Below are 57671 nucleotides of genomic sequence, written 5' to 3' on the forward strand. Positions count from 1 at the left end.
TGTTCACCTCGACCGCGTTGAGGTGGCCGGTGTCGTCGATGTAGCACGACTCGTCGACGGCCAGCTCGGCCGTCCCCAGCAGATGTCCGTCCACAGCGGACACGCTCATGGCGCGCAGGTACCGGCAGTTCGGCTTGTAGCAGCGCAGCACCCGCGCCAGCAGGTCGGTGTCGGTCGGGTGGCGGACCGGCGTCGCGGTGCTCATGCCGCCCGGTCCGGTTCGTCGTACACGGTGACCCGGTAGGACACGGCGGGCTCGGCGCTGGCGGTGTGCAGCGCCCGGTGCACCAGGCTCCGGTTGTCCCACACCAGCAGGTCGCCCTTCTCGAAGGTCTGCAGGTGGATGTTGTCGTGCTCGAAGCTGCTGTCCAGTTGCCCGGTGTGTTCCAACAGCGCGCGCAGCAGATCGGGCTGCTCGCGCCCGTCGCGGTCGGTGACGGACAACGTGAAGCCCTCGCTGATGTAGAGCACGGTCTCGTCGGTGTGCCGGTGCTTGTGCGCGGTGGGGAACGACACCGGCGGGGTGCGCTGGTCGACCTCGTCGAGCACCTCCGAGATCGGCCGGTACACGTCGTCGGGGCGGATCTTGAAGTACCGCCGCACGCTGTGCGTCGCCACGGTGTCCGCGACCGCGGCCTTGAGGTCCGCGCTCAGCGACTCGTAGGCGGCGCAGAGGTCGATGAAGTACGTGCCCCGGTTCCGCGAAGGCACCACCTGCGGGTAGATCAGCGTGATGTCGAAGGGGCGCGGCATGAACTGGTAGTCCGAGTGCCAGAACTTGCCGGTCTTCGGCACGCCGATCCGCCTGCCGTCCTGCTCGACATTCGACGAGACGAATACCCGGTCGCTCTCGGGGTGGTGGTAGATCGGCTCGTAATAGGCCTCGGGCGTGCCGAGCCTGCCGCCCAGTTCCAGGAATGCCTTCACGTCGAGGTCCTGGTCCTTGAGCACGGCGATCTTGTGGGTGTAGACCGCGTGTTTCACCGCGGCGATGTCCGCTTCCGGCGCGGTGGCGGCGTCGAAACCGGTGACGACGACGCCGAATTTCCCGTCGGTCTGCTCGCTGATGTTCACTTCCTGGCCTCCTGGTCGGCCGACGCCACGAAATCCACCATCCGGTCGACGGTCGTGATCGTGGGCAGCCGGTCGTCGGGGATCTCGATGCCGAACTCCTTCTCGACCAGGAGCAGCAGATCCATGGTGCTCATCGAGTCGACGCCGAGTTCGTCGAAGGTCGCCTCGGTGGACGGGTGCTCCGGCACGCCGTCGACCTGGCGGAGGAAACCGATGATCGTTTCCCGAATGCGGTCCGTGTCCAATTCCGTGCATCCTCCGAACTACAGTTCCGGCCAGGTCAGCGCGGCCGAGCCCCACGCGGCGCCGCCGCCGAACGCGGTGAGCAGGACCCGGCGCCCCGGCCGCAGCGCCCCGGCGGCGGCCGCGTCGGCCAGGGCCAGCGGGATCGAGGCCGCCGCGGTGTTGCCGACCCGCTCGATGTTGGTGAACACCCGCTCCGGCGCGATGCCGACCTCGGCGCCGACTGCAGCCAGGATCCGCTGGTTGGCCTGGTGCCCGACGAAGCAGTCCACGTCCGGCGGGCGCCATCCGACCCGGCCGAGGACCGCCCGCGCCGATGCGCTCATCCGGCGCACCGCGTGCCGGTACACGGCCTTGCCGTGCATCGCGAAGAAGTGGCCGCCGCTCACCGGCGCGCCCATGACCAGCGGATGCCGGGAGCCGCCCGCGCGGACCGCGATCAGCTCGGCGAGGTCGCCGTCGCTGCCGAGGTCGCAGGCCAGCACGGCACCGGGCTCCCCGGCCCCGCCCGCGCGCAGCACCACCGCGCCCGCGCCGTCGCCGAAGACGGCCGCGGTGGCGCGGTCCGCCGGGTCGAGGATCGTGGAGAAGGCGTCGGCGCCGATCACCAGCGCCGTGCGCGCCATGCCGGTGGCGATGAGCCCGGTGGCCGCGGCGAGCGCGTAGACGAACCCGGCGCACACGGCGTTCAGGTCGAAGGCCGCGGCCTCGTGGAGACCCAATTTCCTGGCCACCGTCGGCGCGCTCGCCGGACACGGATGATCCGGCGTGGACGTGGCCAATACGACCGCGTCCACGGCGTGGATTCCAGCGCTGCGCAATGCGGCGGCGCCCGCGCGGACGGCGATATCGGAGGTGGCTTCCCCGGCGCGCACGACATGCCGTTGGCGAATGCCGGTTCGGGAGCGGATCCACTCGTCGGAGGTGTCATACCGGCGCGCGAGGTCGGCGTTGGTCACGACCGAATCGGGAACACAGCCCCCGACCCCGCAGAAAACGGCAGCGGACACGGCCAATCCTCAATTCCTCAGGGTGCGGAAAAGGTGTGACGGCTTCCGACCTCGGGACCGGTCGGAAGCGGACTCATGCGCGGAGGCGCACGTATGGGGACGTCGTCGGTGTGGTTGTCCATGTCGAGGTTGTCGATCGTCGAACCGTTCCGGTTCCCGCCGATTATCGCCAGCTTGGCCCGTTCGCCGTCCCCACGCGGCATTCGACCACGTCAGCGCCTATTTCGCGGCCGCTATGCCATTAATGTATGACATTCGGTGAACGGGACTATCGGCCGCCGGGGATGTCCTCGGCGTCGCGCAGCAGGGCCATCAGGTGCTCGCGCGCCCGAGCCACCCGGGAGCGGATCGTGCCGACCGGGCACCGGCAGATCTCCGCGGCCTCCTCGTAGGTCAGGCCCATGGCCTGGGTCAGCACGAAGGCCGTGCGCCGCTCGGCGATCAGGGTGGCGAGCAGGTCGTCGAGCGCGACGCCGTCGTCGAACCCCGGCAGGCCGAGCGGCTGGGTCCGGTCGGCCGCGGCCTGCCAGTCGTCGAGATCGGCGGTGCGGGGCCGGGTCCGGGTCGCCCGGTAATGGTCGACGGCCACCCGTCGGGCGATCGACAGCAGCCAGGTGCGGGCGGAGGACTGGCCGGAGAAGCGCGGCAGGGCGCGCAGCGCGCGCAGGTATGTCTCCTGTGTCAGGTCGTCGGCGGCGGACGCTTCGACCAGATGAGCCACGAACCGCCACACATCCTGCTGCGTCGCGCGGACGAACCGGTCCCGCGCCACGGAATCGCCGTGGCGCGCGGCCAGGGCCCAGCACGTGATGTCGGCGTCGCGGGATTCCGCACCACCCATGGCTGCGCACGGTAGCGAACCGGGCATCGTAGGTGAAGGAGCCCGGACACGGGAACGGCCCGGCAGCGTCCTGCCGGGCCGAAGTCCGTGGTGCTTACGCGGCGGCGACCTTCGCGCCCAGCGCCGCCGAGCCAGCGGCGGTGAGCGAGGCCGGGACGAACTGGCCGAACCGGCCGGTGCCCGCGGCCACGAGGCCGTCGTGGATGAGCTCGTGCGCGCTGAACTGGTCGCAGCAGGGCATGCCGTCGATGTAGAGGTCCGGCTCGCGCCCGCAGCGCAGGGTGGCCCGGCCCGCGGCGATGGCGCGGAGCATCGCGCGGGCGCGGTGGCTCAGTTCGTGCGGTTCGGTGTCCATGTCGTCCCCCCGGTCGTGGAGATCTGGGTCTGTCTCGGTTGGATGCGTTACCCCTTCACCCGGTTGCATCGCGGTGAGACCCAGCACACGTTACCGGGTGTGACGATTCTTAGGGACGAATTAACGTAGATGCCCGCACGACCAGTTCGGTGGGGAGCAAAACCGAAGGTGGGAGGTGTGTCTCCCCCTCAAGTTGGGCCAGCAGCCGCCAGGTCGCGCTGCGGCCCAGCTCCTCCACGGACTGGCGCACCGTCGTCAGCGCGGGCGTCGTCGAGGTGGCCAGGATGGAGTCGTCGTGGCCCACCACGGCGACGTCCTCCGGCACGCGCCTGCCCTTGTCGGCCAGGGTCCGCAGGGCGCCGACGGCGATGATGTCGGCCGCGGCGAACACCCCGTCGATGTCCGGGTCGCGGTCGAGCAGCTCGGCCATCGCGGCGGCGCCGCCCTTGCCGGAGAAGTCGCTGTGCACGACCAGGTCCGGCTTCAGGCCCGCCTCGGTCATCCCGCGCCGCCAGCCGGTGAGCCGGTCGATGCCCACGGCCATGTCCTCGGGACCGGCGATGGTGGCGATCCGCCTGCGGCCGATCTCGACCAGGTGGCGGGCGGCCTGCAGGCTGCCGGACATGTTGTCGGAGTCCACGTAGGGCACCGCGGTGTCGCCCAGCGGCCTGCCCACGACCACCACCGGCAGCCCGGCGTCGGCCAGGCGCTTGGGCAGCGGGTCGTGCCCGTGCAGGCTGACGACCACCGCGCCGTCGACGTGCCCGCCGCACAGGTAGTTGGCCACCGAGTCGTCGACGTCGGTGCGGCCCATCATCAGCACGAGCTGCCGGTGACCCGCGGACATGCCCGCCGAGACGCCGCGCAGCACGCCCGCGAAGAACGGGTCGCCGAAGACGCGGTCGCCCTGCTCCGACACCACCAGCGCGATGGAGTTGGTGCGTCGGGTGACCAGGCTGCGCGCGGCCTGGTTGGGCACGTAGCGCAGCGCGGCGATCGCCTCGGTGACCGCCTCCTTGGCCCGTTTGCTCACCCCGGGCATGTCGTTGATCACCCGCGACACCGTGGAACGGGAGACCCCGGCGACCCGGGCCACCTCTTCCAGCGTCGGCGCCGCCCGCTCGTCCGACTCCGTCATGCTCAACTCAACTCCGATCGCGCGGACGGGTCCCTGGTACGTCCGCGCACGATCAGCTTAAGCCGACGGGGCCTGGCCGTGCGGCCGGTGTCACCGCTGGTCGCGCTCGCGTCGTCCGCTCAGCCCGAACAGGATGCGCTGCATGGTCTCGGCGTCGGCGCCGATCGGCTCGTCCGGCGGGTTGCCGCGCACGGTCTGCGACGACGGCCTGCGCTGGCGGCGGGGGAGCGGGACGGCCGATGCGGACATGCCCGACGGCAGCGCGATCGCCGCCCACAGCATCGTCCGGCCGCCGCCGATGTCGAGCACGCCCGCGCGGGCGCCCGCGGGGACGGGCGGCGCGGCGACCGTGTGCGGCGGCTCGATCTCGATGACCAGGTCGCCGCCGGAGAGCCGGGCGCGGGCGGTCATCATGCCGGGGTTGGCCGGGTCCGCTGCGGACACCACGGCCTTGGTCAGCGCGCGGACGGTCTCGGCGGCCAGGTCGCGCAGGTCGCGCAGGGACCATTCGGTCAGCGAGAACCGCACGAACATCTCCGCGCATCCCACGGCGCTGGGCAGAGCCACCAGATGGAGGTCGTCGACCTGTTCGGTCCGGTCGTGCATGGCATCTCCTTCCGGCGCCACCCGCGTCCGCCAGATGGTGCCACGTGGGCCCCCGCAGGCCACACCCTGGTCCAGGCCATCACAGGCTGTGGCGGATTCGGGCGAATCCGTCACCAACGGCAAAGCTGAGCGACCCACAGTTCTGAATCCTTCGAGGTGCGGCCGGGGGTACGCGGCATACGGGTGGTTCCGGGGATCAGTTCGACTACGCAACGCATCGGTTACCTGGTGGTAATCGCGTCACGCGGACGCCTGATCGGACGCGGGACAACGCCGGTTCGGCGGATTGGCCGGACGTGGCCGGACATGCGGGAATGAATGCCGACCGCCGTGAGCGGAATCGCGAGCCGCCGACTCGGTGAATTCCGTGTTAGGAAGGATGACGATGGATCTGCGGTACGAGGCGTTCTGCTTCGCCGATCCCCTGTTCTTCGACGAACAGCGGGTCGCCGCGGATTCCGACGCCGGTTTCGCCGCCCTGGCGCCGACGCCTGCCACGGGCTGGGCGAGCGCCGATATGGGCACGTGGCGGGTGCTGCGACCGGACGGAGCGCGCACCCCGGACCAGGGCTGGAAGATCCACGTCTCGGCCACGCTCGACAACGCCGAAAAGGTGCTCGCCATCGTGGCGGATCATTGCTTCGGTGCGCGTGTCGCGTTCAAGCATTTGCGTGGGCGGAGCATTCTGCTGGCCCGCAACGCCAAATACGCGCCGCGGTCGGCCAGTGGCAAGTTGGTGACGGTCTACCCGGCCGACGATAACCAACTGGCCGAACTTCTCGTTGGTTTGGCGCCCCGGCTGGCCGGATTCGCGGGTCCCTACATTCTCAGCGACCTCCGGTACGGCGACGGCCCGCTCTATGTCCGCTACGGCGGATTCGTCGAGCGCTGGGTGGAGTCCGACGGCGCGCGGGTCCTCGCCCTGCGCGGGCCGGACGGCGAGCTGGTCCCGGACGAGCGCACGCCGACCTTCCGGGTGCCGCCGTGGGTCGAGTTGCCTGCCTGTCTCGCCCCGCACCTCGCGGCGCGCCGGGCGGGCGACCCCGACCAGTTCCCGTACCGGGTGTCCTCGTCGCTGCACTTCTCCAACGGCGGCGGCGTCTACCGGGCGACCCGCAAGGCCGACGACCGCGCCGTCGTGGTGAAGGAAGCCCGGCCGCACGCGGGCCTGGACCGCGACGGCGTGGACGCGGTGGCCCGGCTGGAGCGCGAGTACGACATCCTGCGGCGCCTCGACGGGATCGCGGGCGTGCCCAGGGCGTATGAGCTGACCACGGTGTGGGAGCACAGCTTCCTGGCCATGGAGCCGATGGAGGGGCTCGCGCTCGGCCCGTGGCTGGCCCGCACCTACCCGCTGACCCGACACGATCCCGACGACGCCGCCGTCGCCGCGTTCACCGAGCGGGTGTGCGCGATCGTCGCCGCCGTCGAGCGGCTGCTGGACCAGGTGCACGGGCGCGGCGTGGTGTTCGGCGACCTGCACTCGCTGAACATCCTGGTCGACGAGGACGACACCGTCTCGCTGATCGACTACGAGATGGCGTTCCCCGCCGACAGCGGCGAGCGGCCCGCGCTGGGCGCGCCCGGCTTCCGCGCCCCGGCCGACCGGGCGGGCGTCGACATCGACCGCTACGCCTTGGCCGCGCTCAAGCTGTGGGTGTTTCTGCCCCTTAACGCGATGCTGGAGCTGGCGCCGGGAAAGCTGGGCGCGCTGCTGGACTTCATCGAGCGCCGCTTCCCCCTGCCCGACGGGTACGTCGAGTCGATCCGGGCCGTGCTCAAACCGGGGCCGTCGCTGACGACCACACTGGACGAGCAGACGCCGGACTGGGCGCGGGTGCGGGCGGACCTGGGCACGGCGATCCTGGCCAGCGCCACGCCCGAGCGCGAGGACCGGCTGTTCCCCGGCGACATCGAGCAGTTCCGGCTCGGCGGCACGGGCCTGTCCCACGGCGCGGCGGGGGTGCTGTACGCCCTGCACGCGACGGGGCAGGGGCGTCATCCCGAGCACGAGGAGTGGCTGCTCGAAGCGGTCCGGCGGACGCCGCCCACGCGGCCCGGCCTGCTCGACGGCGCGTACGGCATCGCGTTCGCGCTGGACACCCTCGGCCACCGGCAGGCGGCGCTCGACCTGATCGACGGCGCGGCCACGCTCGTGGAGCAGACCCGCGACCACGGCTACGGCGGCGGCCTGGCGGGCATCGGGCTCACCCGGCTGCACTTCGCCGCCGACCGCGAACACCTCAAGGCCGCCGTCGCCACCGGCGAACGCCTCGCCGACGCGCTGGCCGTCGCCGCGCCGCCGGACGAGGTGGGCCGCGCGGGCATCCTGTCCGGCTGGTCCGGTCCCGCGCTGCTGTTCACCCGCCTGTACGACGAGACCGCCGACCCGGCGTGGCTCGACCTCGCCGAACGCGCGGTGGCGCGCGACCTCGACGAATGCGTGCTCACCGACGACGGCGCGCTGCAGGTCCGCGACGGAGGTGCTCGCACGCTGCCTTACGTGGCGGTCGGCAGCGCCGGTGTGGCGCTGGTGATCGAGGAACTGGCGCGACGGCGGCCCGGCGCCGCCTGCCTGGAGCGCCAGGACGATCTGCTGCGCGGCTGCCACGGCGAGTTCGTGATCCACCCCGGGCTGCTGTACGGGCGGTGCGGACTGCTGTCCGCTTTGGCCGCGGCTCAGCGCCGCTCGCCGACGCCCGAGCGCGCGGCCGCGATCGAGACCCACCTGTCGGCCCTGGCGTGGCACGCGGTGCCGTACGGCGGCGGGATCGCCATGCCGGGCAACCAGCTGCTGCGACTGTCGATGGACGTGGCGACCGGGGGCGCGGGCGTGCTGCTCGCCCTGGCCGCCGTCCACGACGGACACGGCCGCGTCCTGCCGTTCCTCGGGAATGGCACCACAGACTCCGGCCCCATACCGGGCCGGCGGTAGGAAACGGAAAGGGAGTAGTCACCATGGACATGGTCCTCGAGCTGCAGAACCTGGACGCCCCCAACGAGCTGGCCTACGGCGACCCGAGCCACGGCGGCGGCGCGTCCAACCTCAGCCTGATCGCGTCCTGCGCGAACAGCACCATCAGCCTGCTGACCTGCCACTAGTCACAGGGTGAACGCGGGAGCGGCGCAGGACTGGTGCGCCGCTCCCGCTTCCCATTGTGTCGCCAGCGCCCCCAGCTTCCAATGACTGGAACACCCCGAGTCGCCGAGTGACACCCCCACATGACGACATCATCCAGATGATCAGACCATCCGAATGCTCACCCCACCCAGATGCGCCCACCATCCGAACGCCCTCCACGGCCGAGATGTCGGGATCATCCGGATGACGACACCATCTGGATGGCCAAACCATCTGAATGCCCGCACCATCCAGATGGTCAGATCATCCGGATGTTCGGACCATCTGGATGTTCCACTGGATGATCTGACCATCTGAATGATCCCGCCGTTCAGGTGGTCGGCGGTCTGGGATGGCCTTGCCATCTGGGCCTGGCGGTCGGTCGGATGTTCTGATCATCTGGATGATGTCCTCATATGTTCTCATCATCTGACTTGATGGAGGTTCGGGTGGCCGGTGGCGCCGGGGCTGGGGATCGGGTCCTGCTTGGTGTTGTGGAGCGGGGGGCGGCCGCGGTGCTGGTCGTGGTCGCACTCGGTGGGACGGTGGCGGCCTTGGTGTTGCCCGCAGCCCTGGCGGACGCGGTGAACGGTGGGGGTGTGGTGGCCGTCGCGGTGGCGGGGGTGGGGGTGTTGGTCGCGGAGGTGCTGGGGCTGCTGGTGTCCGCCCGCGTCACGGCGCGGACCGGGGCGCGGTTGCGGGGGGATGTGGCCGCGCACCTCATCCGGCTGGGGCCCGGGCGGTTCGCCGATGGGGATGCGATCGGCAGGTTGACCAGTGATTGCGCGGGCGCGGCGCAGGTGACGGCGCTTGCGGTGCAGCTCGTCTCCGGGGCGTTGGTGTCGGTCGGGGCTGTTGTGCTGCTGGCGGTCGTGGACTGGCGGGTGGCCGTCGTCTTCCTTGTCGCGCTGCCGTTGGCGCTGATGATCGCCCGGTCGCATCTGCGGATCACGGCCGCGGATGTCGCGGCGTACCAGTCGGTCACCGGTGAGTTGGGTGCCCGCCTGTTGGACGCGGTGCGCGGAATCCGCACGATCGCCGCCGCGGGCGTGGCCGACCAGGAGGCCGAGCGCGTGCTGCGACCACTTCCGTCGTTGTCCAAGGCAGGCGCCGCGATCTGGCGCGGTCAGGCCCGGATGGTCTGGCGCGGTGGCCTCCTCCGGCCCGCGGTGCAGGTCGCGGTGCTGGTCGCGGCCGGGTTCGGTCTGATGGCGGGCAGGCTCGCCATCGGCGACGTCCTCGCCGTCCTCGGATACGCGACGCTGGGGATGGGCGTCGTCGGACAGGTGTCGGCGCTGACCGGCCTGGCCCGCTCGCGCGCGTGCGCCGCGCGTATCGCCGAGGTGGTGGACACGCCACTGCCGCCCACCCCCGAACTGCCCCTGCCCGACGGACCGGGGACGGTCACGCTCAAGGACGTATCCCACGGCGAGCTGTCCTCAGTGGACCTGACCATCCCCGGTGGCACGTCGGTGGCCGTCGTCGGCCCGGGCGCCCGCGACCTCGCCGCCGTCCTCGCGGGCATCACCCCCGACGCGGGCACGGTCCTCCTCGACGGCGTCCCCATCGCCGACCTGCGCGATCGCCGGACAGCCGTGGGCGTCGCCTTCGCCCGCCCGGTCCTGCTCGGCGCGACCGTCACCGACGCCGTCGCCTACGGCGTCCCCCAGCCCACTGACGTCCGCGCCGCCTGCGAAGCCGCCCGCATCGCCCACCTCATCGACCGCCTGCCCTCCGGCTACGCCACCCCGATGGCCGACACCCCCCTCTCCGGCGGCGAGGCCCAACGCGTCGGCCTGGCCAGGGCCATCACCGCCCACCCCCGCCTCCTGGTTCTGGACGAGGCGACCGCGGCCCTGGACACGGTCACCGAGTCCGAAGTGGACGAGGCGATAGCCGCCCTCCTCCCGACCGCCACCCGCATCACGGTCACCACCCGCGCAGGCACGGCCAGCCGAGCCGACCTGGTCCTGTGGCTGGCGGACGGCAAGGCCCGCGCACTCGCCCCCCACGCCACCCTCTGGTCGAACCCGGAGTACCGAGAGGTCTTCACGTGATGACCACGACCAGACCGGGTATGTGGATAGATAGCGCACAAACCTCCCATTCCCGACCCCGCGGATCGGCGGTGACCCCCATGCCCAACCCCACCCCGAACCCCGCCGCCCGAACCACGCTCCCGCGACGACCCCGCGCGGTATGCGCTTGCGCCGGACCCACTAGGCCGACCACAGACCGCTGGCAGGCGCCGCGAATGGGGCCGAGTGCTGCCGGGGCAAACGTTTGCCCGGCTTACCGCCCGCGGATGGGGTGGAGGCCAGCTTCGGGGGTTTGTGTGGCGAGGGCCGGAGCCGTCCCATGGAGGGTTAGGCGGTCACGGAAGTGGAGGGCGGCGGCTACCTGGTCGGCGTCGGGGGCTTCGGCTAGATCGGCGAGCATCCAGGCGATTCGGATGCAGCGGTCGGCGCCTCGGGCGGACAGTTCGCGTGTGGAGAGGGCGCGGCCAAGCATGGCCACGGCCCCGGGTGGGATGGGGAGGGGGACGGTTTCCGGGGTTTGTGTGGTGAGCGCCGGGGCCGTCGCGCGGATGGGACGGAGGACGGCTTCGCAGGGTTGCGTGGTGAGGGTCGGGCGGATGTGGTGGGGCCCGGACTTGGGTGGTTGTGCGGTGACGGCGGAGGCCGTCGTGTGCATGGGGTGGGGGCCGGCTTTGCGAGGTTGTGAGCTGACGGCCGGGGCCGTCGGACGGAAGCGGCGGGGGGCGGCTTTCCAGGGTTGCGTGGTGAAGGCGGGGGCCGTCGGACGAAGGCGGCGGGAGACGGCTTTGCAGGGTTGCGTGGCGAGGGCCGGGGCCGTCGGACGGAAGCGGCGGGGGGCGGCTTTGCAGGGTTGTGTGGCGAGGGCGGGGGTCGTCGGACGAAGGCGGCGGGAGACGACATTGCAGGGTTGCGTGGTGAAGGTGGGGGCCGAACGAAAGCGATGGGGGACGGCTCTGCAAGGTTGCATAGCGGGGGCCGGGGCCATCGCGCGGGAGCGGTGGGGGATGGCTTTGCAGGGTTGCGTGGTGAAGACCGTGGCCATCGCGCGGGGGACGGCTTTGGGGGGTGTGCGGTGAAGGGCGGGGCCGCCGCCGAGTACTGGCGGGTACTAGGGGCGCAGTGGCGGGGCTGGCTGGTGCTCGTGGCCTGCTCCATCCTCGAAGGCCTCCCCGCCTTCCTCTCCGGCGCCCTCGTCCAGGCCGCCATCGATCGAGGGTTCGCGGTGGGCAGACCGCTCGAGGGCATCACCTGGCTGGGGGCGTTCGGCGGCGTGGCCGTCGTGGGGGCGTTGGGGGCGCGGTTGGTGTGGAGTCGGCTGGGGGCTGTGGTCGAGCCCGTGCGGGACGCGTTGGTGGGGGTTGTCGTTCGGGGGGTGCTGCGGGATCGGACAGGGCATCGGGTCGCGCCGGATGCGTCGGCGGTGGCGCGGATTTCCCAGCATGTCGAGATCGTGCGGGACGCCACGGCCGGGATGTTGGTGCAGGCTCGGGGGATGGTCGTCACGGCGGTGGCGGCGGTCCTGGGAGTCGCGGTTGTCGCGGGGGATGTGGTGTGGGCGGTGGCGCTGCCGGTGGCCGGGGCCGCGGGGGCGTTCGTGGTGTTGTTGCCTGCCTTGGCAAAGGGGCAGCGGGAGTTGACGCTGGCCGACGAGGCCACCGCCAAGGTCGCCGGGGAGGCACTGGCCGGGCTGCCGGACATCGCCGCCTGCGCTGCCTACGACACCGCCGAGTCGACCGTGAGAGAGGCCGCCCGCGCGCAAGCGAGGGCGGCTACCCGGCTGGCGAGTGCTTCCGCGCTGCGGGTCGCCGTCGTCGGTGTCGGGGCGTTCCTCCCGGTCGTCCTGGTGCTGGCCACCGCCCCGCCGACCATGAGCGGTGCGGCTCTGCTCGGCGTCCTCGTCTACCTCACCGGCTCGCTCTACCCCGCGCTCAACGGCCTCGCCGCCACCACCAGCACCGTGATCCTCCGCCTGATCGTCGCCCTGCGCAGGCTCGCCGAGGCCGCCTCGACCGACGACCACGAACCCGGCACCGAACGGCCCGACACCACGGAGATCACCGTCCGCGGGCTCACCCACCGCTGGGGCGAGCACGCCGAGCCCGTGCTCGCGGACTTCGACATCGACCTGCGCCCCGGCGACCACCTCTGCGTCGTCGGCCCGTCCGGCATCGGCAAGTCCACGCTGGCCGCGCTGCTCACCGGGCTCCTCCCCGTCCAGCACGGCACGGTCGAGATCGGCGGCGTCCCGGTCGAGCGGATAGACCCCGCCCTCATCGCGTTCACCCCGCAGGAGGCCTACGTCTTCGCGGGCACCGTCCGGGAGAACATCGCCCTCCTCAACCCCGACGCCCCCGACGAACGCCTGGCCCAGGCCGCGCGCGAGGTCGGCGCTGCCCACCTCGACCTCGACGCCGACGCCAGCGCGCTCGACCCCGCCGACCGCCAGCTGATCGCCCTCGCCCGCGTCCACGCCACGGACGCGCCGATCGTGGTCCTCGACGAGGCCACCTCGCACCTGACCGCCCGGCAGGAGGCCGCCGCGGAGCGGGCCATCGCCGACCGCGGCGGCATCCTCGTCGTCATCGCCCACCGCATGTCCTCCGCCGAGCGCGCCTCGCGGGTGCTCCTGCTCGACGGCAGGCACACGCTGCTCGGCGCGCACGCCGACCTGGCCCGGCGCTCGGAGCAGTACGCGGGCCTGGTCAACGCCTGGTCAGGCTGACGAGCGCAGGATCAGTTCGGTCGGCAGCAGGATCGACGGCGGCAGGTGGCGCTCCCCGGCCAGCTGGGCCAGCAGCCGCCACGTCGTCGTCCGCCCCAGCTCCTCGACCGGCTGGCGCACGGTCGTCAGCGGCGGTGACGCCATCGTCGCCAGCACCGAGTCGTCGAAGCCGACGATGGCGATGTCCTCCGGCACGCGCACGCCCCGGCTCTGCAGGAACTGCATGGCCCCCACCGCGATGATGTCGGCCGCGGCGAACACCGCGTCCACATCGGGGTGGCGCTCCAGCAGTTCCTCCATCGCCCGCGCGCCCGCGTCGATGGAGAACCGGCTGTGCACGACCGCGTCCGTGGGGCGCTTGGCGTCCCCGAGCGCGCGCCGCCAGCCGATCAGCCGGTCGATGCCCACCGCCATGTCGTCCGGGCCCGCGATCGTCCCGATCCGCGAGCGGCCGAGCGAGAGCAGGTGCCGGGCCGCGACCAGCCCGCCGGTCAGGTTGTCTGAGTCGACGTAGGGCACGGACCCGCCCGCGAGCGGCCGCCCCACCAGCACCACCGGCAGCCCGGCGTCGACCAGCCGCCGCGGCAGCAGGTCGTTGCCGTGCAGGCTGACGACGATCGCGCCGTCGACGTGCCCGCTGCACAGGTAGTTCTCCAGCGTGTCCCGATCCGCGTCGCCCTGGCTCATCAGCAGGACCAGCTGCTTGTGGCTCGTCCCGAGCCCGGCCGAGACGCCCCGCAGCACGCCCGCGAAGAACGGGTCGCCGAAGACCTGGTCGCCCTTCTCCGAGACCACCACCGCGATGGAGTCCGTCCGCCGAGTCACCAGGTTGCGCGCGGCCTGGTTGGGCACGTACCGCAGCGACGTGATCGCCTCGGCCACCGCCTCCCTGGCCCGCTTGCTCACCCCCGGCAGGTCGTTGATCACCCGCGACACCGTGGACCGGGACACCCCGGCGGCCCTGGCCACTTCCTCCAGGGTCACCGGGGCGCGGTCGATCGCCTCGCTCATCGCTCTGGGACCGCGTTGGCCCGGGCCAGGCGCGAATACCAGCGCGCGCTGCTCTTCGGCGTTCTGGTCTGGGTCGCGTAGTCGACGTGCACCAGGCCGAACCGGTGCGCGTAGCCATGCGCCCACTCGAAGTTGTCCAGGAAGGACCAGTAGAAGTACCCGCGCAGGTCCACGCCCGCCTCGATCGCCGCGTGCGCGGCGACGACGTGGTCGCGCAGGTACGCCAGGCGTTCGGCGTCGTCCACCGTGCCGTCGACCAGGGTGTCGTCGTAGGCGGCGCCGTTCTCGTTGACGTACCAGGCCATGCCCGGATACCTGCGGTCGGCCTCCACCAGGCACTCGGTGAGCCCGGCCGCGCGCACCTCCCACCCCGACGCCGTCACCGGCAGCCCGCGCGAGCGGAACGTCACCCGCTCGCTGCCCGGCCAGCCGGGGTCGAAGTCGCCGGTGTCGACAGCGGAGACGCACCAGTCGCGGTAGAAGTTCACCCCGACGAAGTCCACCGGGGCGCTGATCACCGCCAGGTCGCCGTCCTGGATGTGCTCGGCCATCCCGTACTCGGCGACGTCGGCCAGCACGTCCTCGGGGTACCGGCCGCGCAGCACCGGGTCGAGGAACAGCCGGTTCTGCAGCCCGTCGATCCGGCGGGCGGCGTCCTGGTCGGCAGCGGACTCCGGGTCGGCGGCGAACACCGGGTACAGGTTGACCGTGATGCCCGACGCCGCCGACGGCGCGTGCGCGCGCAGCGCCTGCATGCCCAGCCCGTGGGCGAGCAGCAGGTGGTGCGCCGCGGCGAGCGCGTCCCGGCCGCTGGTGCGGCCCGGCGCGTGCACGCCGGTGCCGTAGCCGAGGAACGCCGAGCACCACGGCTCGTTCAGCGTGCTCCACACCGGCACGCGGTCGCCGAGCCTGCGGGCGGCGGACTCGGCGTAGTCGGCGAAGCGGTGGGCGGTGCCGCGCGCCGTCCAGCCGCCCAGGTCCTCCAGCTTCTGCGGCAGGTCCCAGTGGTAGAGCGTGGCGACCGGGGTGATCCCCGCCGCCAGCAGCTCGTCCACCAGCCGGTCGTAGAAGTCGAGGCCCGCCGGGTTCTCCGGGCCGCCGTCGGGCCGCACGCGCGGCCAGGACAGCGAGAACCGGTAGGCGCCCAGCCCCAGCTCGCGCATCAGCGCGACGTCCTGCGGCATGCGCCGGTAGTGGTCGGCCGCTGGCTCACCGGTGTCCCCGCCCGCCACCCGGCCCGGCATGGCGCTGAAGGTGTCCCAGATGGACGGTGTGCGGCCGTCCGCCGCGGTGGAGCCCTCGACCTGGTAGGCGGCGGTGGCCGCGCCCCACAGGAATCCGGGTGGGAACCGCCGGGTCTCAGCGGTCGTGCCGCCCTCGTCGAACGCAGTCTGGACGGACAAGGTCACCCCTTAACGGCGCCCTGCATGATGCCCGCCACGATCTGGCGGCCGAGCAGGACGAAGACGATGAGAACGGGAACGGTCGCCAGCGTCGTCCCCGCGAGCACCAGCGAGTAGTCGATGTAGTAGCCCGACTGCAGGCGCTCCAGGGCCAGCTGGACGGTGGGGTTGTCGGCGTTGAGCACGACCAGCGGCCACAGGAAGTCGTTCCACGACGTCATGAACGTGAACATGCCGAGGAACGCCGCCGCGGGCCGAACCGCGGGCAGGCAGACGTGCCAGAACGTGCGCAGCATCGAGCAGCCGTCCACCCGGGCGGCCTCGATCAGTTCGTACGGCACCGCCTCCACGGTGTACTGGCGCATCCAGAAGACGCCGATGGCGGTCACCAGGTTCGGCACGATCACCGCCTGCAGCTCGCCGGTCCAGCCGAACTCCGACATCGCCATGTAGAGCGGGATGATGCCCAGCTGGGTCGGCACCGCCAGCGTCGCCACGACGAACAGGAACAGCCCGTTGCGGCCGCGGAAGCGCAGCTTGGCGAAGGCGAACCCGGCGAGCGTGGAGAACAGCACCGTCGTGAACGTGACCGTGCCCGCCACGATCAGGCTGTTGCCCAGCGACTTCCAGAACGGCACCGAGTCGAACACCCGGGCGGCGTTGTCGAAGAAGTTCCCGCCCGGCAGCAGCGGCGGGATCTTGTCGGTGAGCATCGACGAGTCGCGCGAGGCGACCAGGAACTGCCAGTAGAACGGGAACACCGAGCCCGCGACGAAGGCCAGCAGCATCCCGTAGGTCCAGAACCCGGCCCGCCCGCCGGAGGACCGGTTCTCGTTGCGCGCGCTGCGCCGCAGCGCCTTGGTGGGCAGGGCGGTCGGGCGCGATCCGGTCATGGTCATCGTCCGGACCCCGTTCCGGCCAGCCTGCGGGTCAGCAGGAAGTTGATCAGCGCGATCACGATGATGATCACGAACAGCACCCAGGCGATCGCCGAGGCGTAGCCGAAGTCCTGCTGCTCGAAGGCCGACTGGTACATGTAGAGCGTCACCGTCTGGTACTGGTTGGTCGCGCCGCCGTTGTTCGAGCCGGGCATCTCGGAGAACAGCTTGGGCTCGGTGAAGATCTGCAGGCCGCCGATGGTCGAGGTGATGACCACGAAGATCAGCGTCGGGCGCAGCAGCGGGAGCGTGATGCTGACGAACCGGCGCAGCGAGGACGCGCCGTCGACGACCGCGGCCTCGTAGAGGTCGCGGGGGATGGCCTGCATCGCGGCGAGGACGATCAGCGCGTTGTAGCCGGTCCAGCGCCAGTTCACCATGACCGCGATGGCCACGTGGCTGGAGAACCGGTCGGCCTGCCAATCGATCCGATCGATGCCGAAGGTCTCCAGGATGGAGTTGACCAGGCCGAACTGCGGCCCGAACAGGTTGGCGAAGATGATGCCCAGCGCGACCAGCGAGGCCACGTACGGCAGCAGCACGCTGATGCGCCACGTCGTGGGCGCGCGCAGCCGGGTGTTGAGCAGGTAGGCGATCAGCACCGCGATGATGATCTGCGGGATGCTGGAGAGCAGGAAGATGCTGAGGGTGTTGACCAGCACCTTCCAGAACTGCTCGTCGACCATCAGGTCGACGTAGTTGTCCAGCCCGATGAACTCGGGGCTGTCCTCGATGAGCTCCCAGTCGAACAGCGAGACGTACCCGGTGTAGAGCAGCGGGAACAGGCCGACGATGCCGAAGACGATGAAGAACGGCGCGACGTACAGGTAGGGCGAGAGCTTGACGTCCCACCGCGCGAGCTTGTCGCGCATGCCCGGACGCGCCGGGGAGCCCGGCCCGCGCCGGGGGGCGCGGGCCGGGCTCTCCTGCAGATCGGTTGCCATGCGCTACTTCGCGATCTTCGTCGCGCCGTCGACCACCTGCGCCCACGCGTCGGCGGGCGAGGTGCCCTGCTCGACCGACTGCAGGGCCGGGCTGGTCACGTTCTCCTGGATGCGGCCGTCACCGGGGCCCTTGTACTGCGCCTGGCCGACCTTGGCCGCCTGCTTGGCGAACAGCTCGCCCGCCTTGACGCCGAAGTAGTCGTCGGTCTTCTCCAGCAGCTCCGGCGCGGTCTGCGCGGCCTTCTGGCTGGGGAAGTTGCCGGTCTTGCCGAACGCCTTGATCTGCTGCTCGGGCGCGGTCAGCCAGGCGGCGAGCTTCGCGGCCTCCTGCGGGTGCTTGCTCTGCGTCGGGACCGCGAGGAACGAGCCGCCCCAGTTGCCGCCGCCGCCGGGGAAGGCGTCGGTCACGGCCCACTTGCCCTTGTTCTCCGGACCGGCCTGGTTCTTGATCACGCCGAGCATCCAGGACGGGCAGGTCTTGGTGGCGAACGCGCCGGACTTGAAGCCGGAGTTCCACTCGTTGCTGAAGGCGACCAGGCCAGCGGACTGGCCGCGGCCGCTCGCGGCGGTCACCTTGTCCCAGTTGGCCTTGATGTCGGCGTTGGTCTCGATCACCAGCTGGTCGCTGGTGTCGAAGAAGCCGACCGGCAGCTGGTTGTGCATCGCGTTGAAGATCTGGGCGTTCGCGTCGTACCAGGCGGCGTCGCTCTTGGCGATGAACTGGTCGCCTGCGGCGAAGTAGGAGTCCCAGGTCTCGAACAGCGGCTTGACGCCCTCGGGGTCGCTGGGCAGGCCCGCCGCCTCGAACAGGTCCTTGCGGTAGCACATGGCCAGCGGGCCGATGTCGGTGCCGTAGCCGATGAGCTTGCCGTCCTTGGTGGTCGCCTGCTGCGACTTCCAGTCCAGCCAGCGGTCGGCGGTGACGTCCTTGGGGCCGATCTCGAGCAGGTTGTTGAACAGGCTGGCCTTGGCCATGACGTCGGAGAGGTGGCCCTCCTCGATCGCGACGACGTCCTCGAGGCCGGAGCCCGCGCCGAGCTTGGTGAACAGCTGCTGGTGGTACGGACCGCCCTGGCCGGTCTTGTTGTGCTTGATCTTGATGTTCGGGTTCAGCCGCTGGTACTCCTCCAGCAGGTCCTCGTAGCCGAACTCGGTGAAGGTGCCGATGGTCAGCTCGATGGGACCGCCGTCGGAGCCGTTTCCTCCGGTGTCGTCGCTGGAGCCGCAGGCGGCCAGCACGCCGCCTGAGAGCGTTACCGCGGCACTGAGGGCCAGTGCCCTCCGGAACAGTTGACGCACAGCTACCCCTATGGGTTGGCGCCGGTGGCCGTCTCTGGGTCACCAGTGCGGGTCTTCCTGGGAGCGCTCCCAGCTGGGTGGGAGCAGTGTGCTCGGGGTCACAAACGCATGTCAAGGAGGTGCAACGTAACGTTTCGGGCTCGGCGGCTGGGGTTACGTCGTTCAAAGCGGGTGCTACCGGCGGAAACGTGGTGTTTCGGCAGTCTTTCGGGTAGTCGTGCCGCTTCGGTGTGTGACAGTCGCGGCTATGCGCTGGGGAGTCGGGGGTTTACAGGCCGGTTTTGTCGTGGTTACCCTGTGCTGGGAGCGCTCCCAGAAGGTGAGCGCTCCCCGCGAACGAGCCCGTCCGAGGCGGTGTCGTCCCGCCCCGCCTCGGACGGGCAGCCCAACCCCGCGCCCCGACCGGCGGTCCCCCGGTCGGCCGGTGGGCGGCGGTAGTCGCTCCTGCCGCCGCCCACCGGATCAGGTCCGTTCGGTGCAGTCCTTCCGTTGTGCGGCAAGGAAGGCTGCTCTCATCGAGTGAAGATCGGCTCCGCGCTGAGACGTGCCCGCCGCCACCGCGATGTTCCGGCGTGAGTCGGGGACAACGCGACGGAGGGGGAGCGGGATGCGGGAGTCGACCCTGGCCTTGTTGGCCTGTCCGGCCTGTCACGGCGGGTTGGAAGCGGCGGACGGCCTGGTGTGCAAGGAATGCGACGTGGTCTACCCGGTGGAGGACGGGGTGGTCCGGTTCGCCGCCGATGAGGCGCGGGACAGCCACGCGGCCGCCAGCTTCGGCTTCGAGTGGCAGACCTTCCACGACGGCGGGTTCGAGTCCGACACGGTGTTCGGCCGCACGATCGAGGAGGACCTGGCGCAGTTCGACACCGTCTTCGACGTGCGGGACTCGTTGGCGGGCAAGGTGATCGTCGACGCGGGCTGCGGCAGCGGCAAGCTCACCGCGGCGATCGCCCGGCGGCACCCGGAGGCCACGGTCATCGCCGTCGACCTCAACCCGGCGATCGCGGAGGTGCGCAAGGCCGCGGCGGACCTGCCGAACCTGCACGTGGTGCAGGCGAGCGTGTTCGCCCTGCCGTTCCCGGAGGGGAGCGTGGACCTGTTGTGGTGCAACGGCGTCATCCACCACACCGGTGACACGCGCGGGGCGTTCGCGTCACTGGCGAAGGCCGTGCGGCCGGGCGGGGAGCTGTTCGTGTGGGTGTACCAGCGGAAGCTCAGCCCACTCGTGCTCGTCCGCGACCTGCTGCGCCCGTTCGGCCTGCACTCGTGGCGCCACTCGACCGTCTACCGCCTGTCCCGACTCCTGTCCCTGCCGACACTGGCCGCGGTCCGCGTCCTCAACGCCGTCGCCGCCCTCCCGGGCGTCCGCGCCCTCGTGGCCCGCTCCACCCACGGCCGCATCCTCACCCGCCGCCGCCACTACGCCGAACTGGCCCTCACCTGGTTCGACGTCCTCTCCCCGAGACACCGCGACACCTACACGTCCGCGGAGATCAAGTCCTGGTTCACCGCAAGCGGCTACGACGTCCTCCGCGAGTACTGGTGGCCCGTCGGCATCACCGGACGGCGGCGCTGACACCCCTCGTCGCCCTACAGCCGCGGTCGACTGGTGCCGAGGGTGGAAAGGGATCTGCCGCGTAGACTGCCGCTCACCGCACCAGGGGCCGCAAGGGGGAACGCCGGGCGATGACGCCGAACATCATGATCGCGCCCTGCTACGGGAACCCGAAGTCCAGGCGACGCTTCGACACCACGATGGCCCGGTCGGTGGACTTCGGCCACGACGGTCCCGGCGTCCACCTCGCCGATGCCGAGCGGTCCGCTCTCACCGCCCTCCATCCCGAAGGCAGGGCGGCCTTCTGGGGCGCCCGAGCGGTGCATCAGCGCATGATGGGGCGGTTGTCGAAGGGCGACGTCGTGTTGTTCACCGGCGACTCGAAGGTCAAGGCCATCGGCGAGGTCGGGTACGTGTTCAGCAACGTCCCGTTCGCGGACGCGCTGTGGCGGTACAGCGAGGGGGAGGACGCCTTCGTCTTCGTCTACAGCGTAGACGAAGTCCGCCACGTCGAACGCCCCGTCAAGGACCTGCTCACGCTTCCGGGCTTCAACGGGAAGGACCCGCTGACCGGCCAGCGGTTCATCCGCCCTGAGCAGGTGGAAGCCGTGGTCGAGGCCTTCGAGATCCGGTCGGCCGCCATCGAGCAACGGCTCGTCGAGGGGCTGGCGGAGCGGTTGGCCAGGAGCGAACTCGTGGCTGTCGAGCAGCACCGCACCGACGCCTTTCTGCGGAGCACGGCGGCCAAGGTCGACATCGCCTACCGCCTCGAAAGCGCGCTGGTGCACAAGTACAAGGAGCAGGTGGGAGCGACCGGGAGCTTTCGCACGGCCAGCGGACGGCGGGCCGACCTCTACCGCGAGGACGGCGACGAGGCGGAGGTCATCGAGGCGAAGAGCCTGACGACCAGGGAGAAGGTGCGGGAGGCTGTCGCCCAGCTGCTCGACTACGCGGCGCATTCCCCGAAACCGGTGACGAGGCTGACCGGTCTGTTTCCGGGCAGGCCTGCTGATGACAGCATCGCCTACATGGCTCGGCTGGGAATCGATTGCGTCTACCTCTCGGGTGAGGAGTTCGTCCGCGTCGAGGCGCACCCCGAGCGGCGCGGCTACATGCTTCCCGTGTGGCGAGGGGAGTGACCGTGGCCAGGGCTGTGGTGTTGAGCGGGTTCGGGAGTCCGTTGGAGATCAGGGACGTCCCCGTGCCGTCCGCGCCTGAGGGTGGGTTGGTCGTGGCACCTGCGTACGCGGGCATCTGTGGGACGGACCTGCATCTGCGGGAGGGTCGGCTGGCGGTGCCGCTGCCCTTGGTGCTCGGGCACGAGGGGCTAGGCACCGTCCACGAGTCGCGGATGGAGGGGTTCGCGGAGGGGGACGTCGTGATGTGGGCGTCCTCGCGGGCCTGCGGGCGGTGTGAGGCGTGCACGCGGTTCCGGGAGCCGACGCTGTGCGAGAACCGGCGGACCTACGGCGTCAACCGGCCCGGGGCGTGGGCGGACCGCATCCGGCTTGAGCCCGGCACCACCGTCATCCGGATGCCCGACGGTGTTGATCCGGTGGCCGCCATGTCGTTGGCCTGTGCGGGGCCGACGATGGTGCACGCGCTCAGCGAGCGGCGGTCCGTGCGGGTCGGGGAGAGTGTGATCGTGCAGGGGGCCGGGCCCGTCGGGCTGGCGGCGGCGGCGCTGGCGCAGCTGGGCGGGGCGCGGGTGACCATCGTCGGCGGTCCGCCCGAGCGGCTGGCGCTGGCCAGGGAGCTGGGCATCGGCGACGACTGGGCCGACATCGGCGCGGACGTGCCCGAGGCGGACCTGGTGATCGAGTGCGCTGGCGTGCCCGCCGCGGTCGGGCAGGGGCTGCGGATGGCGCGCCGGGGCGGGGCCTACCTCGTCGTCGGGCAGTACACCGACGCCGGGGACACCCTCATCAACCCGCACCAGATCGTGCACCGGCAGCTGTCGGTGTTCGGGTCGTGGGCGTTCAGCGGGGCGCACCTGGTCGAGTACGTCCGGCTGCTGCCCGCGCTGACCGCCCGCTCCGACCTCGCGCGCCTGGTCACCGCCTATCCGCTCGATGACCACCAGCGCGCGCTTGACGACGTGGCGGCCGGACGGGTCCTCAAGGCCGTCTTGACGCCCTGAGCCCGAGCCGCCGCAGCTCCCAGTCGGCGAGGGTGGCGACGGTGCCGGGGTCGGTCCAGTCGGTCGTCCGCAGCCGGGCGAGCCGGGGCAGCGGCTGGTTGACCAGGGCGCGGGCGGCCAGCAGCTCCAGCCCGGCCCGGCCCTGGGCGCGCAGCCGGGCCGCGGCCGTGGCGTCCCTGGCGAACCGGACGCGCCTGGGCAGCCAGGTCAGCGCCAGCGCCAGCGCGGGGACGGCGATCAGGGCGAACGGCAGCCAGAACCCGAGCGCGTCCACCGCGGCCGTCTGCGTGCGGCCCGCCTCGGCGAGGTCGGCGCCCGCGCGGGTGCCCCGGCCGAGCGCGCCCGCCAGGTCGTCCCCGACGAGCGGGACGCCCCGGGCGCTGTCGGCGGCGGAGGTGAACGCCCCGCCGATGGCGTCGCCCGCCGCGGCGAGGTCCTCGCCGGGGCCGCGCAGCAGCAGGACGGCGTCGCGCACCGCCGTGGCCACCCAGACCGCCAGCAGCAGGAACGCGAGGGCCGCGAGGTCCGCGGCGACCTGGCGCGCGGCGCGCCATGCGGTCTCGGCGTAGAGCCTCATGTCCGGGTGGATACCCCCGCGGCGAATCGATCAACCGCGGATCCGGTAAATGGCAACGGGTTGACGGCGTCGGCGGGCTCCACTTGCCTGGAGTCAGCCCACGCCGGAGGTCCGATGCTCAGGAAACTGGCCTGCGCCCTCGCGGCGCTCGCGCTCATCGCCCCGCCGGTGAGCGCGGAACCGGCCCAGGCCGTCACCCACGAGTACATCGGGTCTATCACGCTGATCACGGGGGACCACGTCACCGTGCGGCGGGTCGGGGACCGGCTGGTCCCCGCGGTCACCCCGGCGCCCGGCCGCGAGTCGGTGCACTTCGCCACCCTCGGGACCGGCGACGAGTTGCACGTCGTCCCGGCCGACGCCTGGCAGCGCGTCAACGCGGGCACGCTCGACCGCAGGCTCTTCGACGTCGCCGCGCTCCTCCGCGACGGCTACGGCGACGAGCGCCGCGCCGACCTCCCGCTGATCGTCGGGTCCACATTGGAGCCCCAGACGCGGGCGAAGCACGGGATGGCCGCGGCTTGGGCCGCGCAGGACGCCCCGGTCTGGCTCGACGGGCTGCGCCACCCCACGCTCGACCACACCGCCGTCCAGATCGGCGCGCCGTCGGCGTGGAAGTCCGGCTACACCGGCAAGGGCGTCACCGTGGCCGTCCTGGACACCGGGGTCGACGCCACCCACCCCGACCTGCGCGGCCGCGTCGCCGAAATCCGCAGCTTCACCGATGAGTCCACCCGCGACACCGACGGCCACGGCACGCACGTCGCGGCGACCATCGCAGGCCGCAACGAGCGCTATCGCGGCATCGCCCCCGACGCCCGGCTGCTCGTGGGCAAGGTCTGCCAGGCCAACGGCTGTCCGGAGTCGGCCATCATCAAGGGCATGCGCTGGGCGGCCGAGCGCGGCGCGAAGGTCGTCAACCTCAGCCTCGGCGGCCCGGACGCGGCGGGCAGCGACCCGCTCGAACAGGCCGTCGACCGGCTCAGCGCCCAGCACGGCACGCTGTTCGTCGTCGCGGCGGGCAATGACGGGAGCTACGGCGCGGAGACCGTCGGCTCCCCGGCCTCCGCCGACGCCGCGCTGGCCGTCGGCGCGGTGGACCGGGCCGACGCGCGGGCGAGCTTCTCCGCCCGCGGCCCGCGCGTGCGCGACGCGGCGATCAAGCCGGAGATCCTTGCGCCGGGCGTGGACGTGGTGGCGGCGCGGTCCCGGCACTCGTTCGGCACCGGCGCGCACACCGCGCTCAGCGGCACGTCGATGGCCACCCCGCACGTCGCCGGGGCGGCGGCGATCCTGGCGCAGCGGCACCCGGGATGGACCGGGCGGCAGCTCAAGGCCGCGCTGATGGGCAGCGCGCACCCGATCGACGAGAGCGTCTACGACCAGGGCGCGGGCCGGGTGGACGTCGACCGCGCGCTCGGCGTCGCGGTCACCGCGGACCCGCCCGCGCTGTCCTTCGGCCGGTCGACGTCCGACGACCCCGTGACCCGCACCCTGACCTACCGCAACCCGACCGACGCGGCCGTTCCGCTGACCCTGGGCGTCACCGGGCCGTTCACGCTGTCGGCGTCCGCGATCACCGTGCCCGCGCGCGGCGAGGCGTCGGTGGAGGTCACGGCGGGCGCGGGCGACGGGCAGCTCAGCGGGTTCGTCACCGCGGCGGGCGTGACGACGCCGCTGGCGATCGACCGCGAGCCGGAGAGCTACGACCTCACCATCCGCACCGTCGACACCACCGGGGCGCTGACCGACGCCAACTTCAGCTTCCTGTTCGGCGGCGCGGACTCGCGGTACCGGCCGATCCCGACGATCGACGGGGTGGGCACGGTGCGCGTCCCGCGCGGCACGTACCACGTCGACGGGGTCGTCGCGACGCCGCGGCCGGACGGGGCGGCGGACTCGCACAAGGTGGTGCACCCGGTCGTCGAGGTCACCCGGGACACGACGCTGGTCATCGACGCGCGGGCCGCGCGGCCGATCTCGGTGGACTTCGACGCGCGCGGGGTGACGCCGAAGGCGGTCGGCGTGGGGTACAGCCGCAGCACGGACACGCGCGCGGTGCTGACCGGGGTGCTGGGGGACACGTTCGAGCGCATCCATCTCGGCCAGGTCGGGCCGCCGGTGGACGACATCATCAGCAACATCGGCGGCGCGTGGACGGCGCCGGGCAACCGCGCGTACCACCTGGCGTGGTTCGAGTACGGCCCGATCCCCACCGGGTTCAGCCGGTCGGTGCGGGACGCGGAGCTGGCCCGGGTGGACGCGACGTACCGGCGTCAGGCGCCCCGGCACCGCGGCATGAAGATGTGGATCGCCCGCGAACCCCGGTTCGACGCGGCGGTCGGCTTCGGCGTCCCGTTCGACCTGCCGGTGGCGCGCACGGAGTACCACAACGTGGACGACCTGACGTGGTCCGCGGAGTTCCACCACCTCCGCGGTCAGGCTACCGACCAGGTCGTGGTGGGCGGCCCGGTCCGGCACGGCGTCGGCGTCCACCGCGAGGACTGGAACACCGCCGTCTTCGGCCCGTCGTTGGCGGGCGGCGACTGGGCGGCCCGGTTCGATGACACGATCGGCCTGGCGATCCCGCTGTTCGGGGACTCGGCGAACGACCGGTACGGGTTGTCCGCAGTGGATTACGGCCGCACGGTGCTGTTCCGCGAGGGCGTGAAGGTGGGGGAGACGCGGCAGCCGGGTCAGGGCCAGTTCGAGGTCCCGGAGGAGGCGCGCCGGTACCGGCTGGAGACGACGGCCACGCGGAAGTCGGTGTACGCGCCCATGGTGACGGCGGCGTGGTCGTTCACCTCCCAGCGCCCGGAGACCGACCCGAAACCCCTCGGGAAGGGCGGCAACGGCCTGCCCATCACCGCCATCCGCTTCGCCCCGCGCGATCTCGACCTCCGCAACCGGGCCGCTGCGGCGACCATCGACGTCACCCTCCAACCCAACACCGGCTCCGACCCCAGCCCGTTCACAACCCTGTCGATCGAGGCGTCCTTCGACGACGGCCTCACCTGGCACCCACTCCCCGTGACCCGAACCGGCCCGCTGTCGGCGACGACGGTCGTCCCCGACCTCACGGGTGAGTACGTGTCACTCCGGGCTCGGGCGGTGGACGAGCGGGGGAGCGAGGCGGAGCTGACGGTGCTGCGGGCGTACGGGATCTGACGTCAGGGCTGGAAGGTCCAGAGCGCTGTGAGGTCCGGCAGGCGGTCCGCGCGCGAGGCGTGGGGTTCTCCGGTCGTCACCGCATCTCCTGGTCTACGACGAAGGTGACATCGTCGGAGATCAGGCGGAGGGTCAGTGGTCCGAGGTCCAGTCCGAAGCGGGCCTGCCGCTGCTCGGATGCGGATGGCTCGTCGAGTGGCCAGTCCGCGGACCGCGGGCCCTCCAGGTGCCCGCCGATGACTTGCCCTGCGCGGACCGTCGTCGGCCCACCTCGGCGCGGTTAGATCATGGTCGGGATCCACGGGTGGCGCTCGGCGACGACCACTCCGCGCACGATGGCTTCCTTGTACGCGACCGCCAGGCGGCCCGTCAGGATGCGTTCCCGTGGGGTGTCGTCGCGGTCGACGAACTGGATCAGGGCGTCGGTGCGGCCCAGGCTGATGCACTGGTTGAAGTACCGGAACCGCAGGGCGCCGGGCTCGCGGCCTGCACGCCGGGCGAGGATGGCGCGGGCCGCGTGCTGGGCGGACGGCAGGCCCGTCGCGCACGCCATCCGCAGTTCCTGGCCGCCGGGCATGCGGGCGGCGGCCGCGTCGCCCACGCCGTAGACGTCCGGGTGGGATACCGACCGGAGCGTCTCGTCGACGACCATGCGGCCCGCCGCGTCCACCTCGATCCCCGCATCGCGGGCCAGGTCCGGCACGCGGAAGCCTGCCGTCCAGGCCACGGCGTCGGCCGTCACGTGGTCGCCGGAGGCCAGTTCCACCCCGTCGGCGCGCACCCGCTCCACCGCGACACCCTCGCGCACCTCCACGCCCAGGCGTGCGAAGACCGCGGCCACGTGCGCCCGGCCCTTCTCCGACAGCCCCGCGCCCAGCCGGTCCGTCAGCAGGACGACCTTGAGGTCCGGCCGCGCCAGCTCGGCCGCTGTCTCGATGCCGGTCAGGCCGCCGCCGACCACCGCGACCGTGCCGCCGCCCGCCAGCCGGTCCCGCAGCCGCGCCGCGTCGGCAGGCACGCCCACGTCGTAGGCGTGCTCGGCCGCGCCCGGCGTCGACAGGTCGCCGCTGCTGCCGAGGGCGTAGACGAGCGTGTCGTACCCCACCTCGCGCCCGTCGGCCAGCCCGACCGTGCGCGCGGCCGGGTCCAGCGCGACCACGCGCCCGACCTCCAACCCGACACCGCGCAGCAGCTTCGCCAGCGGGCGCCGGACCAGCTCCTGCCCGGCGGCCAGCTGGTGCAGCCGGACCCGCTCGACGAAGGTGTCCCGCTCGTTGACCAGCCGGACGTCCGCCTTGCGCCCCAGGGCGTTCGCCACCATCAGGCCCGCGTAGCCCGCGCCGAGAACCACGATCATCGTCTTCCCCTTCCGTCTCGTGAAGAGGACTACGCGACCCCGCTGAACGTGACAGTGACGCCGAACACGACGCCCTAGGCCCCGACCGGCGGCGGCTCCGACTCCACGAGGTTGCCCGGCAGCCGCAGGCCGTGGTGCAGGGGCACCAGCTCCGACTGCAGGACCATCGCCGCAGCGCCGATGGCCGACGCGGTCGCCGCCGACGCCGACAGCCGCACCCGCACCGGGTGGTTGGCCCGGGAGAAGAAGGCGCGGTCCAGCTCCTCCTGCACGATCGGCAGGTAGATCGCGCCCGCGATGGCGAAGCTCGGCCCGGTCAGCACCACGGCCTCCAGGTCCATGACGTTCGCCAGCGTGCGGGTCGCCACCGCCAGGTACCGGGCAGAGCGCTCCAGCAGCTCCAGCGCCGCGGGCTCGCCCTTGCGCGCGGCCCGGCTGACGGCGGCGAAGTCGGCGGACACCGAGCGCCTGCGCCCGAGCCCGGCGGCGCGCGCCAGCGCCTTGTCCGCCCGCGCGGCCGCGACCACGGCCGACGGCCCGGCCAGCGCCTCGAGGCAGCCCCGCGCCCCGCACCAGCACTCCGGGCCGAACGGGTCGAGGCAGATGTGCCCGACCTCGCCCGCGTTGCCGCTGGCCCCGCGGTAGGTGATGCCGTTGACCAGCAGACCCGCGCCGATGCCGGTGCCCATGTAGAGCGCGGCCACGGTCGCGGCGTTGTCCACCCCGCCCGACCAGTGCTCGCCCAGCGCGGCCGCGGTGGCGTCGTTGTCCAGCAGGACGGGCAGCCCGGTGGCCTGGCCCAGGACGGTGTCGAGCGGGAAGTCGCTCCACTGCCGCATCGTCGGCGGCGGCAGCGCCATCCCGGCCGACGCGCTCAGCGGCCCCGGCGAGACCAGGCCGAGGCCGAGGACGCGCTCGCGGTCGATGCCCACGCTGCCGACCAGCGCCGCCGCCTCCGCCGCCATCCGCTCGACCACGTCGGCGGGCTTGGCCGCGCCCGCCCCCGGCCGGGAGATGCGCCCGACGACCGCGCCGCCCAGGTTCGTCAGCACGTAGGTGATGCCCGCGTGGTCGAGGTGGACGCCGATCGCGTAGCGGGCCGAGTGGTCCAGCTCCAGCAGGACGCGCCGCTTGCCGCCGGTGGACTCCGCGCGGCCGGTCTCCACGACCAGGCCGTCCTCGATGAGCCCGCGGACGACGGTGGAGATGGTGGCGCCGGTGAGGCCGGTCGCGTTGATCAGGCCGACCCGGCTGATGGTCCCCGCCGCGCGGATGACGTCCAGCACCGCGGCCTTGCTGCTCGCGTGCGACGTCGTTCGAGCAGGTCCGCTCATCTGCACTCCCGCTTACTTCCTTCGCCTGGCTAAGTCTAACAGCGATCTTCGTCCGGGCGACCGGTAGCTCTTGACTTCGTTTCTTCGTTGACTTAACAATGCCACCCTGAGGTGACCGGCGGCACAGCAGGGTCCGCCACCACGGAAGGACTGTCGTGATGCAGTTGAAGTCCAGGCGCCGCAGAGGGCGCATCGTCGTGGCCGGGCTCGCCGTCGCCCTCGCGGCCGCCGGGTGCGGGTCGTCGGCAGGCGGGGCGCCGAGCACCGCCGACGCGACGCTGGTCGTCTACACCGGACAGGCGGGCGACTACCAGATCAACTTCAACCCGTTCTCGCCCACCACCATCGACGGCCCGGGGACGATCTTCGAGCCGCTGTTCTTCTTCACCATGGCCCGCACCGGCGAGCCCGTCCCGCGCCTGGGCACCGCCTACTCCTGGAACGACGACGGCACCGTCCTCACCGTCACCCTGCGGGACAACGCCACCTGGACCGACGGCACGCGGTTCACCGCCAAGGACGTCGTGTTCACCCTCGACATGGTCAAGAAGAACAGCACCATCAACGGCACCGGCTACGACGGCACCGCCAAGGCCGTCGACGAGCACACCGTCGAGATCGCCTTCGACGAGCCCGCCTACTCGCAGGGCCCGCAGGTGCTCGGCCGCATCTGGATGGTCCCCGAGCACGTGTGGTCGACGATCGCCGACCCGGCCAACGACGTCATCGTCGAGCCCATGGGCACCGGCCCGTTCATGCTGGAGGAGTTCAAGGGCCAGGCGTTCACGCTCAAGGCCAACCCGACCTACTGGGACGGCGAGCCCGCGGTGAAGCGCGTCCGCTACGTCGCGCTCTCGGGCAACCAGGCGGGCGCGGACGCGCTGGCCGCGGGCACGATCGACTGGCAGACCGGCCCGGTGCCCGACATCAAGAACGTCGAGCGGAACTACCCCGGCTACAAGGCGATCTCCGTGCCGCTGATGCAGATCGCGCTGTTCACCTGCTCCAACGCCGACCTCGGCTGCACCGGTCACCAGACCGATCCCGCCGTGCGGAAGGCGATCTACTACGGCATGAACCGCACCCAGCTCAACGCGCTGGCCTTCGAGGACACCGCGAGCCCGATCTCGCCCGGATTCGCCCTCGTCGACCGCGACGCCCAGTACCTCTCCGACGGCCTGGCCGACAAGATCGCCCCGATGGAGCCGGACGTGGCCAAGGCGACCGCGCTGCTGGAGGGCGCGGGCTTCGCCAAGGGCGGCGACGGCGTCTACGCCAAGAACGGCAAGCCGCTGGCGTTCAACGTGCTCGTCCCCGCGGGCTGGACCGACTACATCACCGCGCTGGACACGATGGGCCAGCAGTTGCAGGCCATCGGCGTCAAGCTGACCACGCAGCAGGTGTCCTGGAACGAGTGGTCGGCCGCGCGCGGCACCGGCAAGTACGAGATGCTAATCGACTCGCTCTACCAGGGGCCCGCCGCCGATCCGTACTACATGTACAGCTACTTCTTCTCCACGGCGACCACCGCCAAGGTCGGCGAGACCGCGAACCCGGGCTACGGCCGGGTGTCCGACCCGGTCATCGACGGCGCGCTGGCCGAGCTGGAGAAGCTGGACCTGGCCGACGTCGAGGGCCGCAGGCCGCACTTCGCCGCCATCCAGGAGCGGGTCGCCGACCTCATGCCCTACATCCCGGTCCTGACCGGGGGCACCACGAGCGAGTACAACGCCGCCAAGTTCACCGGCTGGCCGACCGAGGACGACCTCTACGCCTTCCCGGCGGTCTGGCAGCGCCCTGACCACTCGCAGATCTTCAAGTCGCTGCGGCCAGCGGGATCGCCGTGACGTACTTCGTCCGCAAGGGACTGTTCTACCTGGTCGCGCTCTGGGCAGCGGTGACGCTGAACTTCTTCATCCCCCGGCTCATGCCCGGCACCCCGGTCGACAGCCTGATGGCCAAGCTCGCCCAGCGCGGCGGCCAGGTCAACCCGGAGACGCGCCGGGCGTTCGAGCTGCTCCTCGGCGCCGACACCGACGAGCCGCTCCTGGCCCAGTACTGGAGCTACCTGGGCAACACCCTGCGCGGGGAGTTCGGCGTGTCGGTGAGCAGCTACCCGACGCCGGTCGCCGAGGTCATCTCCGCGTCGCTGCCCTGGACCGTCGTGCTGGTCGGCATCGCCACCCTGCTGTCCTTCCTGCTCGGCGTCACGCTCGGCATGGTGGTCGGCTGGCGGCGCGGCACCTGGCTGGACTCGCTGATCCCGGCGACCACCGTGCTGGCCGCGGTGCCGTACTTCTGGCTGGCGCTGATCCTGTCCGCGGTGTTCGCGGGCACGCTGGGCTGGTTCCCGCTCAACGGCGGCTACGACGTGGTGCTCGACCCCGGCTGGAGCCCGGAGTTCATCGGCTCGGCGGTCTACCACGGCATCCTGCCCGCGCTGACGATCGTGATCTCCTCCGTCGGCGGCTGGCTGCTGGGCATGCGCAACATGATGGTGTCCACCGGCTCGGAGGACTACGTGCTGACCGCGCAGGCGAAGGGCCTGCGCGGCAGCCGGGTCATGCTCCGCTACGCCGCGCGCAACGCCGTGCTGCCGTCGGTGGCGGGCTTCGCCATCTCGCTGGGCTTCGTGGTCTCCGGCTCGATCATCACCGAGCAGGTGTTCTCCTACCCCGGCATCGGGTCGAAGCTGCTGCAGGCCGTGCAGAACAACGACTACGCGCTGATGCAGGGCATCTTCCTGATCATCACGGTCGCGGTGCTCGGCGCCAACCTCGTCGTGGACCTGCTCTACGGCCTCATCGACCCGCGCACGCGGTCGTAGGAAGGAGACCACGGTGACGAACCTGCTGCCCCGCTGGTCCGCCCGGCTCGGGGTCGGCCTCGGGCTGGTCGGCCTGATCACCCTGTTCGGCCTGCTCGGCCCGCTGCTCGTCGGCGACCCGAACGCGATCCGCGACATCGGCCTCACCCCGCCCGGCGGCGGGCACCTCCTCGGCACCACCCAGACCGGCCAGGACGTCTTCGCCCAGCTCGCCTACGCCACGCGCGGGTCGCTCGAGATCGGCGTGCTGGTCGGGGTGATGGCCACGCTGCTGTCGGCGGTCTTCGGCGTCATCGGCGCCTATGTCGGCGGGATCACCGACGAGGCGTTCTCGCTGCTGTCGAACGTCATGCTGGTCATCCCGGGCCTGCCGCTGGTCATCGTGATCGCGGGCTTCGTGCCGCCGGAGTCGCGCGGCACGTGGACGATCGCGCTGGTGCTGGCGCTGACCGGGTGGGCGGCGTCGGCGCGGGTGCTGCGGGCACAGACGCTGTCGCTGCGCAGCCGCGACTACGTGGCGGCGGCGAAGGTCGCGGGGGAGCGGCCGTGGCGGATCGTCGCGGTCGAGATCGCGCCGAACCTGCTGCCGCTGCTGGCATCGCAGTTCGTGTTCGCGGTCATCCTGGCGATCCTCAACGAGGCGGGCCTGGCGTTCCTCGGCCTGGGCACGTCCAACTCCTCCACGCTGGGCACGATGCTCTACTACGCGCAGAACGGGTTCGCCCTGCAGCGCGACGCGTGGTGGTGGTTCGTGCCGCCCGGCCTGCTGATCGCGCTGCTCGGCTGCGGCCTCGCGCTGATCAACTTCAGCATCGACGAGATCATCGACCCGAAGCTGCGGAACCGGGCCCGCCGCCGCGACACGGTGGCCGCGCCCGCGCCGCCGGTCGACGACCGGGACCCCGACCGCGTGCTCACCGTGCGCGACCTGGAGGTCGTCTACCGGGTGGAGCCGCCGGTGCACGCGGTCAAGGGCGTGTCGCTCACCCTGCGCCGGGGCGAGATCCTGGGGCTGGCGGGCGAATCCGGCTGCGGGAAGACGACCCTGGCGTACGCGATCAACCGGCTGCACCGCCCGCCCGCCGAGGTCACCGCCGGGTCGGTCGTCTTCCACGACCGCGACGGCACGGACATCGACGTGCTGGCCCTGGGTCCGGGGGAGCTGCGCGCGTTCCGCTGGGACAAGCTGTCCATGGTCTTCCAGGGCGCGATGAACTCGCTCAACCCCGTCACGACCGTCCGGGCGCAGCTCGACGACGTGCTGACCACGCACCGCCCGGGGATGTCGGCCGCCGAGCGCCGCGAGCGCTGCCAGGAGGTGCTGCGGCTGGTCGGGGTGGACCCGGCCCGGCTCGGGTCCTACGCCCACGAGCTGTCCGGCGGCATGCGCCAGCGGGTGATGATCGCCGCCGCGCTGCTGCTCGAGCCGCAGGTCATGATCATGGACGAGCCGACGACGGCGCTGGACGTCGTGGTGCAGCGCGGCATCCTGCGGGAGCTCCTGCGCTTCCGCGACGAACTCGGCTTCGCCGTCGTGTTCATCACCCACGACCTGCCGCTGCTGCTCGAACTCGCCGACCGCATCGCGGTCATGAAGGACGGCGAGGTCGTCGAGTACGACACCGCCGAGCGCGTCCACCGCGACCCCCGGCACCCCTACACCCGCACGCTGCTGGCGTCCTTCCCCAGCCTGACCGGCGACCGCCGCGACTACGCCCGGGAGGGTGCGCGATGACCAGCACCATCGAGGTCCGCGACCTGGTCAAGGACTACACGATCCGCTCCGGGCTGAGCCGGGCGAGGCTGCGCGCGGTGGACGACGTCACGTTCACCCTGACCCCGGGCCGCACGCTCGCCCTGGTCGGCGAGTCCGGGTCGGGCAAGTCCACCATCGCCAGGATGATCGCCCGGCTGGAGCGGCCGTCGTCGGGCAGCATCACGCTCACCGGAGCGGACGGCGAGCGCGTGCCCGACCGGCGGTACCGCAATCACGTCCAGATGGTGTTCCAGGACCCGTTCGCCTCGCTCAACCCGTTCCACACCATCGAGCACCACCTGGCCCGCCCGCTGCGGCTGCACGGCCGCGCCTCGGACATCCGCGCGGAGGTGGCGCGGCTGCTGGAGCGGGTGAACCTGCCCGCGGCCGAGATCGCCCACCGCAGGCCGCACGAGCTCTCCGGCGGTCAGCGCCAGCGGGTGGCCATCGCCCGCGCGCTGGCGCCCGGGGCGCGGGTGGTGGTCGCCGACGAGCCGGTGTCCATGTTGGACGTGTCCATCCGGCTCGGCGTGCTGACCCTGCTCAACCGGCTGCAGCGGGAGGAGGGCCTGGCGATCCTCTACATCACCCACGACCTGGCCACGGCCCGGCACTTCTCCGACGACATCATGGTCCTCTACCGGGGCAGGGTCGTGGAGCGCGGACCGGCGGACGAGGTGATCCTGCGGCCCAAACACCCGTACACGCGGCTGTTGGCCGCCGCCGCGCCCGATCCGGACGCGCGCGGCCGGTCGCTGGAGTCGGGACTGGACGTCGCGGGCAACCCGCCGGTCCGCGTCGACGACCCCGGCTGCACGTTCCGCGACCGCTGTCCCATGGCGACGCGGGTGTGCGCGCAGCCGGTGGACGACCACCGGGTCGCCGATGACCACTACGCCAAGTGCTGGATGTACGTGGACGGGACATGATCACGCTGGTGTGGCCGGGACCGGGGCTGTGGCTGTGGTTCGACATCGGACCGGAGCGGCCGGTGCGCCTGCTCGCCGTCCGGGCTGACGACCGCGTACCACCGCCGGGGGCGGGGATGCCGCTGGCGACGGGCGAACGGCTGCGGTACCGCGCCCACGACCTGTCGGGCGCGCGGCTGCGGATCATCCAGGTCGACCCGGCCACGGCGGTCATCAGCGTATTCGAGACCCGGCCGCAGGGGCGCTCGGTCCGCATGTGGACCGAGGTGGCCCCCGCCGAGACGTTCGCCGCCGCTCCCATCCGGGACGGCGGCGGACCGGATGTGGTGCACGGCCGACCGCGGCGGATCCGCTCCCCGCTGCGCGCGGCCGTGCACCACCATCCGTTCAGCCGATAACGCGCTCAGGCGGCAGGGGGCAGCATCGGGAAGAGGACCGCGGCGAACTCCTTCGCCTCCGCGCACAGCGTGTAGGGCTCCTCGGCGTCGTTCACCACGGTGATCCGCACGACCTCGTGAACGCCGGGCGACTCCTCACGGTGCTTGCCGTACAGGTGGCACTGACTCGGTTCGACGGAGGTGTCGGTGACGGTGTCCCGCCCCGCCACGGTGGCCACCCCGCCGTCCTGGCCGAAGTCCTGCTCCACGCCGAACTCGACGTAGAGCGTCTCCCCGGTGCGGGGCAGGGCCCAGCGGCACGGGTCATCGGCTTCGGGAACGTGCCGGGCGCTCTGGAACCTGGCCGACTTCTCGACGGCCGCCGCGCCCAGCGCGCACGCGTCCGCGTCGCGGAGCGTCCCGGCGCCCGCGTCGACGCTTCCGGGCCGCTTGCCCGCCAGGAGGTAGCCCACCACGTGCTCGGTCATCGCCTTCATGGGCTCGCACATGCTGACCGCGAACGAACCGATCATGACCTCGGCCTCGACGGCGATCCGCACCCCGTCATCGAAGACGACGTGCTGGACGCACTCGGTCTTGGTGCTCTTGACCGTCGCCACGGTGAGACCGTGCCCGGCGTCCCGGTCGCCGGACGTGGCCGAGCCTGGCTTCTGCCCGGCGCCCACGCGCACCTCGAACGAGTTCTCGTAGTCCTCGCTGAGCACGAAGAGGCCGCACGCGTCGAAGTCGCGCCGGGCGTAGTTCTCGCTGCCGTACTTGCCGACCGGTTCGGTGGAGATCATCGCGCACCACTTGGTCCGGAGTGGATCACCCACGATCTCGGCGCCGGGCAGGACCGCGGGCACGGTCGTCGGCGCCGCCTTGGTCGTGGTGGAGCTGGCAGGTGGCTGAGCGCTGTCCGCCGCCTCCGGCGATCCGCACCCGGCCAGCGCGGCGACGAGCGCGAACATCACAAAACGACCACGACGCATGATTCCCCCATTCAGGATGTGCGGCGGCATAGTCGCACACCGGGGTCACACCTCCGTAGCGCGTATCAGCACCAATCGCTCGGGGTACAGCACCGGAGCCTGCAGCACACCGGCCGTCAAGGCGCGGCCGCGCAGGGTCACCCCCGTCGGGGTCCACCAGGGCAGCGGGACGCCCCAGTCGGTGGCGTTGCCGTCGGCGATGTCGCCCGGGGGCAGCGGGCGGACGTGGTAGGTCGCCTCGGGGTCCAGGCCGGGTAACCGGACCGGGCCCGGGGGATACAGCTCGGACGTCCCCGTCGCCACGATCGCGAACACCGCGTCGGAGCCGTCCGCCGCCACCACGCCGTGCACGGGGCCGGAGTGGACGGAGACGCCGGAGTGCAGCAGGCCGCGGAGTTCCTTGTAGAGCGCCACCCACTCCGCCAACCGTGCGCGGTCCACATCGGACACCGCTGTCAGGTCCCACTCGATGCCGAAGTGGCCGAACAGCGCCGTGCCGGCCGCGGAAGTCGAGCACGTGCCGCCGCCGGGTCGTGTGCGCGACGTCCGCGCCGACGTGGGTGCCCATCAGCTCCCACGGGATCAGCAGGTTCGTCCACCGCTGGATGGCCTGCCGCTCCAGGGCGTCGATGCAGTCCGACACCCACACCCGGTCCGTGCGGGCCAGGATGCCCAGGTCGACCCGGCCGCCGCCGGAGGAGCACGACTCGATCTCCACCGACGGATGGCGGGCGCGCAGTTCGTCCAGCAGCCGGTACGCCGCCAACGTCTGCCCGTGCACGCCCGCGCGCCCGGTGGGGCGATGACCTGCCTCCACCAAGTCCCGGTTGTGGTCCCATTTCAGGTAGGAGATGGCGTGCTCGGACAGCAGCGCGTCCAGCCTGTCCAGGATGTGCGCGTAGGCGGTGGGGTTGGCCAGGTCCAGCACCTGCTGCGCGCGGGCGGGCCGGGGCAGCCGCTGGCCCGCCGCCATGATCCAGTCCGGGTGCGCCCTGGCCAGGTCGGAGTCCTCGCTGATCATCTCCGGCTCGACCCAGAGGCCGAACTGCATGCCCAGGCCCGTCACGGGGTCGATGAGCGGTCCGAGCCCGTTCGGCCACGCCTGCTCCGACACGTGCCAGTCGCCGAGGGCGCGGCGGTCGTCGCGGCGCGCGCCGAACCAGCCGTCGTCGAGCACGAACCGCTCCGCGCCGACCTCGGCCGCGGCGTCGGCGAGGTCGGTCAGCCGGGCGAGGTCGTGGTCGAAGTACACCGCCTCCCAGGTGTTGACCACGACCGGCCGGGGCGTGCGCGGATGGGTCGGCCGTGCCCGCAGGTAGTCGTGGAAGCGGGCCGAGACGGCGTCCAGCCCGACGCCGTGGGCCCAGTACTGCCACGGCGTCGCGTACGACTCGCCCGGCGCCAGGACCACCTCGCCGGAGCCCAGCAGCTCACCCGAGCCGAGCAGGGACACCGAGTGGAAGGTGCGCTCGGCGATCGTGCGGAGGTTGCCCGACCAGGCCGTGTGCAGCGCCCACACCTCCCCGGACCGGTCGTCGAACCCGGCCGTCCCCGCCACCGTCAGATACGCCGCGTCGTATCCCGTGCGCCCGGTGCGGTTCTCCCGCACGCGCAGGCCCTGGGTGAACGGCGTCCGCACTGGCGCGCGCTCGCGCAGGTGGTGGCCGGTGAAGTCCAGCAGTTCGGTGGCCGTCTGCGGCACCGGCAGGACGAGCGTCACGCCGTCCACCTCGAACGGCGTGTCCCCGAGGTTGGTCAGCACCGCCCGCTGCTTCAGCAGGCCCTGCGGCGTCAGCCCGATCGTCAGCACCAGCCCGAGCCCGGCGTCGACCGCCTCGACGGTCAGCGTGTCGCCGTCCAGCGCGGCGGACGCGACGCGGAACGCTGTCGAGAAGTCCCGGCCGCCGCGGTTGCCGACCAGGCCGGGCGTGCCCAGCCAGCCCGCCGACTGCTCCGGCAGCACGGCGACCTCCACCGGGCCGTCGACCGAGAAGCCGATCGGCTGCGGCGCCGCGGCCAGCCGCAGGTCGGCGAGTTCGGCGGCCGTCAACGGCCCGAGGTCGGCCCCCCAGTGCAGGACCCGGGGCAGCGTGCCGCCCGCCAGGTCGAGCACGACGCCGACGCCCGCGGCGCGCAGCGACACGATGTCCGCCATGGTCTGGACCCCTCGTTGACTTACTTAAGTTGCTGGCGTAAGAATCGAGCCGAGCCTACTCCACCGGCGCTGAGGAGCGAAGCGGATGATTCGCCAGGAATTGCACGACGGGTGGCGCCTGCGGGCCACCGCGGGTCCGGTCCCGGCCGCCGTCGCTGGCGCCGACGTGCCCGCCGTCGTTCCCGGCGGGACCCACCTCGACCTGCTCGCCGCCGGGCTCATCGAGCACCCGTACCGCGACCGCGTCGAGTCCGATCTCGTCTGGATGCACCGCGCGGAGTGGCGCTATCGCACCGAGTTCACCGCGACGGCGGCGCACGGCGAGCGCGTCGACCTGGCCTTCGACGGCCTCGACACCGTCGCCACCGTCAGCCTCAACGGCGTCGTCGTCGGCAGCACGGCCAACATGCACCGCTCCTACCGCTTCGACGTGACGGCCCTGGTCCGCGACGGCGTGAACGAGCTGGTGGTCGACTTCGCGTCCGCGCTCGCCCACGCCGAGCGCGTCGAGGCCGAGTTGGGCTGGCGCGACCACGTGTACCCGCATCCGTTCAACATGGTCCGCAAGATGGCGTGCAGCTTCGGCTGGGACTGGGGGCCGGACCTGCAGACCGCGGGCATCTGGAAGCCGGTGCGGCTGGAGCGCTGGCACACCGCCCGGTTCGCCTCCGTCCGGCCGCTGGTGACCGTGGACGACGACGGCACCGGCCGCGTGGCGGTGCACGTCGACGTGGAGCGCACGGACACCGACGCCGAGGTGCGGGTGACCGCAACAGTTTCTGGGATCACCGCGACGACGACCCTGGCCGCGGGCGAGACCAGCGCCGTGGTCGAGCTCGCCGTCCCCGACGCGCCGCTCTGGTGGCCGACGGGTTATGGCGAGCAGCCCCTGTCCAATCTGGAGGTCACGCTCGACACCGGCGACTCCTACCGCCGCCGCATCGGCTTCCGCACGATCACCGTCGACGCCACCCCGGACGAGGTCGGCACCCCGTTCACGTTCGTCGTCAACGGCAAAGCCGTCTTCGCCAAGGGCGCCAACTGGATTCCCGACGACCACTTCCTCACCCGGATCACCCGCGAGCGGCTCGCCCGCCGCGTCGACCAGGCGGTCGCGGCGAACATGAACATGCTGCGGGTCTGGGGCGGCGGCATCTACGAGACCGAGGACTTCTACGACGTCTGCGACGAGCGCGGTGTCCTGGTCTGGCAGGACTTCCCGTTCGCCTGCTCCTCCTACGCCGAGGAGCAGCCGCTGTGGGGCGAGATCGAGGCCGAGGCCAGGGAGAACGTCGCCCGCCTGACGTCGCACCCGTCGCTGGCGCTCTGGAACGGCAACAACGAGAACCTCTGGGGCTACGCCGACTGGGGCTGGCCGGAGCAGTTGCAGGGCAAGACCTGGGGGCTGCGCTACTACACCGAGCTGCTGCCCGCGATCGTCGCCGAACTCGACCCCACCCGGCCCTACGCGATCGGCAGCCCGCACAGTCCCGACGGCGTCCACCCCAACGACGAGGACCACGGCCCCCGGCACGAATGGGAGGTGTGGAACCGCGACGACTACGTCCACTACCGCGACCACGTCCCGCGGTTCTGCGCGGAGTTCGGCTTCCAGGGCCCGCCCACCTGGGCGACGCTCACCGCGTGGGTCCACGACGAGCCGATGACGCCGACCTCGCCGGGTTTCCTGCTGCACCAGAAGGCCGAGGACGGCAACGGCAAGCTCGACCGCGGCCTGGCCGCGCACCTGCCGGTCCCGGCCGCGTTCGCCGACTGGCACTGGGCGACCCAGCTCAACCAGGCGCGGGCGGTCCACTTCGGCGTCGCGCACTTCCGGTCGTGGTGGCCGCGCACGGCGGGCGCGCTGGTCTGGCAGCTCAACGACTGCTGGCCGGTCACCTCCTGGTCGGCGGTCGACGGCGACGAGCGGCCGAAGCCGCTGTACTACGCGCTGCGGCACGCCTTCGCGCCCCGGCTGCTGACCGTGCAGCCGCGCGGTGACGCGCTCGCCGTCATCGCGGTCAACGACACCGACGAGCCGTGGACGGGGGAGCTGTCCGTGCGGCGGATGACGCTGGCGGGCGAGGTGGTCGCGGAGGCGGCGCTGCCGCTGGAGGCGGGCGCGCGGGGCGCGGCGCGGGTCGACCTGCCCGCGGTCGTGCTGGCGGGCGAGGACACCGACCTGCTGGTGGTCGCCGCGGGGGAGGTGCGGGTCGTGCACCTGTTCGTCGAGGACATCGCGATGCCGTACGACCCGAACCCGGTCACCGCGTCGGTGGCGGCGGTGGAAGGCGGCTACCGGGTGGACGTCACGGCGTCGGCCTTCGCCCGCGACGTCGCGCTGCTCGCCGACCGGGTGGCCGCCGACGCCGTCGCCGACGACATGCTGATCACCCTGCTGCCCGGCGAGACGCACTCGTTCCACGTCAGCACCGCCGCGGAGGTCGATCCCGCCGCATTCACCGCGCCCGAGGTGCTGCGCTCGGCCAACGCCCTGTGCGCCGCCGCGGCGCGCTCCGCAGGCTAGGCTGCCCCGATGGACTACACGGCAGCCGACACCCGGTACGCGGAGATGCCCTACCGGCGCTGCGGCCGCAGCGGCCTGCGGCTCCCGGCGGTCTCGCTGGGGCTGTGGCACAACTTCGGCGACGACCGCGGCCTCGACGGGCAGCGGGCGATCCTGCGGCGGGCGTTCGACCTCGGCGTCACGCACTTCGACCTGGCCAACAACTACGGCCCGCCGCCGGGCGCCGCCGAGTCGAACTTCGGCACGCTGTTCGCCCGGGACTTCCGGCCGTACCGGGACGAGATCGTCGTCTCCACCAAGGCCGGGTACGACATGTGGCCCGGCCCGTACGGGGAATGGGGGTCGCGCAAGCACGTGTTGTCCAGTTTGGACCAGAGTCTCCGCAGGCTCGGGCTGGACCACGTGGACGTCTTCTACAGCCACCGCCCGGACCCCGACACGCCGCTGGCGGAGACGATGGGCGCGCTGGACACTGCCGTGCGCTCGGGCAAGGCACTGTACGTCGGGATCTCCAACTACTCCGCGGAGCAGACGCGGGAGGCGGCGGCGATCCTGGCCGGGCTGGGCACGCCGCTGCTGATCCATCAGCCCGCCTACAGCATCGTGAACCGCTGGATCGAAGACGGGCTGCAGGACGTGCTCGACGAGGTGGGCGCGGGCTCGATCGCGTACTCCCCGCTGGCGCAGGGCCTGCTGACCGACCGCTACCTGAGCGGCATCCCGGCCGACTCGCGGGCGGCGGGGGCCAGCCCGTTCCTCAGCGCGGACGGCATCACCGAGGACACGCTGAGGCGGGTCCGCGCGCTGGACGAGGTGGCGCGGCGGCGCGGGCAGAGCCTGGCGCAGCTGGCGATCGCGTGGGTGCTGCGCGGCGGCCGGGTGACCTCGGCCCTGGTCGGCGCGAGCAGCGTGGCGCAGGTGGAGAACAGCGTCGCCGCCGTGCGCGGGCTGGACTTCGACGCGGAGGAGTTGGCGGCCATCGAAAAGATTTCCCTCGGCTGACCGGGTGGCGCGGCCATGATCGGGACGTATTGTGGACCGGTGCCGATGGTGAACGATCCGGTCTCCGCCGTCCAGGTCGGCCTCGGCGGGTGGGGAACCGACTGGGCGCTGCGGGTGCTGCCCTCCGCGCCCGGCATGCGCGTGGTCGCCTGGGCCGAGCCGGACCCGGCGCGCCGCGCGGCCTTCGCCGAGGCCACCGGGGTCCCGCTGCCGGACATCCACAGCGGACTCGACGACGCCATGGCCGAGGTGGACGCCGAGGCGGTGTTCGTCACCACCGCCCCCGCGACCCGCGGCGCCGTCACCCGGGCGGCGCTGAGCGCGGGCAAGCACGTGCTGCTGGAGAAGCCCTTCACCCTCGACCTGGCGGAGGCCGCCGACCTCGTCCACCTCGCCGACGAGGTCGGCAGGCGGCTGGTGGTCGCCCAGGACCACCGGTTCTTCGCCGCGTCGTCCCAGGTCCGGCACCTGCTGGCGCAGGAGGTCGTCGGTCAGGTCAGGCACGTGAGCGTGTCGTTCCGCCGCAACCACCGCTCCCCGGCGGAGGACACCTGCTCGGTGCTGTGGCGCACGGCGATCCACCACTTCGACCTGCTCCGCGCGTTCTTCGGCGAACCCCGCGCGATCGACGCTCGCGCCTGGCCGCGCGGCCGCTCCCGGGACGCGGCGCTGACGTCGTTCTCCGCCGAGATCGAGTTCCGGTCGGGGGTGGTCGTCCAGTACAGCGCGAGCGCCGACAGCAGCGCGCCCGCGACCCCGTGGACGGGCGACTGGACCGTGGAGGGCGACGACGGCATGCTCCACTGGGCAGGCTCCGACCCGGCCGAGGGCGCCTACGCCCGCTATGTCCGGGCGGGCGGCGAACCCACCGAGGTCCCCGTCGGCATCCCGCACCTGCGCGACAGGTGGGCCGTGATCGCCCACTTCGCCCACGCGGTGCGCGCGGGGTGCGAGAGCGAGATCAGCGGCCGGGCCACCCTGGGCACGGTCGCTCTGGTGAGCGCCGCCGAGACCAGCCTGACCACCGGCCGGTCCGTGACCCTCGGGTAGCCCCGGCCCCGCGTCTCGCAGCGAACCGCCGCCCGACCACACCCACCCAGAACGGTCACTTGACCACCGCACGGCCGACCCCGAAGGGTCGCCGACCACTGCGCCTCTGGTGACATCAAAGGGTTTGCCTGTCACCGCATGCCGGGGCGCGATGGTTCCGCGCAGGCAGAGCGGTCGCTCCTCGTCGCCGTCCGGTCGTGGTGCCCGGGCAGCCGTGCCAGTGGTGACTCGGCATCATCCTGGTCGGGCCGGGGCCGGGCTACTCCGGGTCCACGCCCAGGCGGGCCCGGATGCCCCTGATCGCCCGGTCGTACGCGGCGTCCGAGCCGGTCAGCACCGCTTCCATGTTGCCTGCTCGGGCAAGCGCGTCGAGCTCGAAGGCGATCTGGGCCGGGTCGGTGTCCGGGGGGAGGTGTCCGAGGGTGACCGCCCTGTGGGCGAGGCCGGTGAGGAGGTCGATCCACTTCTCGCGGCCGTGGCGGACCGCGTCGTGGACCCGGCCCTCGCGGGCGTCGAACTCGGCGATGACGCCCGCGAAGAAGCAGCCGCCGGGGAAGGCGCGGCTGCGGGAGTAGTCGAGCCAGTGCTCGCACATCGCCGTCAGGCGGGGGAGGCCGTCGGGGGCCTTCAGCGCGGGGCGGATGACCAGGTCGCGGAAGACGTCCTCGGCGTGGGCGATCGCCGCCAGTTGCAGGTCCTCTTTGGACCCGAAGTGGGCGAAAACGCTGCTTTTGCTCAACGCCAGGTCGGTCGCCAGCCTGCCGATGGTCAGCCCGTCCAGCCCCTCGACGGAGGCGATGTCCGCCGCCCGGCGCAGGATGCTGCGGCGGGTCTGCTCACCTCGCGCCAGTCGGCCGTCCACGGGCCCAATCTAGACGACGGGGTTGATCATGTGGAACTATGTGACCGAACGTTCGGATATCTCTGGAGGGGACATGGACATCAGGGACCTCGACCGGCGCGCCATCGAGTCGACCGGGGGGATCATCGACAAGCTGACCGACGACCAGCTCGACCTGCCCACGCCGTGCGACAAGTGGACGGTGCGGGACGTGATCGCGCACATGGTCGAGAACAACCAGCGCACCATCGAGCGGCTGACCGGCGCCGCCCCGCAGGCGGGCGACGACGTGCGCCGCGACTACCGGACCTCCGCCGCCGCCCTGACCAGCGCGTTCGCCGACGACGCCGCCATGGAGGCGCCGTTCGAGATGCCCGTCATCGGGCGCACGGTGCCCGGCAGCACCGCGCTCACCGTGCACTTCGCCGACGTCCTCGTCCACGGCTGGGACCTCGCCAGGGCCATCGGCGCCGACATCGCGCTCGACCCCGAGCTGGTCGAGGCCGCCGTGGGGATCGTCGGCCAGTTCCCGGACGTGCCGGAGCTGTGGTCCGACGACAGCAACGTCTTCAAGCCGCGCCTGGCCGCGGGCGGCGACGCCGACCCGCAGGAGCGGCTGCTCGCCCTGACCGGCCGCCGCGCCGACTGGACGGCCTAGCGGAAGGGGGCGGCCCGGGGGGCCGGGCCGCCCGTCTAGACCGTGTACCGCAGCAGCACCGAGCGCCCGTCGAACGCGCGGGTCTCGGCCAGCCGCAGCGGGATGCGGGACTTGCCGGGGGCGAAGACCGGCCTGCCGCCGCCGAGGACCACCGGGTGGACGACCACCTGGTACTCGTCGACCAGGCCGAGGTCGGTCAGCGCCGCCGCGGCCTCCGTGCCGCCCATGAGCAGCAGGTCGCCGCCGTCGCCCGCCTTCAGCTCGGCCAGGTCCTCGGCGCGCACGACGCGGGCGCCGTGCTCGGCCGAGGTGAGCGTGCGGGAGAGGACGGCCTTGGGGGTGGCCCGCCAGATCGGGGCGAACGCCAGGTCGTGCGGGTCGTCCGACACCGACTCCGCGGTGGGCCAGTAGCCCGCCATCCACCCCCACACCACGCGCCCGTAGAGCAGCGTGCCCGCCCGCTCGCTCAGGGCCAGCGAGTACGCCGACAGCTCCGGCCCCATCGCGGGCCAGTCGAACTCGCCCTCCGGGCCCTCGATGTAGCCGTCGACGGAGGAGTGGACGAAGTGGATGACCTTGCGCATGGCGGGCTCCGATGTCTTGTCGGGATGCTGTCAGCGAGGGGTCGGAGCGGCCCGGGCGTTCTCGACACCGCGCAGCGAGAAATTTCCGGATGCCCGTTGATCTGCGACGATGCCGGTTACCGGAAGGAGACCACGATGGCATCGCGACTGAACCCCTACATCAGCTTCGACGGCGACGCCCGGCAGGCGGTCGAGTTCTACGAGTCCGTTTTCGGCGGGACCCTCACGCTCAACACCTTCGGCGAGTACGGCGCGGACGACCCAGCCCAGGCGGACAAGGTCATGCACGCGACGCTGGAGACCGCCAGCGGCTTCACCCTGATGGCGTCGGACACCCCGCCCGGCATGGCCCACAACCCCGGCGACAACATCGCGATCAGCCTCAGCGGCGACGACGCCGACGAGCTGCGCGGCTACTGGACGAGGCTGTCCGAGGGCGGCGCCGTGCAGATGCCCCTGGAGAAGCAGATGTGGGGCGACGAGTTCGGCGCCTGCGTCGACCGCTTCGGCATCACCTGGATGGTCAACATCTCCTCACCGCAGGGCTGACCCGACCGTCGGGTGGACGTCGAAGGCGTCCTCGAGGTCGAGCAGGGCCAGCGGGCGCAGCACCGGCCTGCCCGTGGCGACCAGCCGGAAGGCGATCCCGTGCTCGTCCGTCCTGGCCCGGTGCCGCTGGAGCGCGGTGATGCCCGCGACCCCGAGGAACGACACCCCGGTCAGGTCCACCACCACGCGGGTGTGCCTGCCGACGAGCACGGCCGCGGCGAGGACGGCGTCCAGTCGCGGCGCGGTCACCAGGTCGAGCTCGCCGTCGACGGCCAGCACCAGCGTGGACGGCTCCGGCGACGCGGCGGTGACGCTCAGCGCGCCGCGGTCGACCGAGGGGACCTGCGCGGCCGGGTCGGTCATCGGGTCTTGGCGTGCGCGACGGACATGGGCGGCCCTCCGGGGTTCTCGTGGATTCAGGACCGCCGTCCACGAGGCACCCGTTGGGGAGGATCGGGGGAGGACGGCCCGCAGCGCTGTGCCCATGACGGGTCCACAGGGCTGCCCGGCTGACTGCCCAACCGCGGCACTGGTGATCCTAGAGCAGACCGGCGTTCGGTACAGTCGCGGCCAACGGGTGTTCGGCAGCGCAGCATCCCGACCATGACGGTCGCCTCCGGCCCCGAACGAGCGGCAAGGCCGGGTTGTCTGGCGCGTTGCCGCTGCCGTGGAGGATGTGCGATGTCTGGGGCGTTACGGCGCGTGCTGACGCTGGCGCAGGAGCTGGCCGAGGTGACCCGGCTGGCTGAGGACGACGACGTCAACGCCGTCCTCTCGCGGTTCGTCTCCCGGCTCGCCTTCACTGTGCCCGGCGTCACCGAGGCCACCATCACCGTGCGCACGGCCGACGGCGCCGAGACCGTCGCCGCCGTCGAGCTCGACCGGGTGGGCGAGGCGCCTGCCGCCATCGACCCGATCGCCGAGGCGCTGGAGTACCGCGAGCCGCGCCGCATCGACGACACCACGACCGACCAGCGCTGGCCCGCGTTCAGCGCGCACGTCGCGGGCCGCGGCTACCGCAGCGTCCTGGCGCTGCCGATCCCGACGCGCCGCTCGACCGCCGCCGTGCTCACCCTGTTCTCCGACACGCCGAACCAGTTCGGCGAGACGGCCTACGACATCGTGCTGCTGCTGACCCTGCACGCGGGCGCGGTCTTCGACAACGCCCAGCTCTACCACGACAGCCGCGGCCTGGTCGACCAGCTGCGGACGGCGCTGGACACCCGCCAGGCGATCGGCCAGGCCCAGGGGCTGCTCATGCGGCACTTCGGGGCCGACGCGGACGCGGGGTTCCAACTGCTCAAAAGAGCGTCGCAGAACACCAATTCCAAACTGCGGCAGGTGGCCGCGACGTTGGTGAGCGCGCACGAACAAGGCGATCTCGGGTCGGCGCTGGCGCGATTCGGCCTCGGCGATCCGGACACGACACCGGTGCCCGCAGGCTGACCGGAATAGTTGTCCCGTTCGGACGTGGTGGGCGTCGAAATTTGTTATGCCGACACCAGTCGCCTGCGCAGTAACCCTCGGCACAACCGGGAACCCGGACTGGCTCAGGTGGCTGACAAGTGGCATCGGCGCACGTCGGCGCCCGTTCGGCGGTAAACGCTCATCCGGCCGTGGAGTTGGAAAGCGCGGCTGTCCCCGGGTGACAAATTCCCTCCGAACAGCACTCCCGGAGTAGTTCTGGGCCGCCGCCGCACCATTGACACCGATCTTCGCGCTCGGCCATCCTCGATCGCGGCGCGCCGAATGGAGCAATCGCGCGCCGTTCCGGTGAAAGAATTCGGCGAGGTGGCTGGCGTGGCGAATTCGGGCCTGGTGCGGACGGCCGTGCGGCGGGTGCTGGAGTCCCCGATCGTCACGGGGCTGACCGCCCCGCACGGCGTCGACCGGTACCTGGGCATGGTCAACCCGCTGTGGTCGGTCCGGGAGATCCGCGCGGTCGTCGTCCGGGTCGCCCACCACACCCCGGACACCGTCACCCTGACCCTGCGGCCGAACGCCAACTGGACCGGCGCGCGGGCCGGGCAGCACGTGCGGCTGACGGTGGCAGTCGGGGGCGTGCTCCGCACCCGGTTCTTCTCGGTGGCCAGCGCGGAGGGCAGCGCGGACGTCGAGATCACCGCGAAGGTGAACCGCGCCGTCTCCCGGCACCTCAAGGAGCACGCCCGGCCCGGCATGGTCGTGACGCTGTCCCCGGCCGAGGGGGAGTTCGTGCTCCCCGACGTCCTGCCCGCGCGCCTCCTGCTGATCAGCGGCGGCAGCGGCATCACCCCGGTCATGTCGATCCTGCGCACGCTCACCGCCCGCGCGCACGACTCGCGGATCACCTTCCTGCACTACGCCTTCACCCCGCGCGATGTCGTCTACGCCGATGAACTGGCCGCGATCGCCGCCGCCGACAGCCGGGTGACGCTCCGCATCGCCTACACCGAGGCCCCCGGCGCGGGCGCGCTCGACGGCCTGTTCCGCCGCGAGCACCTGGCGGGCGCCGACCACGCCGCCGCCCTGACCTACGTCTGCGGCCCCGCGCCGCTGATGGACGCGGTCGCCGACCTCTGGGCGGCCGACGGGCTCGCCGACCGGCTGCTGGCGGAGCGCTTCGTCCCGGTGACCGTCCCCAGCGCGGACGCCGTCGGCGAGGTGCGGTTCCGCCGCAGCGGGGTGCGCGCGGCCAACGACGGCCGCTCCCTGCTGGAGCAGGCCGAGGCCGCGGGGCTGAGCCCGGAGTACGGCTGCCGCATGGGCGTCTGCCACACCTGCACGACCGTCAAGGCCGGTGGCGCCGTCCGCAACACGCTCACCGGCGCGGTGAGCGCCGAGCCCGGCGAGCGGGTCCAGCTGTGCGTCACCACCGCGTGCGGCGACGTCGAGCTGGACATCTGACACCAGAGAGGACGCCGTCATGGCCGCCCGCATCCCATCGCTTACCCCCGAGCAGTTCGCCGAACTCGGCCGCGAGCTCGACGCGCTGCGCCGCGAGCTGGTCGCCGACCTCGGCGAGCCGGACGCCGCCTACCTCCGCCGGGTCGTGGCCGCGCAGCAGCGGTTCGAGGCGCTCGGCCGGGCGCTGCTGTGGGCGGGCTGGTTCCCGCCCGCGTGGGTGGCGGGCACGGCAGCGCTGTCGGTCTCCAAGATCCTCGACAACATGGAGATCGGCCACAACGTCATGCACGGCCAGTACGACTGGATGGGCGATCCCAAGCTCAACTCGAAGATGTTCGAGTGGGACACCGTGTGCCCGTCGGAGCAGTGGCGGCACACGCACAACTACGTGCACCACACCTACACCAACATCATCGGCAAGGACCGCGACATCGGGTACGGCCTGCTGCGCATGGTCGACGCCCAGTACTGGCGGCCGTACTACCTGGGCAACCCGGTCTACGCCTTCCTGCTCATGGTGTTCTTCGAGTGGGGCGTCATGCTGCACGACCTGGAGCTCGACCGGCTCATGACCGGGCGCCGCTCGTGGGCGTCGACCAAGGCCCTGCGCAGGCGGATGTGGGAGAAGAGCGGCAGGCAGGCGCTCAAGGACTACGTGCTGTTCCCGCTGCTGAGCGGTCCCGGCGCGCTGGCGACCCTGACCGGCAACGCGGTCGCCAACCTGGTCCGCAACCTGTGGGCGTTCAGCATCATCTTCTGCGGGCACTTCCCCGAGGGTGTGGCCGACTTCACCCAGGAGGAGTGCGAGAACGAGACGCGCGGGCAGTGGTACTACCGGCAGCTGCTGGGCTCCAGCAACATCACCGGCGGGAAGCTGTTCCACGTGCTGACGGGCAACCTCAGCTTCCAGATCGAGCACCACCTGTTCCCGGACATCCCCGCCCGCCGGTACCAGGAGATCGCGCCGAGGGTGCGGGAGATCTGCCAGCGGTACGGCCTGCGGTACAACACCGGGCCGCTGGGCAGGCAGATCGGCAGCGTGTGGCGGAAGATCTTCCGGCTGGCCCTGCCGCCGCGCCCGGTCGGGCGCTCGGAGCTGTCGGCGATCCCGAAGGCGGCGTGAGTGGGCGCGCCCGGCGGTGAGCGGGAGTGGCGCGGCTGGCTGGCGGACTGGCTGACCGGGCTGCTCGGGCGGCCGGTCACTGCCGAGGACCTGGACCGGCCGCTGCACGAGTTCGGCGTGTCGTCGCGCTCGGCGACCATGCTGGCCGCGCGGATCGGCGAGCTGATCGGCCGCGACCAGCCGTCTACTTTGGTCTGGTCAGCGCCGACGATCGCCGATCTCGCGCGCACGCTCGCCCACGGCGCCGCGCCGATCGACCCCGCGCGGGCTCGGACGGCTGAGCCGATCGCGGTGGTGGGCCTGGCCTGCCGCTTCCCCGGGGCGGCGTCCGCCGACGCGTTCTGGTCGTCGCTGATCGACGGGCGCTCGGCGATCTCGACCGTGCCCGAGGGCCGGTGGGAGCAGTTCGCGCCCCGGGTGGCCGAGCACGGGCTGCCGCGCTTCGGCGGCTTCCTCGACGACATCGCCGGGTTCGACGCGGAGTTCTTCGGCATCAGCCCGCGCGAGGCCGAGCTGATGGACCCGCAGCAGCGCCTGCTGCTGGAGGTCGTCTGGGACGCGCTCGCGCACGCGAACATCCCGCCGGACTCGGTGCGGGGCAGCGATTGCGGCGTGTTCGTCGGCCTGTCGGCCACCGAGTACGGCCAGCTGACCATGACCGACCTCGACCGCGTCGAGGCGTGGTCGGCCACGGGCGCCGCCGCGTCGCTGGCGGCCAACCGCGTCTCCTACGCCCTCGGCGCGCACGGCCCGAGCGTCACCACGGACACGGCGTGCTCGTCGTCCCTGGTCGCCGTGCACCTGGCGATGAGCGCGCTGGCCGACGGGGACGCGTCGATGGCCGTCGTAGGCGGGGTCAACGCGCTCCTCTCGCCCGGGATCACCGCCACCTTCCACCGGGCGGGCGCGCTGGCCGCCGACGGGCGGTGCAAGCCGTTCGACGCCTCGGCCGACGGGATCGTCCGGGGCGAGGGCTGCGGCGTGGTCGTCCTCAAGCGGCTCGACGACGCCCGGCGCGCGGGCGACCGGGTCCTGGCCGTGCTGCGGGGGAGCGCGGTCAACTCCGACGGCCGGTCCAACGGGATCATGGCGCCCAACCCGATCGCCCAGCAGCGCCTGCTGACGAGCGCGTACGCCAAGGCGGGCGTGACGGCGGGTGCGGTGGACTACGTCGAGGCGCACGGCACCGGCACGCTGCTCGGCGACCCGATCGAGGCCGGGGCGCTGTCCTCGGTGCTCGGCGTGGGCCGGGACCCGCAGCGACCGCTGCTGATCGGGTCGGTCAAGGGAAACCTGGGGCACCTGGAGGGTGCGGCGGGCATCGCCGGGCTCATCAAGGTGGTGTTGGCGATGCGGCACTCCCGCATCCCGGCGAGCCTGAACTTCACCGAGCCCAACCCGCACGTGGACTTCTCCGCACTGCGCGTGGTGACCGAGGAGACGGACTGGCCTCGGTACCCGGGGGTGGCGCGCGCGGGCGTGTCGGCGTTCGGGTTCGGCGGCGCCAACGCGCACGTGGTGGTGGAGGAGTGGCCGCGGGGCATCCCCGCGCCGGACGTCTGGGACCGGCCGAGGGTCGTCGCGCTGTCGGCGCGGTCGGTCGAGCGGCTGCGCGACCGCGCCCGCGCGCTCGCCGACTGGCCCGGCGACATCGTCGCCCCGGCCGTGCTGCACGCCGCCGACCCCGGTCCGGTGCGGGCGGCGGTGCCCGCGCGGGACGCGGACGAGCTGCGTGAGCGCCTGCGCGCCATCGCCGACGGCGGCACGGCCTTCACCGGCTCGGGGGCGTGGTCCGACCCGGTGTTCGTCTTCTCCGGGCACGGCTCCCAGTGGTCGGGGATGGCCCGGCGGCTGCTCGCCGACGAACCGGCCTTCGCCGCGGCCGTCCGGACGCTGGACCCGGTGTTCACCGAGGTCACCGGGTCCGGGCTGGTCGCGCTCACCGAGGCAGACGGCCTGGCCGCCCGGCAGCTCGCGCTGTTCGGCACGCAGGTGGCGATGGTCGAGCTGTGGCGCTCGTACGGCGTGCGGCCCGCTGCGGTGATCGGCCACTCGATGGGTGAGGTGGCCGCGGCGGTGGCCGTCGGGGCGCTGTCTCCTGTGGACGGTCTGCGGGTGATGTGGCACCGGTCCCGCCTGCTTGCGGCGGTCCACGACGCCGGGGGCGGCGCGATGGCGGTGGTCGAGGCGACGCCGGAGGAACTGCACGACTTCCCGGGCGTGACCGTCGCCGTCTACGGCTCGCCCACGCAGTGCACGGTCACCGGGCCAGCGGAGCAGGTGGCGGCGCTGGTCGAGCGGGTCGGCGGGCGCGGCGGGCTCGCCCGGACGCTGCCGGTGACCGGGGCGGGCCACGCCGCGGCCGTGGACCCGATGCTGGACCGGCTCCGCTACGCCCTGGGCGCGCTGCGGCCCCGCGGCACGGCCACGCCGTGGTACTCGACGGTGCTGGACGACCCGCGCGCCCGTCCCGCGTTCGACAACGCCTACTGGGCGGCCAACCTGCGCCGCCCGGTCCGCTTCACCCAGGCGGTCGCCGCCGCCCTGCACGACGGGCACCGCGCCTTCGTCGAGATCGCCCCGCACCCGGTCGCCACGGCCGCGATCGAGCAGACCGCGGCGGGCCTGGCCGTCACGGTGATCCCCACCCTGCGCCGCGCACCCGACGACGACTTCGCCACCGCCCTCGCCGCCGTGCACGCCCACGGACACCCGGACGCCCTGCGACGCCGCTACCCGGACCGCCTGGTGGCCGACCTGCCGCCACCGGTGTGGCGGCGCCGCCGGTACTGGGCGTCGACCCCGCCACCGCGCTCCGGGCACCCGTTCCTGGGCAGGCGGGCGGAGATCCCGGGCACCACCGACGTGGTCTGGTCCGGCCGGGTCGGGACGGCCGAGCACCCCTGGCTGGCCGAGCACCCCGCGCACGGGGTCCCGGTGCTGCCGGTCGCGGCTGCCGTCGAACTGCTGCTGGCGGCGGCCCAGGACCTAGGCCACCCACCCGCCCTCCGCGACGTCGTCCTGCACCGCCTCCTGCCGCTGGAGGAGGACACAGAGGTGTCGGTGGTCGCCGAAGGCGACCACCTGACGATCTCCGCGCGCTCCGGGCAGAACTGGACCACGGTGGCCACGGGGTCTATTAAGGACAACCGCGGTGCGGACGGCGAGACGGACTCCGTGGCCGCCGCCGGCCTGGGTGAGGGCGGAGGGGTCTCCTCCCGGTCGGGTGGTGAATCGGGCCCGGTAGCTGGTGCGGGTGGGTTCGGTGGGAGTGCCTTCCCGTCGGGTGGTGGGTCGGACTTGGTGGTGGGCGGGGATGGGTCCGGTGGGGGGTTCTTCCGGTCTGGTGGTGGGTCGGACTTGGTGGCGGGCGGGGATGGGTCCGGTGGGGGGTTCTTCCGGTCGGGTGGTGAGGCGGTCTCGGTGGCTGGTGCGGGTGGGTTCGGTGGGAGTGCCTTCTCGCCGGGCGGTGAGTCGGACTTGATGGCGGGCGGTGGAAGGTTCGTCCCGCCGGGCGGTGAGTTGGTCTCGGTGGTGGGTGGGGGTGGGTCCGGTGGGGGTGTGCTCCCGTCGGGCGGTGAATCGGACTTGGTGGCGGGTGCGGGCTGGGCTGGCGGAGGCGTCTTTCGGTCGGGCTCGGTTTTGGTGGGCGGTGCGGGCGTGGGTGGGGCCGGTCGAGACTTCTCCCGGTCAGGGCATGACGTGGCTGTCGAGCAGCCCAGGGGGGCGGGGTTCGTCCTCCATCCCGAGTTGGGTGAGGCCGCGCTGCGGGTGTTGGTCGGGGTGGGGGAGCGGCGGGCCGGCCGGATCGGGCGGGTGCGGGTGCTCAGTGATCCGCGTCGGGCCACTCGGGCGACGGCCGGTGCCGGGGGCGTGTGGCTCAGCGACGCCGACGGGGTGGCGCTGGTGTCCTTCGAAGGCGTGGAGCTGGACGAGGTGCGGCGTGCCGATGTCCCGTTCACCCCGCGCAGGCTTGCCTACCAGGCGGAGTGGGCGCCCGCCGAGCCCAGGTCCGGCGGTGCGCGGCTGGCCTGGGTGCTGCTCGTGGCCGACGGGTTCGATCCCGCCGAGGTCGTCGCCGGGTTGGGGCCGGACTGCAGGGTATTGCCCCTGTCCGCGCGCGGCGACCTCGTCGCGGCCGTCGGTGACGGGACCGGGGTCGGCGTCGCGGTCCTGCCCGGATCGCCCGCCGACCTCGGGGCCGCGCGGGCAGCGGTGCTGGCCGTCGCCGAGGTCGTCCGCGACCTCGTGGCGCTGCCGCACGCACCCCGCCTGTGGATCGCGACCCGGAACGCCGCGATCATCCGACCGGGCGAGGCAGGCCAGCCGAACGTCGCCGCCCTACGCGGACTGGTCCGGGTCCTCGCCTTCGAACACCCCGAACTCCGAGCAAGCTGGGTAGACACCGACACCGACGCCGCCATCGCCAGAGAACTGACCGCCGACACCCCCGACGACGAAACCGCCTGGCGCGGCAACCAGCGCTACACCCGCAAACTCACCCGCGCCGACCTGCCCGACCGGGACGTTCCGGTCGTGCGGGCCGGGGCCTACCTGGTCTCCGGTGGCCTCGGCGCGCTCGGCATCGTCGTCGCCCGCTGGCTGGCTGAGCACGGCGCGAGCCGGGTTGTGTTGTCCAGTAGGCGGATGACGCCCGACGCGCGGGTGGCGGTGGATGGGATCGGGTGTGAGGTCGAGGTCGTGCTCGGGGACATCGCCGAGCCCGGGGTGGCCGAGCGGATGGTGCACGCCGCCGGGCCACATCCGGTGCGGGGCGTGGTGCACGCGGCCGGGGTGCTCGCCGACGGGGCCGTGCTCGCGATGACCGCGGCTGACCTGGCCGCGGTCTGGTGGGCGAAGACCGAGGGCGCGCTTCGCCTGCACGAGGCGTGCCAGGGCGTCGAGTTGGACTGGTGGTTGGCCTACTCCTCCGCGGCGGCCCTCTTCGGCTCCCCCGGCCAGGCCGCCTACGCCACCGCCAACGCCTGGCTCGACGCCTTCACTGGGTGGCGGCGGGCCCAGGACCTGCCCGCCGCCACCATCCAGTGGGGCGCCTGGGCCAACGCCCCCGCCAACCCCGTGCTGGAGCCGATGCCGACCGAGGAGGGCACGGCCGCCTTGGCCGCCGTCCTCGCCTCGGGCCGCGGGGAGACCGGGATCAGCAGGCTCGACGCCGACACCGTGCTGGAGCTGTTCCCGCGCATCGCCGAGCGGCCGTTCTTCGCCCTCCTCGCCGGGAACCGGCCCGCGGCCGGACCGTGGGCAGGCATCGACGCCCTGCGCACGCTCGCCGTGGACGACCCCGAACGCGCCAGGACCGTCATCGGGGAGCACGTGCGCGCGGTCGTCGCCGAGATGATGGGCCTCGCCCCCGACCTGCTGCCCCCGGACACCGCGCTCACCGCGCTCGGGATGGATTCGCTGCTGGCGATGCGCGCCAGGGCGGCCGTCGAGCGCGACTTCGGCGCCACCATCCCGCTGCCCCTGCTGCTGCGCGGCGCCAGCCTGGCCGACATCGCCGACCACATCGCGGGCGTGGCGCTCACCCCGGCGCGCCGCCCGGCCCGCCCGGGCACGCGGGACCTGGCCGAGCGCTGGGTCGCCCTGCGCTGGCGGCAGGTGCTGGGCGACGCCGAGGTCGCGGTGGACGAGCCGTTCCCGGGCGACGACGCCGCGGCGCGCAGGCTGGCAGCCGCGGTGACCGACGAACTCGGCGAGGTCGGCGACCTGTTCGCCGAGCCCACCATCGCCGGGATGGCCGACGTCGTCCGTGCCCGGCTCGAGGCGGGCGAGGGGACGGTGCGCCACCTCGGCGGCGAGGGCCCGCCGGTGTTCCTGTTCCACGCCGCGGGCAGCCCGACCGCCGCGTACCGGCCGCTGGCCCGGCTGCTGCCCACCGTCGCCTCCTACGGCCTCGAACGCCTGGATGACCTGTCCACTGTGGAGGAGAAGGCGGCGCGCTACGTCGAGCTGATCACCGAGCGGCAGCCCGAGGGGCCGTACCGGCTGGGCGGCTGGTCGTTCGGCGGGATCCTCGCCTACGAGACCGCGCGGCTGCTCACCGCGCGCGGCGCGGAGGTCGGGCTGCTGTTCCTGATCGACACCATCCTGCCGCTGCGCGCGGGCGAGCACGACGAACTGCTGCGCCTGGCCCGGTTCACCGAGTACGTCGAGCAGACCTACCAGGTCGACCTCGGCCTGCCCGACCTCGCCGGGATGACGGAGGACGAGCGGTCCGCGCTGGTCACGGCCCGGCTGCGGGAACGCGTGTCCCGGATGGGCGACGCGGTGCTGGAGCACCAGCAGACGTCCTTCGCCGACGCCCGCATCGCCGAGCGCTACACCCCGAGCCCGTACGCGGGCCCGGTCCTGCTGTTCCGGGCCAAGGACCCGCACCCGCTCACCACCACCCTCGACCCCCGCTACCTGCGCACCGACGACGCGCTGGGCTGGGACGAGTTCTGCCCCGCCCTGGAGGTCGTCGCGGTGCCCGGCGACCACATCAGCGTGATCGACCCGCCGCACGTCGCCGTGGTCGCCGACCGGATCGCCCGGGAGCTGACATGAACCGACGAGCCGTCGTCCTCGCCGCCGTCACGCTGGCGGCCGCGCTCACGCCCACCGCCGCGGCGCAGCCGGTGTCCGCCGACGACGGCGCCCGCGTCGTCGCGGAGACCCGCGTCGACGAGCGCACGATCGACCTGCGCGTCGAGTCGCCCGCGCTCGGCGCGACCGCGCCCGTGCGGCTGCTGGTCCCGCAGGGCTGGGAGCCCGGCGCCGGGCGGTCGTGGCCGGTGCTCTGGCTGCTGCACGGCTGCTGCGAGCCCGCCGACTACGAGTCCTGGACCCGCTTCACCGACGTGGCCGCGTTCACCGCTGATCAGCCGGTGCTGGTCGTGATGCCCAGCGGCGGCGCCATCGGCATGTACAGCGACTGGTGGAACTGGGGTCTGTCCGACCGGCCCGACTGGCGCGAGTTCCACATGGTGGAGCTGTGGCAGATCCTCCAGCGCGGCTACGGCGCGGGCGACCGGGCCGCCATCGCGGGGCTCTCCATGGGCGGCTACGGCGCGCTGGAGTACGCCACCCGCTTCCCCGGCCGCTTCGGCGCCGTGGCCTCCTACAGCGCGGCGCCGAACGTGCTCGCCCCCGGGCTGCCCGAGGTCACCCAGCTGAACCTGATCTCCCAGGGCTTCCCGGTCTGGGGCCTGCTCTGGGGCGACCCGTGGCTCAACCGCGCCCGCTGGCGCGACCACAACCCGTACGACAAGGTCGACCTGCTGCGCGGCGCCCGGCTCTACATCTCCGCGGGCGACGGCGCCCGCGGCCCGCTCGACGACGCGGGCAAGCCCATCGTGCCCGGCCTGCTGGAGTCCGTGGCGCTGACCAACTCCCGCGGGTTCGCCGACAAGCTGCGCCGCTCCGGCATCCCCGCCACCACAGACTTCTACACCCCCGGAACGCATTCCTGGCCGTACTGGGAACGCGCGTTGCGCCGATCGTGGCCCGTCCTGGCCGACGGCCTGGGCATCTAACGGAGGAACCCACATGACCATGCCTTCCCAGCTGCGCCGGACCGACGTCTCCGACCTCGGCGCCGACTCCCTGCCCGCCGCGCTCGCCCGGTGGGCGCGGGAGCGCGCCGACGAGCGGGCGGTCACCTTCGTCGACTACCAGTCCGACGCGGACGGTGTCGCGGTATCGCTGACGTGGCGCGAGCTCGACGCCCGGGTGGACGCCGTCGCGGCGTGGTGCGCGGGCCGGGCCGAGCGGGGCGACCGGGTCGCGGTGCTGGTGGAGCAGTCCGCGGAGTACGTCGTGGCCTTCCTCGGCGCGCTGCGGGCCGGACTGGTCGCGGTGCCGCTGTTCCCGCCGTCGCCGCTGCCCGGGCACAACGACCGGCTCGCGGGGGTGCTGGCCGACTGCGGCCCCAGGATCGTGCTGACCACGCGCGAGCAGGCCGACGGGGTGGAGCTGTTCCTGCGCGAGCGCAAGCTCTCCGGGCCCCGGCTGGCCGCGGTCGACGTGCTGCCGCAGGCGGCGTTCGACCCGGTCCCGCTGGCCGCGGAGGACCTGGCGTACCTGCAGTACACGTCCGGCTCGACGCGCGCGCCCGCCGGGGTGATGATCACGCACGGGAACGTCGTCGCCAACGCCCGGCAGGGGTACACCGCCTACGAGTGCGACGCGGCGACCACCTCGGTGAGCTGGCTGCCGCTGTTCCACGACATGGGCCTGGTCGTCGGCCTCGCCGTGCCGGTGCTGGGCGGCTTCGCGGCCACCCTGATGGACCCGCTGGCGTTCCTCATCCGGCCGCAGCGCTGGCTGCAGCAGCTGGCGGCCACGCCGGGACCGGCCGTCAGCGCCGCGCCGAACTTCGCCTACGGCTACGTCGCCTCCCGCACCACGGAGGCGGAGAAGGCCGAGCTGCGGCTGGACCACGTGGTGTCCCTCGGCGACGGAAGCGAGCCCGTGCTGCCCGCCACGCTGGCCGCCTTCTACACGAAGTTCGCCGACTGCGGACTGGCGCCGCGCATGCA

The 57671-nt window shown here is 72.5% G+C and carries 46 protein-coding genes and 1 pseudogene (2 of these 47 running past the window's edge); 24 read left to right on the plus strand and 23 right to left on the minus strand.

Going from position 1 to position 57671, the window contains the following annotated elements:
* The 8 genes from Actkin_RS09195 to Actkin_RS09230 all read right to left on the minus strand — a co-directional run.
* Nucleotides 1-205, minus strand: partial view of an FcoT family thioesterase gene (locus Actkin_RS09195; protein ID WP_258906699.1) — the beginning only. It extends 326 nt beyond the left edge of the window; the window shows 205 of its 531 coding nt (coding positions 1-205); the start codon lies at nucleotides 203-205; the stop codon falls past the left edge of the window.
* A complete protein-coding gene (locus Actkin_RS09200; protein ID WP_258906700.1) occupies nucleotides 202-1074 on the minus strand; it encodes a (3R)-3-[(carboxymethyl)amino]fatty acid oxygenase/decarboxylase in 873 nt (290 codons plus the stop codon). Before Actkin_RS09200 ends, Actkin_RS09195 begins: the two co-directional genes overlap by 4 nt.
* Nucleotides 1071-1319, minus strand: coding sequence for an acyl carrier protein (locus tag Actkin_RS09205; RefSeq protein ID WP_189213106.1), 249 nt, complete (start codon nucleotides 1317-1319; stop codon nucleotides 1071-1073). The genes Actkin_RS09200 and Actkin_RS09205 overlap by 4 nt, the downstream gene beginning before the upstream one ends.
* Before the next feature lie 18 nt (nucleotides 1320-1337).
* On the minus strand, nucleotides 1338-2333 hold the full coding sequence (locus tag Actkin_RS09210; protein ID WP_258906701.1) for a beta-ketoacyl-ACP synthase III: 996 nt from the start codon (nucleotides 2331-2333) through the stop codon (nucleotides 1338-1340).
* Nucleotides 2334-2595: 262 nt separating this feature from the next.
* The gene (locus Actkin_RS09215) at nucleotides 2596-3168 is read right to left on the minus strand and encodes a sigma-70 family RNA polymerase sigma factor (RefSeq protein WP_229787407.1); all 573 of its coding nucleotides are present in this window, start codon (nucleotides 3166-3168) and stop codon (nucleotides 2596-2598) included.
* Between the two features lie 94 nt (nucleotides 3169-3262).
* Entirely contained in the window at nucleotides 3263-3523 is a 261-nt protein-coding gene (locus Actkin_RS09220; protein ID WP_189213103.1) for a hypothetical protein, read from the minus strand.
* Nucleotides 3524-3632: 109 nt separating this feature from the next.
* Nucleotides 3633-4661, minus strand: a complete 1029-nt coding sequence (locus Actkin_RS09225) for a LacI family DNA-binding transcriptional regulator (protein ID WP_189213102.1) — start codon at nucleotides 4659-4661, stop codon at nucleotides 3633-3635.
* A gap of 90 nt (nucleotides 4662-4751) precedes the next feature.
* Nucleotides 4752-5267: an ATP-binding protein gene (locus Actkin_RS09230; RefSeq protein WP_258906704.1), complete on the minus strand. Its 516-nt coding sequence runs from the start codon at nucleotides 5265-5267 to the stop codon at nucleotides 4752-4754.
* Between the two features lie 385 nt (nucleotides 5268-5652).
* On the opposite strand from Actkin_RS09230, the gene lanKC reads away from it, so the two are divergent.
* The 3 genes from lanKC to Actkin_RS09245 all read left to right on the plus strand — a co-directional run bounded on the left by lanKC (nucleotide 5653) and on the right by Actkin_RS09245 (nucleotide 10445).
* A complete protein-coding gene (lanKC, locus tag Actkin_RS09235; RefSeq protein WP_258906705.1) occupies nucleotides 5653-8202 on the plus strand; it encodes a class III lanthionine synthetase LanKC in 2550 nt (849 codons plus the stop codon).
* Nucleotides 8203-8225: 23 nt separating this feature from the next.
* Nucleotides 8226-8369, plus strand: a complete 144-nt coding sequence (locus tag Actkin_RS09240) for a SapB/AmfS family lanthipeptide (RefSeq protein ID WP_189213099.1) — start codon at nucleotides 8226-8228, stop codon at nucleotides 8367-8369.
* Nucleotides 8370-8825: 456 nt separating this feature from the next.
* On the plus strand, nucleotides 8826-10445 hold the full coding sequence (locus Actkin_RS09245) for an ABC transporter transmembrane domain-containing protein (protein ID WP_258906706.1): 1620 nt from the start codon (nucleotides 8826-8828) through the stop codon (nucleotides 10443-10445).
* 235 nt (nucleotides 10446-10680) lie between these two features.
* On the opposite strand, the gene Actkin_RS32585 is transcribed toward Actkin_RS09245, so the two are convergent.
* Nucleotides 10681-11469: a magnesium chelatase subunit ChlI family protein gene (locus tag Actkin_RS32585; protein WP_309569125.1), complete on the minus strand. Its 789-nt coding sequence runs from the start codon at nucleotides 11467-11469 to the stop codon at nucleotides 10681-10683.
* Nucleotides 11470-11499: 30 nt separating this feature from the next.
* Between Actkin_RS32585 and Actkin_RS09255 the strand changes: the two genes are divergently transcribed.
* A complete protein-coding gene (locus tag Actkin_RS09255; RefSeq protein WP_258906708.1) occupies nucleotides 11500-13149 on the plus strand; it encodes an ATP-binding cassette domain-containing protein in 1650 nt (549 codons plus the stop codon).
* Here the strand turns inward: Actkin_RS09255 and Actkin_RS09260 are convergent.
* The 5 genes from Actkin_RS09260 to Actkin_RS09280 form a co-directional block, all read right to left on the minus strand.
* The gene (locus Actkin_RS09260; RefSeq protein ID WP_189213095.1) at nucleotides 13141-14160 is read right to left on the minus strand and encodes a LacI family DNA-binding transcriptional regulator; all 1020 of its coding nucleotides are present in this window, start codon (nucleotides 14158-14160) and stop codon (nucleotides 13141-13143) included. The two genes, Actkin_RS09255 and Actkin_RS09260, sit on opposite strands and share 9 nt — an antisense overlap.
* Nucleotides 14157-15563: a GH1 family beta-glucosidase gene (locus Actkin_RS09265; RefSeq protein WP_258906709.1), complete on the minus strand. Its 1407-nt coding sequence runs from the start codon at nucleotides 15561-15563 to the stop codon at nucleotides 14157-14159. Before Actkin_RS09265 ends, Actkin_RS09260 begins: the two co-directional genes overlap by 4 nt.
* 2 nt (nucleotides 15564-15565) lie before the next feature.
* Complete coding sequence (locus tag Actkin_RS09270; RefSeq protein ID WP_229787491.1) at nucleotides 15566-16351, minus strand: carbohydrate ABC transporter permease; 786 nt, start codon at nucleotides 16349-16351, stop codon at nucleotides 15566-15568.
* A gap of 107 nt (nucleotides 16352-16458) precedes the next feature.
* On the minus strand, nucleotides 16459-17373 hold the full coding sequence (locus Actkin_RS09275) for a carbohydrate ABC transporter permease (RefSeq protein ID WP_229787489.1): 915 nt from the start codon (nucleotides 17371-17373) through the stop codon (nucleotides 16459-16461).
* Nucleotides 17374-17448: 75 nt separating this feature from the next.
* Nucleotides 17449-18744 (minus strand): ABC transporter substrate-binding protein, encoded by a 1296-nt coding sequence (locus tag Actkin_RS09280; protein ID WP_396122951.1) that lies wholly within the window; start codon nucleotides 18742-18744, stop codon nucleotides 17449-17451.
* Between the two features lie 607 nt (nucleotides 18745-19351).
* Here Actkin_RS09280 and Actkin_RS09285 point away from each other — a divergent pair.
* The 3 genes from Actkin_RS09285 to Actkin_RS09295 all read left to right on the plus strand — a co-directional run bounded on the left by Actkin_RS09285 (nucleotide 19352) and on the right by Actkin_RS09295 (nucleotide 22439).
* Nucleotides 19352-20320 carry a methyltransferase domain-containing protein gene (locus tag Actkin_RS09285; RefSeq protein ID WP_258906710.1) on the plus strand — a complete coding sequence of 323 codons (969 nt, stop codon included), beginning with the start codon at nucleotides 19352-19354 and terminating at the stop codon, nucleotides 20318-20320.
* A 191-nt stretch (nucleotides 20321-20511) separates the two neighbouring features.
* Nucleotides 20512-21438: a hypothetical protein gene (locus Actkin_RS09290; RefSeq protein WP_258906711.1), complete on the plus strand. Its 927-nt coding sequence runs from the start codon at nucleotides 20512-20514 to the stop codon at nucleotides 21436-21438.
* 92 nt (nucleotides 21439-21530) lie between these two features.
* Nucleotides 21531-22439: an alcohol dehydrogenase catalytic domain-containing protein gene (locus Actkin_RS09295; protein WP_258906712.1), complete on the plus strand. Its 909-nt coding sequence runs from the start codon at nucleotides 21531-21533 to the stop codon at nucleotides 22437-22439.
* On the opposite strand, the gene Actkin_RS09300 is transcribed toward Actkin_RS09295, so the two are convergent.
* Nucleotides 22417-23016, minus strand: coding sequence for a hypothetical protein (locus Actkin_RS09300; protein WP_189213090.1), 600 nt, complete (start codon nucleotides 23014-23016; stop codon nucleotides 22417-22419). The two genes, Actkin_RS09295 and Actkin_RS09300, sit on opposite strands and share 23 nt — an antisense overlap.
* A 114-nt stretch (nucleotides 23017-23130) precedes the next feature.
* Between Actkin_RS09300 and Actkin_RS09305 the strand changes: the two genes are divergently transcribed.
* The gene (locus tag Actkin_RS09305) at nucleotides 23131-26184 is read left to right on the plus strand and encodes a S8 family peptidase (protein ID WP_258906713.1); all 3054 of its coding nucleotides are present in this window, start codon (nucleotides 23131-23133) and stop codon (nucleotides 26182-26184) included.
* 280 nt (nucleotides 26185-26464) lie between these two features.
* On the opposite strand, the gene Actkin_RS09310 is transcribed toward Actkin_RS09305, so the two are convergent.
* Both Actkin_RS09310 and Actkin_RS09315 read right to left on the minus strand, forming a co-directional pair.
* Nucleotides 26465-27541 (minus strand): NAD(P)/FAD-dependent oxidoreductase, encoded by a 1077-nt coding sequence (locus Actkin_RS09310; protein WP_258906714.1) that lies wholly within the window; start codon nucleotides 27539-27541, stop codon nucleotides 26465-26467.
* Between the two features lie 74 nt (nucleotides 27542-27615).
* Nucleotides 27616-28875: an ROK family transcriptional regulator gene (locus Actkin_RS09315; protein WP_258906715.1), complete on the minus strand. Its 1260-nt coding sequence runs from the start codon at nucleotides 28873-28875 to the stop codon at nucleotides 27616-27618.
* Nucleotides 28876-29033: 158 nt separating this feature from the next.
* Between Actkin_RS09315 and Actkin_RS09320 the strand changes: the two genes are divergently transcribed.
* From Actkin_RS09320 to Actkin_RS09340, 5 genes are read left to right on the plus strand one after another with little or no spacing between them, the layout of a single operon-like run.
* Nucleotides 29034-30722: an ABC transporter substrate-binding protein gene (locus tag Actkin_RS09320; RefSeq protein ID WP_258906716.1), complete on the plus strand. Its 1689-nt coding sequence runs from the start codon at nucleotides 29034-29036 to the stop codon at nucleotides 30720-30722.
* Nucleotides 30719-31702 carry an ABC transporter permease gene (locus Actkin_RS09325; RefSeq protein ID WP_258906717.1) on the plus strand — a complete coding sequence of 328 codons (984 nt, stop codon included), beginning with the start codon at nucleotides 30719-30721 and terminating at the stop codon, nucleotides 31700-31702. The genes Actkin_RS09320 and Actkin_RS09325 overlap by 4 nt, the downstream gene beginning before the upstream one ends.
* 13 nt (nucleotides 31703-31715) lie before the next feature.
* Nucleotides 31716-33437 carry a dipeptide/oligopeptide/nickel ABC transporter permease/ATP-binding protein gene (locus Actkin_RS09330; protein WP_258906718.1) on the plus strand — a complete coding sequence of 574 codons (1722 nt, stop codon included), beginning with the start codon at nucleotides 31716-31718 and terminating at the stop codon, nucleotides 33435-33437.
* On the plus strand, nucleotides 33434-34387 hold the full coding sequence (locus tag Actkin_RS09335) for an ABC transporter ATP-binding protein (protein ID WP_258906719.1): 954 nt from the start codon (nucleotides 33434-33436) through the stop codon (nucleotides 34385-34387). Before Actkin_RS09330 ends, Actkin_RS09335 begins: the two co-directional genes overlap by 4 nt.
* Nucleotides 34384-34785 (plus strand): hypothetical protein, encoded by a 402-nt coding sequence (locus Actkin_RS09340; protein WP_258906721.1) that lies wholly within the window; start codon nucleotides 34384-34386, stop codon nucleotides 34783-34785. Before Actkin_RS09335 ends, Actkin_RS09340 begins: the two co-directional genes overlap by 4 nt.
* 5 nt (nucleotides 34786-34790) lie before the next feature.
* Here Actkin_RS09340 and Actkin_RS09345 read toward each other — a convergent pair whose 3' ends face one another.
* The 3 genes and pseudogenes from Actkin_RS09345 to Actkin_RS09355 form a co-directional block, all read right to left on the minus strand.
* Nucleotides 34791-35567: a hypothetical protein gene (locus Actkin_RS09345; RefSeq protein ID WP_258906723.1), complete on the minus strand. Its 777-nt coding sequence runs from the start codon at nucleotides 35565-35567 to the stop codon at nucleotides 34791-34793.
* A gap of 234 nt (nucleotides 35568-35801) precedes the next feature.
* On the minus strand, nucleotides 35802-36206 hold the full coding sequence (locus Actkin_RS09350) for a GH36 C-terminal domain-containing protein (protein ID WP_309569141.1): 405 nt from the start codon (nucleotides 36204-36206) through the stop codon (nucleotides 35802-35804).
* A gap of 106 nt (nucleotides 36207-36312) precedes the next feature.
* Nucleotides 36313-37911 (minus strand): annotated as a pseudogene (locus Actkin_RS09355) (alpha-galactosidase); the annotation flags it as partial.
* Between the two features lie 85 nt (nucleotides 37912-37996).
* On the opposite strand from Actkin_RS09355, the gene Actkin_RS09360 reads away from it, so the two are divergent.
* Genes Actkin_RS09360 through Actkin_RS09370 form a run of 3 tightly spaced genes read left to right on the plus strand, consistent with a single transcriptional unit; the run spans nucleotide 37997 to nucleotide 42490 of the window.
* Complete coding sequence (locus tag Actkin_RS09360) at nucleotides 37997-40438, plus strand: glycoside hydrolase family 2 protein (RefSeq protein ID WP_258906724.1); 2442 nt, start codon at nucleotides 37997-37999, stop codon at nucleotides 40436-40438.
* A gap of 9 nt (nucleotides 40439-40447) precedes the next feature.
* On the plus strand, nucleotides 40448-41440 hold the full coding sequence (mgrA, locus tag Actkin_RS09365) for an L-glyceraldehyde 3-phosphate reductase (protein ID WP_258906725.1): 993 nt from the start codon (nucleotides 40448-40450) through the stop codon (nucleotides 41438-41440).
* Nucleotides 41441-41485: 45 nt separating this feature from the next.
* Nucleotides 41486-42490 (plus strand): Gfo/Idh/MocA family protein, encoded by a 1005-nt coding sequence (locus tag Actkin_RS09370; protein ID WP_258907887.1) that lies wholly within the window; start codon nucleotides 41486-41488, stop codon nucleotides 42488-42490.
* A gap of 259 nt (nucleotides 42491-42749) precedes the next feature.
* Here Actkin_RS09370 and Actkin_RS09375 read toward each other — a convergent pair whose 3' ends face one another.
* Entirely contained in the window at nucleotides 42750-43352 is a 603-nt protein-coding gene (locus tag Actkin_RS09375) for a TetR/AcrR family transcriptional regulator (RefSeq protein WP_258906727.1), read from the minus strand.
* 73 nt (nucleotides 43353-43425) lie between these two features.
* Between Actkin_RS09375 and Actkin_RS09380 the strand changes: the two genes are divergently transcribed.
* Complete coding sequence (locus Actkin_RS09380) at nucleotides 43426-43989, plus strand: TIGR03086 family metal-binding protein (RefSeq protein WP_258906728.1); 564 nt, start codon at nucleotides 43426-43428, stop codon at nucleotides 43987-43989.
* Nucleotides 43990-44024: 35 nt separating this feature from the next.
* Here the strand turns inward: Actkin_RS09380 and Actkin_RS09385 are convergent, their stop codons facing one another.
* Nucleotides 44025-44573 carry a dihydrofolate reductase family protein gene (locus tag Actkin_RS09385; protein ID WP_258906729.1) on the minus strand — a complete coding sequence of 183 codons (549 nt, stop codon included), beginning with the start codon at nucleotides 44571-44573 and terminating at the stop codon, nucleotides 44025-44027.
* A 135-nt stretch (nucleotides 44574-44708) separates the two neighbouring features.
* Here Actkin_RS09385 and Actkin_RS09390 point away from each other — a divergent pair, with 135 nt between their 5' ends.
* Nucleotides 44709-45122 carry a VOC family protein gene (locus tag Actkin_RS09390; RefSeq protein ID WP_189213073.1) on the plus strand — a complete coding sequence of 138 codons (414 nt, stop codon included), beginning with the start codon at nucleotides 44709-44711 and terminating at the stop codon, nucleotides 45120-45122.
* Here Actkin_RS09390 and Actkin_RS09395 read toward each other — a convergent pair.
* On the minus strand, nucleotides 45108-45485 hold the full coding sequence (locus tag Actkin_RS09395) for an STAS domain-containing protein (RefSeq protein ID WP_189213072.1): 378 nt from the start codon (nucleotides 45483-45485) through the stop codon (nucleotides 45108-45110). The genes Actkin_RS09390 and Actkin_RS09395 overlap by 15 nt on opposite strands.
* Nucleotides 45486-45803: 318 nt before the next feature.
* On the opposite strand from Actkin_RS09395, the gene Actkin_RS09400 reads away from it, so the two are divergent.
* The 6 genes from Actkin_RS09400 to Actkin_RS09425 form a co-directional block, all read left to right on the plus strand.
* A complete protein-coding gene (locus Actkin_RS09400; protein WP_189213071.1) occupies nucleotides 45804-46568 on the plus strand; it encodes a GAF and ANTAR domain-containing protein in 765 nt (254 codons plus the stop codon).
* A gap of 354 nt (nucleotides 46569-46922) precedes the next feature.
* The gene (locus Actkin_RS09405) at nucleotides 46923-48008 is read left to right on the plus strand and encodes a ferredoxin reductase (protein WP_258906730.1); all 1086 of its coding nucleotides are present in this window, start codon (nucleotides 46923-46925) and stop codon (nucleotides 48006-48008) included.
* Between the two features lie 19 nt (nucleotides 48009-48027).
* A complete protein-coding gene (locus Actkin_RS09410) occupies nucleotides 48028-49131 on the plus strand; it encodes a fatty acid desaturase family protein (RefSeq protein ID WP_258906731.1) in 1104 nt (367 codons plus the stop codon).
* The gene (locus tag Actkin_RS09415; protein WP_258906732.1) at nucleotides 49132-55698 is read left to right on the plus strand and encodes a type I polyketide synthase; all 6567 of its coding nucleotides are present in this window, start codon (nucleotides 49132-49134) and stop codon (nucleotides 55696-55698) included.
* Nucleotides 55695-56666: an alpha/beta hydrolase gene (locus tag Actkin_RS09420; RefSeq protein ID WP_258906733.1), complete on the plus strand. Its 972-nt coding sequence runs from the start codon at nucleotides 55695-55697 to the stop codon at nucleotides 56664-56666. Before Actkin_RS09415 ends, Actkin_RS09420 begins: the two co-directional genes overlap by 4 nt.
* Nucleotides 56667-56679: 13 nt before the next feature.
* A protein-coding gene (locus Actkin_RS09425) for a fatty acyl-AMP ligase (protein WP_258906734.1) crosses the window boundary here: on the plus strand, nucleotides 56680-57671 show its 5' portion. It continues 769 nt past the right edge of the window; the window shows 992 of its 1761 coding nt (coding positions 1-992); its start codon is at nucleotides 56680-56682; its stop codon lies beyond the right edge, outside the window.

The organism is Actinokineospora sp. UTMC 2448 (assembly GCF_024760565.1).
Classification (GTDB): Bacteria; Actinomycetota; Actinomycetes; order Mycobacteriales; family Pseudonocardiaceae; genus Actinokineospora; species Actinokineospora fastidiosa.

Coding starts and splice junctions, on each gene's coding strand:
- Actkin_RS09310 (WP_258906714.1), bottom strand. CDS start 27,541: ATGATCGTGGTTCTCGGCGCGGGCTACGCGGGCCTGATGGTGGCGAAC.
- Actkin_RS09300 (WP_189213090.1), bottom strand. CDS start 23,016: ATGAGGCTCTACGCCGAGACCGCATGGCGCGCCGCGCGCCAGGTCGCC.
- Actkin_RS09225 (WP_189213102.1), bottom strand. CDS start 4,661: ATGACGGAGTCGGACGAGCGGGCGGCGCCGACGCTGGAAGAGGTGGCC.
- lanKC (WP_258906705.1), top strand. CDS start 5,653: ATGGATCTGCGGTACGAGGCGTTCTGCTTCGCCGATCCCCTGTTCTTC.
- Actkin_RS09335 (WP_258906719.1), top strand. CDS start 33,434: ATGACCAGCACCATCGAGGTCCGCGACCTGGTCAAGGACTACACGATC.
- Actkin_RS09410 (WP_258906731.1), top strand. CDS start 48,028: ATGGCCGCCCGCATCCCATCGCTTACCCCCGAGCAGTTCGCCGAACTC.
- mgrA (WP_258906725.1), top strand. CDS start 40,448: ATGGACTACACGGCAGCCGACACCCGGTACGCGGAGATGCCCTACCGG.
- Actkin_RS09215 (WP_229787407.1), bottom strand. CDS start 3,168: ATGGGTGGTGCGGAATCCCGCGACGCCGACATCACGTGCTGGGCCCTG.
- Actkin_RS09220 (WP_189213103.1), bottom strand. CDS start 3,523: ATGGACACCGAACCGCACGAACTGAGCCACCGCGCCCGCGCGATGCTC.
- Actkin_RS09305 (WP_258906713.1), top strand. CDS start 23,131: ATGCTCAGGAAACTGGCCTGCGCCCTCGCGGCGCTCGCGCTCATCGCC.
- Actkin_RS09385 (WP_258906729.1), bottom strand. CDS start 44,573: ATGCGCAAGGTCATCCACTTCGTCCACTCCTCCGTCGACGGCTACATC.
- Actkin_RS09370 (WP_258907887.1), top strand. CDS start 41,486: ATGGTGAACGATCCGGTCTCCGCCGTCCAGGTCGGCCTCGGCGGGTGG.
- Actkin_RS09285 (WP_258906710.1), top strand. CDS start 19,352: ATGCGGGAGTCGACCCTGGCCTTGTTGGCCTGTCCGGCCTGTCACGGC.
- Actkin_RS09270 (WP_229787491.1), bottom strand. CDS start 16,351: ATGCTGCTGGCCTTCGTCGCGGGCTCGGTGTTCCCGTTCTACTGGCAG.
- Actkin_RS09315 (WP_258906715.1), bottom strand. CDS start 28,875: ATGAGCGGACCTGCTCGAACGACGTCGCACGCGAGCAGCAAGGCCGCG.
- Actkin_RS09380 (WP_258906728.1), top strand. CDS start 43,426: ATGGACATCAGGGACCTCGACCGGCGCGCCATCGAGTCGACCGGGGGG.
- Actkin_RS09390 (WP_189213073.1), top strand. CDS start 44,709: ATGGCATCGCGACTGAACCCCTACATCAGCTTCGACGGCGACGCCCGG.
- Actkin_RS09345 (WP_258906723.1), bottom strand. CDS start 35,567: ATGATCTCCACCGAACCGGTCGGCAAGTACGGCAGCGAGAACTACGCC.
- Actkin_RS09320 (WP_258906716.1), top strand. CDS start 29,034: ATGCAGTTGAAGTCCAGGCGCCGCAGAGGGCGCATCGTCGTGGCCGGG.
- Actkin_RS09400 (WP_189213071.1), top strand. CDS start 45,804: ATGTCTGGGGCGTTACGGCGCGTGCTGACGCTGGCGCAGGAGCTGGCC.
- Actkin_RS09260 (WP_189213095.1), bottom strand. CDS start 14,160: ATGAGCGAGGCGATCGACCGCGCCCCGGTGACCCTGGAGGAAGTGGCC.
- Actkin_RS09245 (WP_258906706.1), top strand. CDS start 8,826: ATGGAGGTTCGGGTGGCCGGTGGCGCCGGGGCTGGGGATCGGGTCCTG.
- Actkin_RS09340 (WP_258906721.1), top strand. CDS start 34,384: ATGATCACGCTGGTGTGGCCGGGACCGGGGCTGTGGCTGTGGTTCGAC.
- Actkin_RS09420 (WP_258906733.1), top strand. CDS start 55,695: ATGAACCGACGAGCCGTCGTCCTCGCCGCCGTCACGCTGGCGGCCGCG.
- Actkin_RS32585 (WP_309569125.1), bottom strand. CDS start 11,469: ATGGCCACGGTCTTCACCACGCAACCCTGCAAAGCCATCCCCCACCGC.
- Actkin_RS09275 (WP_229787489.1), bottom strand. CDS start 17,373: ATGCGCGACAAGCTCGCGCGGTGGGACGTCAAGCTCTCGCCCTACCTG.
- Actkin_RS09395 (WP_189213072.1), bottom strand. CDS start 45,485: ATGACCGACCCGGCCGCGCAGGTCCCCTCGGTCGACCGCGGCGCGCTG.
- Actkin_RS09360 (WP_258906724.1), top strand. CDS start 37,997: ATGATTCGCCAGGAATTGCACGACGGGTGGCGCCTGCGGGCCACCGCG.
- Actkin_RS09240 (WP_189213099.1), top strand. CDS start 8,226: ATGGACATGGTCCTCGAGCTGCAGAACCTGGACGCCCCCAACGAGCTG.
- Actkin_RS09230 (WP_258906704.1), bottom strand. CDS start 5,267: ATGCACGACCGGACCGAACAGGTCGACGACCTCCATCTGGTGGCTCTG.